This is a genomic window from Psychrobacter immobilis (assembly GCF_904846225.1).
Taxonomy (GTDB): domain Bacteria; phylum Pseudomonadota; class Gammaproteobacteria; order Pseudomonadales; family Moraxellaceae; genus Psychrobacter; species Psychrobacter immobilis_F.
This window is the reverse complement of record NZ_CAJGZJ010000008.1, coordinates 57,672-113,960: the sequence shown is the minus strand read 5'-3', so window position 1 is coordinate 113,960 and position 56,289 is coordinate 57,672. Positions and strand designations below refer to the sequence as shown.

Sequence of the window (56,289 nt, the reverse complement as noted above, 5' to 3'; positions counted from 1 at the left end):
TTCAATTCATCGACGATCATAAGAATAATTATGGGGTCGAGCTGATCTGTAGAGTATTACCGATTGCCCCATCAACCTATCACCGTGCTAAAGACTTGGAGAGCTACCCTGAAAAACGCTCACTGCGCAGTCAACATGAAGACTTTTACATCAGCGAGATTAAACGTATCTGGCAGGACAGCAAATGCCGTTACGGTGCGCGTAAAGTATGGCAGCAGATGAAAGCGGATGGGTTAAAGGTGGCTCGTTGCACTATAGAGCGGTTAATGAAGCAGTATGGTATGCAAGGCATCTGGCGCGGTAAGGGCAAGATCACCGCCAACAGCCGTGACGACCAAAAGCGTGCTGATGACTTGGTCAATCGTAAATGTAATGCCCATGGTACTAATCAGCTGTGGGTTGCAGATTTTACTTATATCAAGACAACGAGTGGCTGGGTCTATACTGCTTTTATCATTGATGTGTTTGCCCGCGCTATTGTGGGCTGGAAAGTCTCTAATCGTATGAACACAGATATGGTGATGGCGGCATTAAACCAAGCAATAGCAGATAGAAACTATCCCAAAGATGTCATTCATCACAGTGATCGAGGGGTTCAGTACTTATCTATTCGCTATACTGATAAAATGACGGACTCTGGCGTGATTGCTTCTGTTGGTACAACAGGCGATTCATACGACAATGCATTGGCTGAAACGGTCAATGGGCTTTACAAGTCTGAGGTGATTCATTATTTAAAGCAGAACTGGACTGGTGTGAACGATGTTGAATTGGCAACCCTTGAGTGGGTAGACTGGTTCAATAAAACACGACTGCATAGTACGATTGGTTATGTGTCACCTTTTGATTTTGAAAAGCGGTATTATGATAATTTAACCCTGTCAGGCATCGCTGCCTGACTCAAGTAAATCACTCTCCGATAAAGTCGGGGCGGTTCAAATTGCTATATAAGAAGTAGGGTATTTCTTATTACATAAAGTCTGGCTTGACCTAATAGATATGGTAAATCCTTTCAATAACTTCATCTTGAGTCATGCCAGCCTCATTGAATATAAATACTTCAATATCATTCATAGCAGCCCGCAATCTTTTTTGACTGACTTGGATATATTGCAACGTCACATCATCTGATGATCTTGATTCCCTGTGATTAATCAGTCTCTTAATGACTGACATATTAAAATTCAGAGCATCTGCTACTGTTGAAAATGTCCTTCTTAGATCGTGAGGTGTGATATGAATACCTGCCAGCTTACCAATATTCGTGTATTGCTTTGATATACCAGTCAGATTGCTATCACAGTCTTTTACCCTTGAGGGAAATAACCACGGCTCATCTTGTTTGTACTTATGACGATTATTGAGCATGGCTACCATCACTTTGCCAAGCGGCACACTCAAAGTATCGCTATTCTTTGTATCTAAAATAGTTATAGTACCGTGCTTCAAATCGATACTATCCCAGCGCAAAGTATAGCCCTCGTTGGCGCGTATTCCTGTAAATAAAAATAGCAGCATGATATCGCGGGCATTATTGCTATGTGGCATCATATTGTGAAAATCCTCACTCTTAAAATCTACCAGCACTTTTACGTAATGACCCATAACATCCTCATTCAGATGTCTAGTGCGCGGCTTAACTGTATTCCACGCCTTTTTAGCAGTCAGCATCTCAACGGGGTTTGGTTTAATGATTGGCATTTCATTTTTATCTAAAAAACTGAGGCGTGAAAAATTCCATACCGCCCTAAGCGCTTTAAATGTTCCATTCGATTGAGATAAGCTATGCTTGCTTAACTCTAAATGCTTATCAGTGATATCGCCTTGCATAATGTCATTCATAGAAATATCTAGCCAGCATTCTAGGTTCCTATTTATCTGACGATTATAAGACTTAATAGACGAGCCCTTGAGATCTGGCTTACTTGCTAAGTAGTAAGCATAGGCTTCTCTTAGTGTAGGGGCGGTAAATTCTGGCGCTGGCTTGTCGAATGGGTCAATCCCTTGCATAAGGTCGCTTATGATAGACATTGACCTGTCACGGGCATCTTGGAGCGTTATATGAGAGCAGTCACTGAAAACTTTACGCTGTAATTTGCCATCGATGCGCTTATTAACTAGATAGCTCTTTGATGTCTTATTAGTACGCACAGCAAAGCCGTTTACGACCTCATCTTGATAGATAACTGTCTTGTCAGAGTATTCAAGACTGTCGATAAATTTCTTTGTGAATTTTATTTTAGCCATGACTGGTATGCCTTTCATGAGTTTGGTTACTAATCATGATAAGCGATAACGTTAATAATAGAAAGTATACGCAAAGTATACTCAGAGAGGGGTTATGGTATTTGATACTAGCCAGCAATAAACTCCAGACAACAAAAAACCCCGTAAACAGTGCGTTTGCGGGGTTTAAATTTGGTGGGCCCAGTAGGACTTGAACCTACGACCAAAGGATTATGAGTCCTCTGCTCTAACCAACTGAGCTATGGGCCCTAACGTTAGACGGACAATCATACCTGATTTTTTTAATTTTTCAAGTAAAAGATGGGAAGTAATTAAGTTATTTTCTTATAAGGCGTTATTTTTATCTTAAACATGACCGCCAGCCAAGGTAAGACTGCGACCACCATCAACGGTGATGATCTCGCCAGTGACGTAATGGGCTTGTATAAGATAAAGCACGCTATGAGCAATCTCATCAGGCAGACCGATTCGCTGCATGGGAATTGAGTCGATAATACGTTGTTGTTGCTCATCATCAAGGGCTTGATCGCTGTCAGCTTCTGGTAAAATATTGACGCCAGGTGCGACACCATTGACACGTACCTCTGGTGCCATATCCAGTGCTAGAGACTGTACCATCATACGATGAGCTGCCTTTGCCATATTATAGACAGTATAATTGCTAAACGGCTTATCGTGCGCATGAATATCTAGTAGGCTAATAATACAGCCCTTTTGCTGCTTAAGGTAAGGGAGTAGCGCTTGGCTTAATAATAAAGGCGCTTTTGCATTGGTCAGAAATAATTCATTCCATTGTCCGTTTTCAATACTGCCAAGCGGACTTGGATAAAATCGCGACGCATTGTGTACTAGGACATCTAGTTGACCAAAAGTGTTTATGATCTTTGCGACAAATTCGGATAATGCCGTAGGGTTCTCAACCATATTTAAATCAGCAACGATAACGGCGGCGCTATCTGCCCGATTTTCATTAAGCTGATCGGCTAGGGTATTTGCTTCTTGCTCACTATGATGGCAGTGAATGATGACTCTGTAGCCCTGATGATGGGCGGCTTTAATAATGGCTGCACCAATGCGTTTAGCACTGCCAGTCACGAGCATCACTGAATCGTGAGTGTTAATTGGCTGAGAAGGATTAGATTTTTGATTCATAGTTAAACTTTAATATACGTTAAGATATTATTTTTAGACCACTTTTCTAGATGGTTTTAAGGACATATCGTGCGCTTGTAAATGCTCAATTCTGGTTTGTCGCAACGCTTCACCAATTGCTGGGCCTTTTAGATCGGGCTGAATGTCTTCCATACCAATAGCATGAAAGCTGCCTAACGCTATCATCATCTGACGGTGCTGTATTGCCAGCTGTAAGACGTGGCTGGTTACCAGTAGTTGTGAGAGTTTGTCAGGCTCTTTATGAGCACCCGAGGCCTGTATGAGGTCAATTTTTTCAGCAGCACTCAGACTGTTTATGGCAATCAGCTTTTCGGCCTGTTGCACGAATAGCTTGGCAAATTGAGTTTGTGCTTTTGGCACCTTAGCCGTATTACCTATTTCATTGATACTTTTGACAGCCGTTAAGTCATTAGATGGTAAGTCTGTATAAGGCAGATGAAATAAAGGTGGATGAAGGCTGGTCATTAATAAGGCCCAACGCTGTGATAAGTTTAGTTTCATCTGAGCTGCAAAGTACAATGCAGTTTGCACGGTTTCTCGTATATGATCGTCAGTCCACGCCTGATTTAATGGGGCAAAATACTCTGTGAGCGCGCCAATCTCATACAGTTGCTGCCAGTATACATGAGGTGATAGCTGCATGGTCGCACGGCTTGATTCTTGCCAAATACGCTCGGCACTCAAATGCGCAAGTTCGCCCGAGCTGACCAGTTGACGCATCAACGTCAAGGTTTCGTCAGCGATAGTAAATCCCAGATCATAATAACGGCTATAAAAGCGCGCCGCTCGCAACACTCTTAGTGGGTCTTCGCTAAACGCCATTGAGACATGTCGCAAGGTTTTATTTTCTATATCAGCCAGTCCACCATAATAATCAATCACTTCACCGCTAATAGGGGCGTCATCCGTTAGACTCACAACTTCTATTGCCATGGCATTGATAGTCAAATCACGACGCTGTAGATCGTCTTTTAAGCTAACATCAGGGCTGGCATGAACACTAAAGCCTTGATAACCTAAGCCTTGTTTGCGTTCTGTACGTGCCAATGCATACTCTGCATGGCTGGTAGGATGCAAAAATACCGGAAAATCTGCCCCGACTTGTTGGAACCCTGCGTCAAGCATTGATGACACAGTGGCACCAACGACGACGAAATCTTTATCTTTGATAGGACGCCCTAACAGGTGATCACGTACGGCACCACCAACGAGATAAACTTGCATAATATTCTCTTTCTTCTGACTCAATTTTTACTTATTTAATGTGCACTGACCAAAAAAAACCAGTCAACGCTCTTTGAATGTCGTTGACTGGTTTTAGTATAGCAGACCCTCTCTATAAATAAATTATAGTGAAGGGCCTAATAACACGCTGATACTACTGCTGAGATTCAGCTTCTAAATCTTGAACTTCCGTCACCGTAAGCGCTGTCATATTGACGATACCACGGGCGGTCGCTGATGGCGTTAGAATATGAACGGGTTTACTAGTCCCTAACAAGATAGGACCAATAGAGGCGCTACCCGTTGCTGTTTTAAGTAGGTTAAAGGCAATGTTTGATGCATCAAGTGTTGGTAGGATGAGCAGGTTTGCAGCACCTTTTAACGGACTTGATGGCATATTATTCAGACGAATCGTTTCATTCAGCGCTGAATCACCTTGCATCTCGCCTTCGAATTCAAAGTCTACGTTCATATCCGTCAATAACTGGTGAACCTTACGCATTTTGACAGCGCTGGCACGATTTGAAGCACCAAAGTTAGAATGCGATACGAGAGCAACGCGTGGCGTGATACCGAATCGGCATAACTGGTCAACAGCCAAGACAGTCATTTCAGCCAACTGTTCAGCAGTCGGGTCTTCATGCACATAAGTGTCAGCGATAAAGATGTTGCGATCTTGCATCAATACGGCATTCATGGCATAAAAATCGTTAACGCCTTCTTTTTTGCCAATGACATTTTGTACGTATTCTAAGTGCAACGGATAATGACCAAACGTACCACAAACCATACCATCTGCATCACCATTATCAACCAGCAATGAACCAATTAACGTGGTTTTACGGCGTACATCACGGCGAGCTACTTCAATACTGACACCACTGCGTTTGTTTTTCTCATAATAACCCTGCCAGTAGTCTTTGTAGCGAGGATCATCATCTGGATTGACGATAGTGATGCTCACACCTTCTTTTAGACGCAAGCCTAATTTTTCAATATTGGCTTCAATAACTGAAGGGCGACCAATCAAAATAGGTAAGGCCAGCTGCTCATCGACAACGACTTGCACCGCAAGCAATACATTATGGTCTTCACCTTCACAGTAAACAATACGCTTTGGATCTGCTTTGGCACGAGCAAAAATAGGCTTCATGACGAACGCTGAGTTATAAACAAACTCAGACAGGCGCTGACGATAAGCTTGAAGATCATCGATAGGTAAGGTTGCAACGCCTGAATCCATCGCAGCTTTAGCGACAGCAGAAGCAATCTCAATGATTAGATTTGGCTCTAGAGGACCTGGGATCAAGTAGTCACGACCAAAGCTTTGTATTTTTTCGATATTTCTAGCGCTGGTGGTTGGCGTGGCCTCAACGTGTGCCATAGCAGCGATTGCTTTGACGCAAGCCACTTTCATTTCTTCATTAACCGTGGTTGCACCAACATCTAATGCACCGCGGAAAATATAAGGGAAGCATAGGGCATTGTTGACTTGGTTCGGGTAATCCGAGCGACCTGTTGCCATAATAACGTCTGGACGTACCGCATGTGCCAATTCTGGCATAATTTCAGGCGTTGGATTGGCAAGGGCAAAGACGATAGGGTCTTTTGCCATACGACGAACCATATCTTCTGATAATGTGCCTGGCATGGATAGCCCTAGGAACATATCGACATCATCCATCACTTCTTCGATAGCAGTGGCAGTGGTATCACGAGCATAGCGTTGCTTGGTTTCATCAAGGTTTTCACGATTGGTAGTAATGATGCCGCGTGAGTCTGAGACAAAGACATTGTTTTTATCAACGCCAAGGGCGCAAATAATATCGAGACAAGATATTGCTGCGGCGCCTGCGCCAGAACAAACAATTTTGATCTCTTCAATTTTTTTACCAGTAATCAATAACGCGTTGAGCATCGCTGCTGCGACGATGATTGAGGTACCATGTTGATCATCATGAAACACGGGAATATTCATGCGCGCACGTAGTTCGCGCTCAATTTTGAAACATTCTGGTGCTTTAATGTCTTCTAAGTTAATGCCACCAAAAGTCGGTTCAAGAGAAGCAACGGCTTCGATGAACTTATCTGGATCGTTTTGGGCAATTTCAATATCAAAAACATCGATACCTGCGAATTTTTTGAATAGAACGCCTTTACCTTCCATCACAGGCTTTGAGGCCAATGGGCCGATATTACCCAAACCTAGTACAGCAGTACCATTAGTAATGACACCGACTAAGTTGCTACGTGCCGTATACTTGGCTGCGAGCGTTGGGTCTCTTTGGATTTCAAGACAAGGCACGGCAACACCTGGAGAATAGGCGAGTGCCAAATCACGCTGGTTAGCCAGCTGTTTAATAGGGGTAACTGAGATTTTACCTGGGCGTGGGAATTCATGATAATGTAGGGCAGCTTGTTCAAACTGCTCTTGTTCCGTACTAAGGTTATCCGTATTCAAAGTAGTATCGTCATTCATAATAATTGCCATGGTTGGAAAATTAAATGGTGATAAAATATGCCACACCCTCGAAAGATCACTGAATGAGAAGAATCAAAGGGAACGGTGACATTGGAAAAGCAATGATCAGCGATTAAATATCAGATCAAAAAACTGTCTAGTAACGACGGTTATTTTAGCATTATTGGCAATTCACTGCCTATACAACCGTAGTGAATTGAACCAATAATATATCAAAATGATATTCATCATTTAGCTAGTTGATAATGCCAAAGAGTAGGACTAAATATCAACCTTAATTTAATAATATTTCAAAATATTACAAAATAGTGGGGTTGTTAAGAAGAGCAGCTAATCGGCATTTGCGCTGCATTAAGTTCAGGCGCTGCAATATCCAAATCAATAGCAATATCCTGTGCACGATAAGGGTCAGAGAGTAACTTGAATACTCGATCTACCTCATCAAACTGGCCTTGTTCAGCGGCAGTGATAGCTCGCTGCGCCATACTGTTACGTAAAACATAAACAGGATTATTGGTTCTCATGTCATTGATGGCTTGTTCAAAAGAGACGAGTTCCATTTGTGCCAAATAACATATTGACCAATCTTGCCACACCTTTTGTGCCTGCTGATCGAGCTCCATCGTCATGGTTGCTAATAGATGCTGCTCATAAGGATGCTCGTCTGGTGCGACCAGACCCAATAACGCCCTAAAGCTATTGGTATAATCAAGTGAATTGTCCTCTAGCAGCGTCAACCACTCAAAGGCCAAGGTTAAACTTTCTTTTTCATGTGGCAGTCCAAGCTTACGGCACAGCCCTTGCTGATAATGCTTCATAAAGGTCGCTTCATAGGGTGCCAAGCAGTCAGCCAACGTCTCACGAGTAACGCCTTCTAAGCGCATAAAATGTGGCAACCAGACATTAAGATTCCAATGACCGATAGCAGGCTGGTTTTGATAAGCATAGCGTCCTGTATGGTCAGAGTGATTGTTGATCCAAGCGGGGTTAAATCTTTCCATAAAACCAAATGGACCAAAGTCCAACGTGCTACCAGTGATAGATAAGTTGTCTGTATTCATGACACCATGTGCAAAACCAATCAATTGCCAGTCGGCTATCATACGCGCTGTACGTTCAACCACTGCGGTCAAAAACGCTAATACGGGCATCTCGCTATCACGGCACTCAGGATAGTAAGTATCAATCATATAGTCGGTAAATTCACCAAGCACATCAGGCGCAAAGCTGGCAATCCACTCGACGTGACCAAGGCGAATATGGCTGTCAGCCACGCGCATCAATGCAGCTCCGGCTTCCATACGCTCGCGCCGCACTTTTGTGTCAGACACAACAAATCCTAAGGCATTAGAAGAGGGAATGCCAAGTTGGGTCAACGCATGACCACATAGATATTCACGAATGGTACTACGTAAGACCGCGCGCCCATCGCCCATTCGTGAGTAAGGCGTCAAACCAATGCCTTTGAGATGTAAGTCTTGTGGCTGCCCGTCATTATCTAGCACTTGTGCCATTAATAAGCCGCGTCCATCTCCCAGTTGCCCAGCCCATTGTCCAAATTGATGCCCTGCATAGGCCATAGACAAAGGTTTGAATGTATCAGGCACGTATTGACCACCAAGAATTTCAACCCAGCGGTCCATCAGTTCTTCGTCTTCTGTCCAACCTAACTGCTGGGCCACTTGCTCATTGAAATGACCAGCGCGTGGATTGTCTAATGGCGTTGGCTGCTGCTCATGATAAAGGCGTGTGTCCAAATTGGCATAAGTATTCTGATAACGCATATAAGCTGCTCCGATTGAATAATAAGATTGATAAACTCACTATAGCATAGCCTTCATAGAGCATCGTTTCACTCTGTCCGTCTCTTGTAATCTACGCTCATTTAACTGTTTTAACTAAAGAATTATGATTGGAGTTTTTTATAAAATCATAGACAAAAAAATCCCTCTATCTGTTGCAGATAGAGGGAAGGAGAACCATTAAAATAGACGAGCGATGTTATAAAGAAGCAGTCAGCGTTTAAGCCGCTTTTGCGTTATGACCAATAGAGCGAAACGCTGTCTTTAAGTTGCTATTATGCTCAAGTATTTTTTGCTCAATCTTGGCATAGTCATGCTTTAGTATGTCTTCAACTTCATGTAGACGATCAGCAAACTCAGTCTTTTTCAGCTCAATGGTTTTCGCTTTTAGTGCTTGCCATTCTTCAACTGTCTGAGTGAAAGCATCATATTCGAACTTAATACGATCTTGGAAAGATTTCATCGCATGAGGAAGGTCAATATCACCGACTGTCGCTGTATCAATCTCTTGCTGTGCTTTTTTAAACTGCATTTGTACTTCAGCATGTTTAATGGTCGTATCATCAACCGTACGTAGCTCAGTGGTTAAGCCAAACTTCGATAAACCAGCAATCAACCATTTGGTTGGATCATATTGCCACCATTTTACACCGTTACGATAATCGTATTGGAAGAAATGATGATAGTTATGATAACCCTCACCCCAAGTCACAAGCGCTAAGAAGAAATTGTCACGAGCACTGTTTGTGTCGGTATATGGGCGCGTACCAAACATATGGCATAAAGAGTTAATGAAGAAAGTGAAGTGATGCGTCAAGACCAAACGTAACAAGCCAACGATGACCAACGTTCCCCATACATCACCAAGTAACCACCCAATAGCAGCAACCATACCGACGTTCAATGCCACTACCCACAGACCATAATATTTATGCTGAATTTGTAGCGTTCTGTCTTTAGTCAGATCAGGGATGTTTTTGTAGTCAAATTTACCACTAGGATAATTGCGCAGCATCCAACCCATGTGACTAAACCAAAAACCGCGCTTCGCTGAATACGGATCGTCTAAACGATGATCAACGTGACGATGATGGGTACGGTGACCAGATACCCAATCAAATGCAGAACCTTGCACCGCTAGGGTAGAACCAAGTAATAAAAAGTTTTTTACCACTGGATGTGCTTTATAGGCACGATGCGACAACAGGCGATGATAACCAGCTGTGATACTGATACCGGTCCAAACCATGAAAGCGCCAAATACGCCCCATACTGGCGCACTGACGTCATGGGTAAGTAAATACCATGGCGCAATAATAGCAGCAGCAATAGGCGTGGCTACCAAGATAGTCGCTGGAATCCAGTTGATCGGTGCCTTCGTAAACTCAAACTCACGCATATCAATGATTTCTTCTTTAGAAGCTTCATCGATTTGACCCTCAACAGCAGCATAGTTGCGTTTGGCAACAGGTTGCTCATTGAGTGAGTCTTTCGTCTTATTATTCTCATCAAAACGCATTTTAAAACGTGTGACTTGAATGCTGGCGGCTTTTACAAGCGTGTCGCCAGATTTGATAGCGAAACGTAAGCCTTTAAGCGGGAAGCCAAGTGCTTTTTTTGCAATCATATAATATCCCTAACGGTATTAATTTAAGCCTCTATAATACCTTAAAAATCCAGTAAAGTGAACAGTTATACACTATAAAAATATTGCTAAATAACAATAACTTGTATCGATTATAGGAGGTATTAACGAAAATAATTGGTGACTTATCAGGCATGACGTAAAAGTGTAAACAACACGATAGATATGTACATCATTTTATGAAAATAAAAGCAAAAATTAGTTTATTAATCAATAAGTAAGTGGCTTGGATAATCGGTAATAATCACGTCAGTTTGCCATTGTATGAGCTGTCTGATTGTCTCGACATCGTTGACCGTCCAAGCACTGATTGGCAAACCATAACGGTGGCTGTGGTCAATAAAAGACTGACTTAACAGAGGATAGTGAACACCCAGTCTAACACAGCCAAGTTGTAGGGCTGTGTTGGTCGCATTTATTAACGCCTTAGGTGTACGAATCAATAGACCACGCGGTATATGTTTTAATAGTTTACTGCAATGTAGCCGAGCATGAAGTTCCATATCAAAGCTTGTCAATACGATAGGTAAGTTGGCAAATGGGCTATCAATTAAATCGTGTGCCAGCGCCTTGATGAGTTTGCCATAATCAGTGCGGTCATTTGTCTTAATTTCGAGCTCAATGTAAGTAAAATCATTTAGCACAGGCGCTATACTAGCCAATGTGACAATGTGCTGACCAAATTGTAGATAGCGCTGGAGTTCTGCCATCGTTAATTGGTCAATGCGAGATTGCTGACCACACATACGTTCTAAATTATCATCATGGAACACCATTAAATGGCCATCAGCACTTAACTGCACATCGAATTCGATTCCTGTTAAGCCATGCGCTTTGAGGCGTTGAGCATGCTGAAAACCCATCAATGTATTTTCTAATACTTCACCGCGAGCCCCGCGATGACCCAATAAAAGCGTGTGTTCAAAATTTATCATAGTTATATGTCATTGGCTATTTTTACGAGTAATCATATAGATCCGCATTAACGACGTCTAATGAAATCTGCGCTATAAATGTGTGTTTTGGTAAGACTTCTTGCACTAATGAGGTGCGTATACCAATATATCAAATACTCTTTATTTTTAAATTTTGAATAATTTATTTGATAATAACCATGCAATTTCACGCTCACACCGACTTTATAAGTATGTGTTTGTTATGTTTTTGCAACTAAGGGCAGATTTTATCCATAATGAGTGGCGTTATTTGTATATCCATAGGCTACACTAATGACCCTGTCACTTAAAAACCGTATAATAATGTGATTTTCAAATCTATGGCAGCTAGGGTTGCGGTTTGAGCATCAATCACTGTCCGTCAGTGGCGGTATGAATTAGTAAATTGGGAGCAAAATCATCATGAGCGTAGCAAATAAGAGTTTGAGCAAATGGCACAAAGCAGCTGGAATTGGCATAGTATGCAGTTTGGTGCTTGCAGGCTGTAATCGCTCAGAGAAAGAAGATACCACTGAGACAGCAGAAGTAACGGAGCAGGAATCCACCGTTGATGAGAATGCGGTAGCTGCTGCCGTTAATTGTGATGATCCAATGGTACAAGATCGTCTTAAAAACACGCTCAGAAATACGCTTAATCAACAAGCACAATCACTGGCGGCCAATTATGCGAATGATGCAGAAGTCAGTCTAGACAACGGCGTTATTACGAATAAAACGAATGGTGTCGTGATTGATATACAAAATGCAGCGATCATACAAGAAGCCAATGGCAATGGTTTAACAACCTGTCAGGCAAGCGTTAGCATGACCTTGCCAAGCGAAGATTTGTATCAAGCCAACCAAATACAAGCGGCAAATAATCTGCCGAGTCTGCAGTCACGTTTAGCGCAAAATAACATCCGTATCAATAACAATATGCTCGTTGACGATGCCTTTACTTATGTCGTTGGCACTCAAAGTGGTCAGGTACGTACACGTATCGCAGGACAACCAGCTTTGATTACTGTCGTCGCTGACGTAATGGCAAGTTCTGTATTCAAATCAGCGGTGGATGATCAGCGTGCCCAACAACGTGCTTCTACCTCAAATAGTGACAGTCAATCAGCACCAGCGCGCCAACCTAGAGAATCAACCCCAGTTGAGCCGATTCGTCCTACTGAGCCTGCTACGTCGCCAACCATTAACCGTCCAAGCAGCAATCAAAACAGCGCGACAGAAAACAGTGCAGCAACCACAGCACCTACTACCCAGAACAAAAATTCTACAACACCAAATACACCAAAGCTAGTACCCAAAGATGAAAGCATCGATATGGTGATTATCGAAGATAACAGCGCTACTTATTAATTTATAAAATTGAAGCTATTTTTAACTACGCTCGTCAAATAAAGAAAAGCCCGCAACGATAAATTTGCGGGCTTTTTCTCTTATGTTTCGGCGATTATCAATAATCAATGCTTAATAATCAATAATCATGGCATTGTTCTATGATTTTATACCAGTAGTGCCTTTAAATCCGTATAACCGTTTTATTTTTAGCTGACTATATTACGAATTATCATCAGCAAACACTTGCAAGACTTGACTGTCCCAAAGTACTTCAGAGACTTGACTGGGATCAGTGCAAAAGCGAGCGGCGACAAACAGCCAATCAGACAAACGATTTATAAGGGTGATGGCAGTACGTCGAATGGCTTCTGGGCGCTGTTGTTGCAATAGTACCGCTTGGCGCTCAGCACGTCGGCAAACACAACGTGCCACATGTAACTGACTGACCAACACTGATCCCGTCGGTAAAATAAAATCTTTTAGTGGTGGCAAGGTCGTATTCATCTCATCAATCTGCTGCTCTAACCAGTCGATATGAGTGGCATTGATGCCTTCATATTCTGGCATAGCAAGCTCACCGCCGATATTGAATAATAAATGCTGAATGATGACCAACGCTTGAGAAAATTCTTTATCGATAGATTGCCCTTTATTCTTTTGTAATTGAGCACGTACTAGGCCAATATGTGAATTTAGCTCATCGATATCACCCATCACGTTAAACAGATTATCGGCTTTACTGACACGGCTACCATCTGCCATGCCAGTAGTGCCATCGTCTCCAGTACGTGTATATATTTTGCTTAAGCGATTGCCCATCTCTAAATCCTTAGCTATTTTTATGATTGAATAATGTTAGTTGCGCGCTCATTGTAGTATTTTATAGCCATTTTCGCTAAGATAATGGGTTAATTTTTATATTACTGCTATTTTTTAGGTAGTAGCCATATTTACTGTATTTATCGATCATTGTTTTTATTCGATCATGCTACATGGCTGCTATTCTCATTTTATTCTCTATACTCTTAATAAAAAGGCTTTTCCACTATGACCACACCACTTGCAGACGCTATGTCTCAGCTTGCAATCTACGATTCACTCACTGGACGCAAGCAGTCATTCAAACCGCTTGTCGAAGGAAAAGTAGGCATGTATGTGTGCGGTATGACCGTCTATGATTATTGTCACATTGGTCATGCTCGGATGATGGTTGGCTTTGATATGGCAGTACGCTGGCTGACGCAATTGGGTTATGACGTTAATTATGTGCGTAATATTACCGATATCGATGACAAGATCATCGCTCGTGCTGCTGAGAACGGCGAGGAGATTGGCGCATTAACACAGCGCTTTATTAATGCAATGCACGAAGATTTCTCTGCACTTGGTTGCTTGTCGCCAGATGCTGAGCCGCGGGCAACTGACTACATCGATGACATGCAGCAAATGATTGAGACCCTAGTCACGGGTAATTATGCCTATACAGGTGACAATGGTGATGTATATTATGCCGTCGATAGTTTTGCAGATTATGGCAAATTATCGAAGCGTAACTTAGAGGATATGCAGGCAGGCTCGCGTGTCGATGTCGAAAATGATAAGCGCAATCCGTTCGACTTTGTCTTGTGGAAAGCGGCAAAACCTGATGAGCCACAATGGGCGTCACCATGGGGGCAAGGGCGTCCAGGCTGGCACATTGAATGCTCTGCGATGTCGACTAAGTGCCTAGGCAACACTTTTGATATTCATGGTGGTGGTCATGATTTACAGTTTCCACATCATGAAAACGAGATTGCCCAGTCTGAAGCAGCGACTGGCTGTGAGTACGCGCGTAATTGGATGCATGTTGGCTTTATCAATGTCGATGGCGAAAAAATGTCTAAATCGCTAGGCAATTTTGCAACCATTCGCGATGTTATCTCGTATTTCCATCCTGAAACCGTACGCTTCTTTTTATTATCGAGTCATTATCGTAGCCAAGTAAACTTCTCTGATATCGCACTAGAGGAAGCGCATAATAGCCTAAGCAGACTGTACAATGTTCTAAAATTGGCTGAACAGCAAAAAGAGCAAACATTAATCATCAACGATGCAATGATAAATGACGCTTATAGCAGTGCGGCGGGACAAGACTTTATCAAAGCCATGAATGATGATTTTAATAGCTCCACCGCTATCAGCGTACTATTTGGGCTGGCACGTGATATCAATAAAGCGATTAAAGCCGAAGAAGTAGAGACTGCTTGGCAATTGGCACAGCAGCTCAAAGCGTTGGCGCAAGTGTTGAATATTTTGCAGCAGCCAGTACAGCAGTTTTTGCAAGCAGTGACTGGTGAGAAAACAGATGATGGTTTGACAGATGCGATTATAGATAGCTTAATTATTGAGCGCGCTGATGCTAAAACCAATAAAAACTTTGCCCGTGCAGATGAGGTACGTGAGCAATTAAAAGAGGCTGGTATTGAACTTGAAGACAGCCGCGCTGGTACAACATGGCGCCGTGCATAAGATAAATATTACCAAACATATATAATTATAGTAATAAATCAAGTCAGCCTTAGGTTGGCTTTTTTTGTAGACTGTATGAGGACACGCCCTAGATGTAAGATTATATTTAGCTCTATTCTTTGTATATTACCCCTTTTAAATCAGTGACTTTGAAAAATATGAATACTCTCAAAAATGGTGCTATTGAAGATAATTTGACTGCAAGTGATGGTGCATGCAATCACCATTACAATGTAAGGCGTTTTAGTCTGTGCGATAACACCTTGCAATTGCTATTGGGCTTTTTCATTATTGCCATCAGTACGATTTATATACCCGCTAATGCGGCCAGTGCAAATGATGAGCAAAGTACAAATGACAAAGCTGATTCACAAACGCCAGATAAGCTGGATAAATTGGCGGAGTATGCGACTCAAAAAATCAATACGATCAAAGAGGAGGATCTTAGTGTTTCTAGCATCGCTGAAAATGTGTTTGATCCTACTGAGCGTAATGCCGTAGAGCAAGCAGGGACATTGCAGGGGGATTCTGGTCTGACGGGTGAGTATAATGAAAATTACTACCTTTTAGACAGACTCAATGTGGGCTTACCGCCATTGGATGTACCGCCGAATCTAACCACACCGCTTGCAACGTTAGAGTTTTTTCAATCAGCAGTGATGAAGCATCAGTATGATTTGGCCGCTTACGCCCTCAATATGAATTTGATTGATGAAAAGACTCAGCGTACTCGTGCTTTGGAATTGACAAAGCGTCTTGATTTTTTATTGTCTGAAAAAAAGCTTTATGTGTTTGACGATTTGCCAGATCGACCTGATGGCCTGATTGAACCACCGCTTGGTAATACCAGCAGTGTATTGGGCATTGCCAGACGTTCTATTCAGCTTGGTTATATTGATTACCGTGAGCGCCGTGTTCCCATCCATTTGCAGCGCGTACGAACGGAGGATGGTGCGCCTGTTTGGGTGTTCTCCGCTCAGACAGTGGGCAATATTGACAATCTCTATGAGCAGTATCATCCAGCAGAGTTTGAGCGCTACTTACCCACGTGGATGAAATTTAAAGTTTTTGGCATCGCATTGTGGGAGTTTTTAGCACTCATCTTATTTTTCTTGTTCACGATGGGTGTCGGCTGGCTACTGAGTAAGGGGGCTGAAAAGATCATCAGTTATTATATTGATGACGAAAAATACAGTATGTATGTCGGTAGTAGCAATGGCGTGGCAGATTTGGTCAGCAAACTGACGGTACCTTTGACCTTCACGATTAGCTTTTTGCTCGTTTTCACTTTGGTTTCAGGCGGCTTTCCCTACTTAGATGCCGTTGCTTCATCGACGCGCCCGCTTATTTGGACTGGTCTAGTATTTAGTGCTATGTGGCTTGGTATTCGTGTCATTAACTTTTTTGCCAATCGCTATCAAAACATGCAGATCGAAAATCTGTCAGAAGAGCATTTTGATAAGGAACGACGTCGCCGCACTTATGTATCGATATTCCGTCGCGTTTTTATCTTTGTGATGATTCTCGGCAGCATTTGGATTGGGCTTAGTGAGTTTGCCAATATGGATGGCCTTGGCAAGACCTTATTGACTTCTGCTGGTATTGCTGGCGTGGTCATCGGCATCGCCGCACAGCCTATATTAGGTAATATTATCGCTGGCGTGCAGGTGGCACTGACGCAGCCCGTACGCATCGGCGACAGTGTGATAATGGATGGCAACTTTAGTACCGTTGAAGATTTGCGTTACACTTATGCGGTACTGAAAACATGGGATGAACGTCGATTAATCGTGCCAATGCGCCAACTGATCACTGAAAGGGTAGAGAACTGGTCACATACAGAGGTACATCAGACCTGTCCTGTGTTTTTATACATTGACTATGGTGCAGATATTGATGGCATTCGTCAGCATTTTATATCGGTGGTTAAAAATAACAAGCTTTGGGACAACAAAACTGAGCCTGAAATATTTGTGGTTGAGGTGACTGAAAAAACGATTCAACTGCGTGGCTCTGTGTCAGCGATAGGCCCTATGGAAGCATGGACGCTGGCTTGTGAGGTACGTGAGAGGATGCTTGGCTACTTGCATGAGCAGCAAAACAAATACTTACCATCTGAGCGTGTGATACTTAAACATGAAGACGAGTAAGTCACTGTCTATTTGTCATTAGATAAAGGCTATCAATTTTTCTTGCTTGCTGTACCTACGCAGACAAAGGTTACAAAAAATTGATAGCAGCATTACCGTAGTATTTTTAGGATATTTTGACTATAGATAGATGCGAGCAAAATAACCTGACAAATAAGCATGCGATTGGCGTGCTTATTTGTTATAATATGGCGTTATTTTTAAGGGATAAATGAGTGATTAAGAGTAAGGCGGCGTTATAGTTACCTGCACTTACTACCGATAAATTAATGGCAATTTTCGAGTGTTTTACTTAGCTGGCTCATTGCTGATTATCTAATGCTTTATGATGTAAAGTCTTGGCTAAATAAGACTTTAGGATTATAAGCCATATCGGTGATCTTAATTGATCGTCTTAATACGAAAATCCCACCCATCAAAATAACCACACTAGGGGTCTGTATGTTGCGAATTGTCGATGAAGCCTTAACCTTTGATGACGTTTTATTGTTGCCAGCCTATTCTGAAGTCTTGCCAAAAACTGCCGATCTGTCTACCCGTTTGACCAAAAGTATTACCCTTAATCTACCGCTTATTTCTGCGGCTATGGATACGGTGACCGAGTCTGAAATGGCCATTACAATGGCACAGTTAGGCGGCATGGGTATCTTGCACAAGAGCATGGATATCGTCAAGCAGGCCACACAAGTACGCCGTGTCAAAAAATTTGAAGCGGGTACAGTGGTCGATCCTATCACCGTGCATCCAGAAATGACCATTGGTGATTTACTACAGTTGACTAACGATAACAATATCTCAGGTGTCCCTGTAGTCGAAAGAGGTACAGACAATGTCGTGGGTATCGTAACCCATAGAGATTGGCGCTTTGAGACCAATTTATCGCTACCAGTTAGTAAAATCATGACACCAAAAGATCAGTTGGTCACGGTGCATGAAGGTGAGAGTAACGAAAATATCAAAAGATTGCTCCATGAGCACCGCATCGAAAAAGTCATTGTTATTGACAATCAATTCCGTTTACGCGGTTTGATTACGGTCAATGATTTTGCTAAAGCAGAAAACAATCCGAATGCCTGTAAAGATGAGCAAGGCCGTCTTCGCGTTGGTGCAGCCGTTGGTACAGGTCCAGACACGCAAGCACGTGTTGAAGCGCTCATCGCAGCAGACGTAGATATCATCGTCGTTGACACAGCACATGGTCACTCAAAAGGCGTGATTGATAAGGTGTCTTGGATTAAGAAAAACTATCCAAATGTACAGGTAATCGGTGGCAACATCGCAACAGGCGATGCAGCTAAAGCATTACGTGATGCTGGTGCAGACGCGGTGAAAGTGGGTATCGGCCCTGGTTCAATTTGTACCACTCGTATCATCGCAGGTATTGGTGTGCCGCAAATCTCAGCCATCGATAACGTTGCTAGCGCATTACAAGACAGCATTCCATTGATTGCTGATGGTGGTATTCGCTATTCAGGTGATATGGCAAAAGCCATTGCAGCAGGCGCTTCGTGCATCATGGTAGGCTCATTGATGGCAGGTACGGAAGAGGCACCGGGCGAAGTAGAGCTGTTCCAAGGTCGCTATTATAAAGCGTACCGTGGTATGGGTAGCTTGGGTGCTATGTCAGGCTCAAATGGCTCATCAGATCGTTACTTCCAAGATGCCAAAGATGGTGTAGAAAAATTGGTTCCAGAAGGTATCGAAGGTCGTGTTCCTTATAAAGGCCCAGTTGCTGGTATCGTTAATCAATTGGTTGGCGGCTTACGCTCATCAATGGGTTATACAGGTTCTGCAACCATCGAAGACATGCGTACCAATCCACAATTTATCAAGGTTACATCAGCTGGTATGAAAGAGTCGCATGTTCATGATGTACAAATCACTAAAGAAGCACCAAACTATCGAGTGAATTAAACGATAGTTTTCAGCCTGATTTTATATCAACACCCTCTGATTTGTAGGGCTGCAGTGACTTTGAGATACAAACAGCCAACAATACCTTGCTATTGTTGGCTGTTTTATTTGTAAAATACATAATCAGATTATTATAATGATAGTATTGCCTGCATATAGGCCTGACCTTTCACTTTTAGACTTGGAGAGCACCCATAATGAGCTACTTTGGCACCGATGGCATTCGCGGTAAATTTGGTGAATTACCTATTTCACCTGATTTTATTTTGAAGTTAGGCTATGTGACGGGGCTGGTATTAGTAGAAAACAATGACAATCCGGCGCGTAAACCAAGTGTGGTTATTGGTAAAGATACCCGCCTGTCAGGCTATGTCATTGAGGGCGCGTTACAAGCAGGATTTAATGCAGCGGGTGTCGATGTAAATCTGCTAGGGCCATTGCCAACGCCTGCTATCGCTCATTTGACTCGTAGTTTTCATGCAGATGCTGGCGTGGTCATTTCTGCTTCGCACAATCCCTATTATGATAATGGCATCAAGTTTTTTTCGAGTAATGGCAAAAAGCTAACCGATGAGATGCAAACCGCTATTAATGACAAATTAAAAGCCATTATGACTCAATCTGAGAGCGTCAATCATGTAAGCATGCCTATTCTGGATCCTTCCAAACTTGGCAAAAACAATCGTATCAATGATGCCAAAGGTCGGTATATAGAATTCTGTAAAGGCAGTTTTCCTTATCAGTATGATCTGAGTCATCTGACCATCGTCGTCGATTGTGCCAATGGGGCAGGCTACAGTGTGGCACCAAGAGTCATGCGTGAGCTTGGTGCCAATGTAATCGCGATTAATAATACGCCTGATGGCATTAATATTAATGCTGATTGCGGTTCGACGCATCCTGAGGGTTTACAAAAAGCGGTACTCGAGCACGAAGCCGATGTTGGTATCGCCTTAGACGGTGATGGTGATCGTATCGTGATGGTTGACGAAACGGGTAAGCTAATCGACGGTGATGGCATCTTATACTTGTTGGCGACTCAAGGTCATACCAAGGCTGAGGGCGTGGTTGGTACACTTATGAGTAATATGGGGCTGGAACTAGCACTGAAAGCAGCGGATATTGAGTTTGCTCGTGCAAAAGTAGGCGACCGTTATGTCATGCAGAGCCTTGAAGCCAAGGGCTGGATATTGGGCGGAGAGCCTTCTGGACATATCTTATGCTTAGATAAAAGTCGTACGGGCGATGCTATTATAGCGGCTTTGCAAGTATTGGCCGTGATGCAAGCTCGAGGGCGTGCGCTCAGTGATCTTGTCGAAGGTTTTGAGGTGTTACCACAAAAACTGGTCAATATACGTTTGTCTCAGATGCAAGATCCTTTTGAGCATGAAGAACTGGTCGCCGCTTTTGATAAAGCGCAGGCTACGTTAGAAGGGCGTGGTCGTTTACTGATTCGTCAGTCTGGTACAGAGCCCATGATTCGAGTGATGGTTGAGTCAGATGATGTGATTGAATGCGACGTGATGGCCAATGATTTGGCCGATCGTATTAAAGCAGTATTGGGCTAATCGCTTTTAAAAAAATAATAGCAAAACAAGGACTTAAAATGAGCATGGATTTTACCAATCAACGCCTGTCATACGAGAAGGGTATGCTTGATCAACAGTCAGTACCAGATTCGCCATTTGAGCTGTTAAAGGCGTGGATGAATGAGGCAATAGAACAAAGCGTACAAGAACCCTATGCATTGAGCTTAGCAACCTGCGGCGCGGATAATAAACCTAGTGTCCGTATCGTATTGCTGCGTGAAATTACAGAGAATGGTATTGTCTTTTATACCAACTATGAAAGTGCGAAAGGTCAGGACATCGCTGAAAACCCGAATGCTGAAGCGCTGTTTTTTTGGCATGAACTTGAGCGTCAAATTCGTATTAGCGGCAGTATTGCTAAAATTGACAATGATAAATCTGCGGCATATTTTCAAAAACGCCCGCATGATAGCCAAGTAGGGGCGTGGGTTAGTCGTCCACAAAGCGGTGAAGTGGTCAATCGTGACATAATGGAACAAACGTTCGAACAATTACAAACGCAGTATCCAGAAAACAAGCCAGTACCAACACCTGAATTTTGGGGTGGTTATGAAATCACCGTTGAAAAAATGGAGTTTTGGCAAGGGCGCGCCAATCGGATGCACGACCGCATTGTTTATATGCAAGAGAGTGACAGCAAAGACGATGTAGCAAATTGGACGACCAAACGTTTACTACCATAGCCATGCAGCTGTTTTAAAGACAGTGTAAGTCTCTAATCAACCCTTTTATAATGGGATTGATTAGAGACTTTTTTATGCTATTTATTTCATTTAACGCTGGTATCGATATCGACAGAAACCGACATACCGGGGCGTAAGCGTGCAAGCTCAGGCTGATTTTGATCCAAATCGATTCGTACAGGAATGCGTTGGGCAATTTTGATATAGTTGCCCGTCGCAGGATTGGCCGCACCAGCACTAAATTCACTGCCTGTGGCTGGTGAGATGTTACTGACATGACCACTAAATTTGGCACCACCAAGCGCGTCAACATGAATGGTTGCTGGTTCTCCAATAGCCATTTTTGCTATCTGAGTCTCTTTAAAATTGGCAATAATCCACACACCTTTTGGTACGATATACATCAGCTGTGTACCAGCACTAACGTATTGGCCTTCTTTGACACTGACTTGACTCAGCTGGCCAGATTCAGGGGCGGTGATGATGGTATTGTCCAAATTAATTTGTGCTTGCTTGACACCTGCATCCGCACTTTTTATATTCGCATCTAGCGATGATCGACTGCCACTTGTTTTTTCACGATTTTCACGGGCAGCTTGTAGATTGGCTTCTGCTTGCTGAACACCCGCCTGCGCCTGTGCCAGCTGTGCCTTGATATGAGCAACCTCTGCCTTTGATACAGCACCGATGGCATCCAAACCTTGATAGCGATTCACATCTTCACGCGCACTTTCAACATTGATTTTGGCACTATACAAATCCGCTTCTCGTGCTTCGATTTGAGCTTGGCTAGTTTGGGTGTCTTGAGTATTACTAGAGCGATTGGTCAGGGCAACTTCGGTATTTGCTTGCGCTTGTTCAAGCTGTTGCTGGAACGTTCGATCGTCAATTTTTATCAGCAGATCACCTGCTTTTACATTGGTAAAATCTTGTACAGCCACTTCGGTCACGTAGCCTGATACTTGCGGGCTAATAATGGTCGTTTGGCCTTTGACAAAGGCATTATTGGTTTGTTGTATGGTTGGCGTAAAAGGTGGTAGCTTCCACGCGTATAAAACCAATCCAACCCCAATGACAATTAATAGAATCAATAATCCTAAATTCAAATAAGATTTTTTCTTGGGTGACCAGCCAGCAGCACTATCAATAGACTCTTTTGGCGGCATAGGCGGCTCATTATTGTCTACCGTATCTGCCGTTGCTCTAGCTTCTAAGGGTTCTTTTTGATTTTGCACAGAGTCCGTTGTCATCTCTGTCTTATTAAGATCAGATTCTGTCGGTGTGTTTTTTGTGGGAGCATCAGATTTGGTTGAAGCGTCAGTTAACGTCTGAGTTTCTTGGTTAAGCTCACTAGGTTTTTCTTGACTCATGACGCGCTCCTAAATATTGAATAAATAAATGCTGAAAGGTTTTGACTACTATTAATATAATGAACCAAATCATTTTGATTCACGCATTTTGGCCATCACCGCAAGCTCTTTGGCAAGCGGGTTACGTTTGTGATAGCGATAGTAAAAATAATTGATCAATAAGATAATCGTTGCGAGAGTAGCCATACTGGCCATTACAAAGAATAAATCGCTATACGCCGAAACGGTCGCTTGCCGCTGGATACCTTGCACAACTTGACCGATGGCAGCAACATTCGCTTGGGCAGAATCTGTGGTTTGACTCGATAACGCCCTACGTGCGCCTGCAACTTGTGCGACTAACTCAGGATCTCCTAAGTTGAGTGAGCTGACCATATCAGCGTAGTGCACCTTTGTCCGAATAGTGGTAAAAGCTTGAATGGCGGCAGCACCAGCAAGCCCGCCAACCGTTTGAGAAATACCAAAAATCACTGAAAAGCTAATAATATAAGCAGGACCACTGGCAATAGCCCGCAAAAATCCTTCAAAAACCAAAGGCCCCATAAAATAAACCGCGGCAAAGGCAATCAAAAACTGGCTGAGATAAAACATATAGGGTGCTGAATTAATAGACACACCAACGTCCATCCAAGAACCTAAGGCGATCAATGCCACGGCAAAAATAACGGGACGACGCAACTCTGTCGCAGCGGTCGTAAAAATACTAATCACCAATGCCAATATACTGGCAGATATGATGACCGCATAAAAAGTAATCAGCTGATCGTTACCGTAGCCAAGGCTGGCAAGTAACCCTGCGGCGCCTACATTTTGCTCAGACAGCAAGATGCGCATCACCGCACCCGTGATCATAAAAGCAATAATATTGCGACTACGCATCCAGCGAACTTGTAGCATGGGATTTTTGCGGTGCGTTTCAATCCATAGTGCGATGCTAATATTGACGCTTGCAATAATGAGTGAGTAAATTAGCCAAGGTGTCGTCCACCATTGTATGCGGCCCTGTACCAAAAACACCGCCAACGCGGCAAGACCACTAGCAAAAAATGCAAAGCTTAAAAAATCCAGTTTTTCGAATACTTTTTCAGTATTACCTGGCGGCAGCTCTAATAGATTAATCAGTCCAAAACAGATCAACGCCAAACCAAATTGAAATAAAAATAAGTTTTCGAGTAGACCATCGACAGCGAGGTAGGGCGAAATAATACGTGATAATGGAATACCAAACTGCACCAAGCCAAAACCCAATATTAAGCCACTGGTACGTCTGACAGTTGGCATACCCTGCAAACAATAGAATAAACCCAATATGGTCATGCCACTAGCCACCATGCCACTGAGTCCTCTAGCAATGATTTCTAGATAATAAGGATCAATTTGGAGACTGGTAGCGTTCAATAGATGGCTACTGACCAACCACTGTAAACTCGTCGCAGCTAATAGAAAAAATAGGGTAATTTTACTAAAAAGCGACATGCCAAACTGCTGGCGAATTTTGTACAGTAGGACGGTGATACAGGCATTGGTCATATTGTAGCTGACAGATATCCAACCACCTTCGACGGGCGTTAAGCCCAGCTGGCCTTGAATTTGAGTCAAGTTTGCAACGAGTAGACCGTTTTGGAAGCTGGCAGTTATACCAATGAAAATACCAATAAGTAAATAAAATACTTTACGGCGTGCAGGATGATCAGGATTGGCTGGAGAACCCACCATCATTGGTTTTTCATGTGGCTTAAATTGATATTCAGTATTCATGAGCGTACGACGATATTTATAGGAGATTAAGTGACATAACACAGCGCCCAAATGACAAATAGACAGTATCAGTTGAATCAGTAGCTATTGGCTTAGTATTATTTGAAGTACTTACAAAGCTAAAAAATAGCTCAAAAAAAACTTGAGATATTTTATCATAATTTCGATTGAGATTTTTTTATATACTCGTAATTCATTACATGTATCGTAATCTATAGTCAATACACTATAAAAGAGTAATAGCGTTAACCTCGTTTGAGGTATCAAATATACATCTACACTCGGTTGCCTTGTACCACTTTCAAATTGAATCAACTATATTTTAGAGGTTTACTATGAGAACAAATCGGGTAATACATCGATAACCCTATTAACTTAAGTAAAAAAGGCTTTAAAGCGCCTGCTTTATATTATCTGACATTATAGGTAATAGGATTTTCGATCAAAAATAAAAACAGCCCTTTACAGAGCTGTTTTTATAGACAATAGGATAATAGGGCATGTCATCAATTAGCACACTTAATCATTTAGTGGTCTTACAATGGCTAAATTTTACCAAACATCGTCAAATAACTGGTTAATATCTCGATATTATCTGCGTTATTTTCCTTGTTTGATTGCAATTTATCTCATTTTAAGCCTCACAATCTAAATAATGACACGCCCTAGTTTTAAAAAAATCTATTAGAGCGATTCGTCATAATTTGCTTCTAAACGCATGGCACGCTGATAACTGTCAAGACTGGCCAGTTGCAACGCGTATTGTTTAATATGCGGATAGTTATCTAATTTCTGACGCTTAGCAAGAATAATCAAGTCGAATGACAACATAAAGTCAGCACCGCTCAGCTTATTACCAACGATATAAGACTTGTCTTTGACCGCTGAATCTAAATAACTGAAAAGTTTGGTCTTTTCTTGATCGATATAACCATTCAAAAACTCATTGTCATTGATGCCTGCTTTTTTGGTAAATAACTCAAGCATTAACGGCAACATCAATGAGCTTTCGGCAAAATCAATCCACTGTAAATAATGTCCGTAATCTACACTATCAGTTATAGGGCGCAAGCGATCTGGCGCGAAGCGTTCGATCAATAGCTCCGTGATCGCACCCGACTCTGAATAGACCTGACCATCTAGTTCGATGACTGGCGACTTACCCAGTGGATGTATCTCCTTGAGATTATCAGGCGCTAAGTTATTTTCAGCCTTACGCTGATAGCTAACAATCTCATACGGCTGCCCCAATTCTTCTAGAAGCCACAATATGCGTAATGATCGTGATTGATTGAGATGATGTAAGCGAATCATGATGTTGACCTTTTTAAGTGATCTTTTATGTTGAGCGTCAAGCGATGTTAGCTGCTACGCGATATTAACCGTTAAGCTTAGCTATCAAGCGTTTCGCTGCTTCTTCTGATGACGCTGGATTTTGCCCCGTAATCAACAGACCATCTTCTACGACAAATGATTCCCAATCAGCGGCTTTCTCATAGTTGCCGCCATTGGCTTTTAATGCATCTTCTACTAAAAATGGTACAACATCGGTAAGGCCAACAGCCGCTTCTTCAGAGTTGGTAAAGCCAGTCACTGTTTTACCTTTGACCAAATATTCACCATCAATTTTAACGTTTTTAAGCGCAGCAGGCGAATGGCAAACAAAGGCCACAGGCTTTTCTTGCTTAACAAATGTCTCAATCAAATTGATAGAGTTTTGGTCGACGGCCAAATCCCATAATGGGCCATGACCACCTGGATAAAAGACCGAGTCAAAGTCTTCCGCTTTCATGTCAGCCAGCTTTTCAGTATTGGCCAAACGTTCTTGAGCGTCTTTATCGTCTTTAAAGCGTTTGGTATCTTTGGTCTGCGTGTCTTCGGTATCGCTACCAGGATCGAGTGGCGGTTGACCACCAGCAGGAGAGGCTAGCGTAACATTGACACCAGCGTCAAGAAAAGCATAGTAAGGAGCGGCAAATTCTTCTAGCCAAAAACCTGTTTTTTTGCCCGTGTCGCCTAATTTATCGTGTGAAGTTAGTACCATTAAAATGTTCATAATTATCCTTGTTTATTGTTGATGTCGTTTTTAAATTATTGATTGTTAGCAGTCATGTTCAATGAATAATACTTAACGAATAGTAGTATTAGAAATGACAGCTAACAGTATTCATGGTTAATGTGTCACTTTCAGTGGTTGTCTTAACGAATTATGTAGTTAAGTCGTTATCTGATTCTTTGGTTACTGCTCATTATTTAACGTCAGCGATTTTGACAACAGTTTTGCCAAAGTTGTCGCCGTTGAGCATACGAACAAAGGCGTCAGGTGCATTATCTAAACCCTCAGCAATATGTTCTTTGGTTTTTACGTCGCCTGACTCAACCCATTTGCTCATGGTTTTTAAGAACTCAGGGTAGTGGTCGCCATACTCTTCAAAGATAATAAAACCTTTTATGGTTAAGCGCTGGCTTAAGATCAGACCTGTCAGTACACTCAAACGATCTTGACCTTCAGGGAGTTCAGTGGCGTTGTATTGTGCAACGAGACCACAGACTGGAATACGAGCATGCGCATTTAATAATGGCATGACCGCGTCAAATACCTTGCCGCCCACGTTTTCGTAGTAAATATCGATACCATCTGGACAAGCCGCTTTTAGTTGCTCGGCAAAGTCATCGGCTTTGTGATCGATACAGGCATCAAAGCCAAGCTCGTTGACCGCAAAATCACATTTTTCTTTACCACCTGCGATACCAACGGTGCGTAAGCCGTATTGGTTGGCGACTTGTCCGACAGTAGCACCGACTGGACCAGTAGCGGCAGCGACGACCAATGTTTCGCCTTTTTGTGGTTTACCGATATCAGTGAAGCCCATATAGCCCGTAAATCCTGGCATACCCAGCACACCCAAACCATAAGAAGGGTTTGGCATATCTTTATCGAGCTTTAGGACACCTTCGCCATCACTGACACTATAGTCCTGCCAGCCTGAGTTTGAGACGACCAGATCACCGACCGCAAATTTATCAATATTGGATTCGACGACTTGGGCAACCGTTCCACCTAACATGACATCGCCCACTTCTAGTGGATCAGCATAGCTTTTAGCAGCGCTCATACGCCCACGCATGTATGGATCTAAAGATAAATAGACTGTGCGCAATAGCATCTCGTTATTATTTGGCGAGGGAATCTCGCTAGTAACCATGTCAAAGTTTTCGGCTTTAGGCTCACCTGTTGGGCGGCTAGCCAGTTTGATTTGACGGTTTTTTTCTTGATTTTGTTGCTTATCAAAGCTCATTTTAATATTCCTTTTATATTTCTTAGTTTTTATTTTAAACGTAGTAGCTACTCAGTGCTGAGTAACTACTATCAATAACATAACGATATGTTTTTTTATTACGATAATCTGTCTTATTAAGAAGCTATTATTAAGAATCTACCATTAAGACGCTTTGCTGGTTACAGCACGTTCGAGAATACGGCGTGAGACGGCTAAGTCGTTTTTACCGTGCTCGCCCAATTTCACCATTTTGTGTACTTCAAGCTGCTTGATGATTGGGTCAATTGCTGATTCAGTCAAATCTACGTCTTCTAAGCTCACTGGCAAGCCAAGTTCGCGGAAGAAGTTTTCGGTGTAGACAATGGCGGTTTCAATGATTGCGTCGTCATCTTGATCAGTATCTGTGATGTTCCATACATTATGTGCGTACTGAAGCAGTTTTTCTTTTTTACTTTCTTTTAGCTCACGCATCACTGATGGCAGAACGATGGTTAACGTACGTGCATGGTCAATAGCGTGTAGAGATGTCAGTTCATGACCGACCATATGAGTTGTCCAGTCTTGTGGTACGCCAGTACCGATCAGACCGTTTAATGCCATGGTCGCTGTCCACATAATATTCTTACGGGTTTCCATATTATCTGGGTCTTGCTTAACCACGCGACCTTCATCGATAAGGATTTTAAGCAAACTTTCAGCAAAGGCGTCTTGAACTTTAGCATTCACAGGATAAGTCAAATACTGTTCCATAACATGGACGAATGCATCGGCAACACCGTTCATTACTTGACGTTCAGGCAATGTCAGCGTTTTGATAGGATCTAAAATTGAGAATTTAGGGAAGGCAAGTGGATTGCCAAATGGAAGTTTTGCTTGACGCTCACTATAATTGATAACGCCACCTGAGTTCATCTCAGAGCCAGTAGCAGGAATGGTTAAAACTGCACCTAAATCAATAGCAGAATCGAGGTTTTTGCAGTAGTCATTCAACGCATCCCATGCTTGGTCACGTGAGACTGTACCGTCTGCTTGAGTCAATGAAGAAACCAACGCAACAAACTTGCTGCCATCGATGACTGAACCACCACCGACTGCTAATAAGAAGTCAATGTTGTGCTCATTGACCATATCAGCCGCTTTTAATAGCGTAGTAAATTCTGGATTGGCTTCGATACCGCCAAATTCAAATACAGTGCGTGTGCCACTCGCTGCCAATGCTTCTTTTACTTCGTCTAACGTTCCTGTACGCTGCGCTGAACCACCACCATAAGTAATGAGCACGCGCGCATCAGTAGGGACTAGATCTGATAATTGTTCGATTTGACCTTCACCAAAAACGATACGGACGGGGTTGTAATATTGAAAGTTATTCATAATATTCCTAATGTTAATAAAAATGGTTCTATCAAATGTTTTGACGTTGAACAATGAATGGTGAGCAATGCTTATTTGTGCATCTACTCCAAAGATTGATGCGTATTGTACATTAAATAGACCAGTCGTCTAGAGATTTTTACAAAACTCTCTTATAACTTTTTTATCTTATTATAGATGCGTATGGCCAGTTGAAAAAAACACGAATAAAAGGGGATCGTAGCTGAAATAAACTTCTCTTACTGCGTCATAGGGTAGGGCATTATCTTTATCCTCATTTTTAAAATAAGGAAACGATCTAGAAATTTGGATTTTACGAGTAATATATTCCTGTAACAATGCCGCTTTTTAAGTCAGATATGTAGGGTGACCGCTGAGAATCATCTATAGTATCAGCGGCCCATTTGTGACGTCGTCATCTGCCAGACTTCTGCAAGCGGTGTATTGGTCTGGCTGGTTTTGGCGATTAAACTGGCACCAAGCCATGCAAAGTACCAGCGTTTGGCTATGCTTTCAGCAGAGATGTTTTCAGACTGCGGTACAGAATTATCTGCCCAGCCCGCTTTGATGTGCTCAGCCAGCCAAGTGATGATTTGCTGATAACCTGTATTCAATGTAATACGCATAGGTTCTGAGATATCTGCGACCTCAGCACTCAGCTTAACCACCAAGCACTTGTCATAGTCACAGCCGTTTTGCTGAGTGTCATACCAGTTCTGAAAATAATTATAAAGCTTCTGCTGAGCACTAACATCTTGCTGAGCAATAGTGTTTAAACGTATCTTATAGTTGGCAAAATAATTGCTAATAAGAGCCTCGCCAAATGCTTCCTTTGAGGCAAAATAGTGATAAAACGAGCCTTTAGGGACGCCTGCGGTGTCTAATATCTGTTTGAGACCGACAGCGGTAAATCCTTTTTTAGCGATAAGCTGATAGCCTGTTTCTAACAGATGCGTTTTGGTATCTAGTGGAATTTTGGTTGCGTTAGCAGACATAGTAGTCATGTTCTCCTAGGGTGTTTGCAAATTTGATTGAATAGAGTATGGCGTACCACACTACTAAAAGCTATTAGGGTATTAAAAGTCATTAATGTTATTAAAAGTTATCTATTATACGGTCTATGCGTGTATTTAGACTATTTATCACCTTTTTCAGTATTTGTTATCAGTAGCTATATAGCCTCAGTAAGTAATAAAAGCGTTACGTATTTTCAACAATCTTTAATGACAAAATATTCTAGTTTCTATTATATCTATGTTAACATTAGACCAGTCGTCTAGCAAGTTTCGGTTTAATACACTTTATTAGGTGTCTCGAAGATAGACCATGAGGAAGATAGACCATGAGAAAGATAGCTCAATAGAAACAATGATATCAATTATTACTCTCTCAATTTGCTAGATATACAATTTCACTTAAAAATTAAATGATTCCCATAAGATAAATAAGATAAATAAGGTCAATTATGTCAACTGATACCAATAATACGACAGCCAATGCTTACAAAGATTTTCATCTGCAATACATCGCTGGTAAGTGGCAAAAAGGTCAAGACGACAGCGTCAATACTAATACCAATCCATATAATGGTGAGACACTAGTAGAGATTCAGCAAGCAACCGAGAAGCAGCTTGATGAAGCTTATCAAGCAGCAAGTCAGGCACAAAAAGCATGGGCGAAAGAAACCCCTGCTGCTCGTGCTGCTGTGCTATATAAAGTTGTCAAAATCTTTGATGAGCGTCAAGATGAAATCGTTGATTGGCTTATCCACGAGTCTGGTAGTACTCGTATCAAAGCCATGGCAGAATTCAGCAATGCACGCTCAATTACGTTAGAGGCAGCGTCATTTCCTAGCCGTGTTCATGGCGAGATTCGTCCTTCTAATATCCCAGGCAAAGAAAACTTTGTCTACCGTGAACCACTAGGTGTCATTGCGGTTATTAGCCCATGGAACTTTCCATTACATCTGACGCAGCGCTCTATTGCGCCAGCATTGGCACTTGGTAATGCAGTTGTGCTGAAACCTGCTAGTGACACACCAATCACGAGCGGTCTGCTATTTGCAAAAATATTTGAAGAGGCCGGTCTGCCAAAAGGATTGCTCAATGTGATCGTTGGGGCGGGTAGTGAGATAGGCGATGCGATTGTCACGCATGAAATCCCAAGTTTTGTCTCATTTACTGGGTCTACTTCGGTCGGCAAGCGCATTGGTGAGTTGGCCAATGGCGGTGATTTCCTCAAGCAAGTGGCATTAGAGTTGGGTGGTAACAGTCCCTTTGTCGTCCTAAAAGATGCTGATATTGAACAAGCCGTAAAAGCCGCTGTGTTTGGTAAGTTCTTACACCAAGGTCAGATTTGTGTCGCTATCAACCGTATCATTGTGGAAGATGAAGTTTATGATGATTTTGTAGAGCGTTTCTTAGCACATGTTAAGACATTAAACGTTGGTGATCCTAGCAAGGGCGATACAGCAGTGGGTCCAATCGTTAATAAAAAACAGGTTCAATCACTAAAAGACAAGATTGCTCAAGCACAAGAAGAAGGTGCTACCATGGTCTTGAGTGGTGATATTGACGGTCAATTGGTGCCACCACATGTCTTTACTGGCGTCACTCGTGAGATGGATTTGTCACGCAATGAAGTATTTGGACCATTGGTTGGTATTATTCGCGCCAAAGACGAGGACGACGCCCTGTCGATAGCCAATGACTCAATGTATGGTCTGTCCAGCGCCGTTTTTACAAAAGATATGGCAAAAGGTCTGCGCTTTGCTCGTGGTATTAGAGCAGGTATGACCCATATTAATGACGTGTCTGTAAATGATGAGAGCCATCTACCGTTTGGTGGTGAGAAAAACTCAGGTATCGGTCGCTTCAATGGTGAATGGGTGCTAGAAGAATTTACTAGAACGCATTGGGTATCAATGCAGCACGAGCCACGTGAATATCCATTCTAGTATAGTCAAAAAAAGCGCGACAGTACTGCTGGAATGAATTTTTCGAAGCCTCTGTCTTCAATGGCACAGCAAGCGAGAAAAATTTATATCAGTAGTATCTGACGATTGATGTATCGATTTAACTTTTCAGCGACTATATAGTCTGAAACTATCATTTGAATAAAAAAAAGACCGCTTTCATGGCGGTCTTTTTTTGTGAGACACTTGGCGATTACTTAAAACGATTTATTTACCAATCGGTTGATAGTCGTTTATCTGGCATGGAAGCCCAGTAATCCCCCAATCTCTTCTATAGTCATGCGCCTGACCAGTGCTTGCTCTTCTACCGACAAGCGATTGGTATGTTCTTTTATCATGGTATGGATGCTCCGAGATATCTCAGAGGTCGTGGCGTAATACATTTGCGGTTGCTCTTTCGTTAGTCTTACCAAAAACCGATTGATGAGTTTACGCTTTGCATCTGATGTATTTTCTTCAATCATAGTATTCTCCTAGAGGTAAACCATTTAAGCAGTCGGGCTCATGAGAGTCAATGTTTAACAGTGGTTTTTATGTCTGAGAATATTGCTCGATTGATATTCTGTTAGCATCGTGGTCGAATATCAAATATCTCTTAAACGGTATATGATATTTTAAAATATTAAAGACAGGTTGTCGTGGTTAATCAAGAGAAACCAAATAGTGAGAGGTTTAGAAAATGTCAAACCAGCCATCTGATAAAAACGTCACATTGGTCTTATTCCATAATGACTTACGGATAGCGGATAATGCCACGTTATTAAAAGCGGCTAATTTATCCAGTAATGGACGATTACTGCTCGTTTATGTATCGTCTTTGACTGATACGCTAAACAATAAAAAAGACCAGCATGCTTATCATTATGACACTATGGGTCATGCCCGCCAGCAGTTTCTGCATGAGAGCTTGGCTGACTTAAATGTTTCACTGATGCAGCTTGGTAATAGATTGCTATATCTACAGAAAAATCCGGCAGTATCAGACACCTTTATGCAGTTGAATGAGCTCATCGAGCAGCAACAGGTCACAGATATCTGCATCAGCCAAACGGCAGATTATAATCAAAATCAAGCGTATGCTCTCTTACAGAATCAGCATCCGCAAGTACATTGGCATATTCAGACAACCGCTACTTTGTTTGACGAGTTACCGCTAGAGGATTTGCCTAAAAGCTTTACGCAATTTCGTAAAAAAATTGAATCAGATTATGATTTATTGAATGCACAAACAGATATCGCTACTTGTCTAACGCCAAAATCGCTCGCGCAAATGCCTGAAAGCATGCTCAGTAAACACGAATACTTTTTTGAATCGCAATCGTCTGATGAGAGAAGGCTTGATAAGCCGTCACAGCAAGTCTCTAGTTTTAAAGGTGGTGAGTCAAATGGTCTCAAACACGTAGAGGCTTATTTTGATTCTGATGCGCCGCGTACCTACAAAACTACGCGAAATGCGCTCGATGACTGGACACATTCTACAAAGTTTTCTGCTTGGCTCGCGAATGGTGCTTTGTCTGTAAACGTGATATTGAACCGTCTGCGCCGTTATGAGCGCGATGTCATCGCAAATGGATCAACCTATTGGATATGGTTTGAGCTGCTTTGGCGCGAGTACTTTTATTGGTACGCGGTTACCCATCAACAAACGTTATTTTTGTTTAAAGGTATTGGTCAGCATATTCGCTCAACCCAGTGGGATCAAAGGCGTTTAGAGCAATGGAAAAATGGACAAACGCCATATCCCATCATCAATGCCTGTATGAATCAGTTAAACGCGACAGGATATATGTCAAACCGCGGACGGCAGCTAGTTGCGAGCTGCTTTATTCATGAACTGGGTTTAGATTGGCGTTATGGTGCGACTTATTTTGAGCAAAATCTCATTGATTATGATGTCGCTAGTAATTGGGGCAACTGGCAGTATTTAGCAGGCGTTGGGGCTGACCCAAGAGGATGCAGGCAATTTAATCTCGCCAAACAAACCCAGCAATACGATCCAAATGGTGATTTTATTCGTCAGTGGCAAGGTGAGACGCAGTAAATTGGTGAATTAATATATGATGAAATTGCTGATTAACAGTCTATATCGTCAAAATACTTTAAAAACGCCACAGTACTGCTGGTATGCATGTTTGTGTAATGAGAGTGTTGTAGCCTCTGTCTGCGCAGACGCAGTAAGCAAGAAAAATTGATAGCAGCAGTGCGTGATGTGTCGATATTACTTTTCACTGACTATAGATGGATATCAATAGACCAAACATAAGATAGGTTCATACTATGAAAAAACCCAGTCCTTATCTAACCTTTGCAGGCGCTATTCCGTTTGTGGCTTGTGCGCTCTTACTTGCTATGGATATTGATAGCATGCCTTACTTAGGGGCAACAGCTGACGTTTTAAGTGCTTATGGGCTGGTGATTGCAACATTTATGGCAGGCTCGCAGTGGGGTAATCATCTGAGCTTGGCTGATGACAATAAATGGGCTGTCAGATTGCCTTTAGTAAGTAACATGATAGCGATTGTTCTATGGTTAGGGTTTCTGATGCTATCAACCATCGGTTTTGTTTGGCTACTCATTATTGGGTTCGCCAGTATGTTGATAATTGATTATGGTCTCAATCGAGCGCGCATTATTACGCAGGATTATTTCAAAGTGAGAAACTATGTCACCGCCATAGTCGTTGTCTCTTTGCTCGCTGCTGCTATGCAGTTATAAGTGTTACTATCTGTCATTCAAAAAGGGCTACCATATTGGCAGCCCTTTTTTGTATTCACCATTTTTAACCCATTTAGATAGTATCGATTAAGTTGAAGACATGCCCTAGGCTGTTTCTAACTTTGGACGGGCTTTATCAATCGCTTTTAATAAAGCTTGTTCAAAATCACCTTCATTAAACGTCACTAAATAAGAATGGGCTGCGCAGAAATTGCGAACATCGCGCCACTCATGCGCCAGACTGCTTGCCCAATCACAATATTGTTTGCCTGCATTAGGCTCATTTTTGAGTGCTTTTTTAGTAGTAGGGTGCAATAGCAGTTCAGGCAATATGGCTTCTAGTAATTTTATCGGTGGACTCATAAAGGTATCATCCACGTGCAGGCTTTTGCTGGTAGGGTGATAGGCGAGTAATGAACCTGCATGAACCATCTCGTTGGGCGAGATATAATAGATACCTTTTGACATTGAGAACTGAAGCTCAGGATAGCGATTAGCGACCGCTTCACTTTCGACCAAATCCTCTGACCATTGTACCTTTGGCACTTTTTTATGATGGCGACTGCTGCCATAAAAGGTCGCTTGCGGGAAGTCTTCTGCCATTTGCGCGCAGTGTACGGTATGGAAGGGATGGACGTTTAAGACCGCCTCAACCTCTTGTCCGTTATTGGTCAATGCCATTACCTCATCTCGAACCTCACCTGTTAAGGCGTAACTGTCCAAAAAGATAAAGCGCCCTGATTCTAGCTTGATGAGTGAACAGTGCGCGCCAATATTTAAAATACCACCAATGCGAAATGATCCGCGTATATTCCAGAATCCTGCACCCAAATCATGTATTTTATCTGACATTAATAATTCTCCTTATTTGATTTTCTATGTATGCATTCAAAAGTAGCGGCTTCATAACTTATGACGATTGAAGCTCAAAACGAGCGCCATCAATGGCAGACAGCAATGCTGCCTCAAATCTTCCTTCGCCAAATTCAATTAAGCCTGAGTGCGCACCGCAGAAATATCGAGCATCACGCCACTTGTGTGCCAGCTCCGTTGCCCAATCGTAATACTGCTTGCTTGCGTTTTTCTCATCCTTAAGTGCTTGCTTGGTGGTCGGATGTAAACCTAAATTAGGCTGTACCTTATTAAATAGCTTAGAAGGAGGAATCTCAAAAGTATCATCAATATAGACACTTTGGCTAGCAGGATGATAAACCAACAGAGAACCTGCATGGATAGCCTCATCAGGCGAGATGTAATAAATACCTCTAGGAAGCGAAAATTCAAGCTCGGTATAACGCTCTGCAACGGCGTCACTTTCGACCAAATCTGCTGCCCAATTTATTTCTGGTATCTGTTTATGATGACGGCTACTACCATAAAAAATCGCTTGCGGAAAATCCAACGCCATTTGAGCACAGTACACAGTATGAAAGGGATGAACGTTTAACACAGCTTCGACATCTTGACCTTGATTGGTCAAATCCATGACTTGCTGACGGACATCGCCTGTCAGCGTATAACTGTCTAAAAAGATAAATCGTCCCGAGGCCAGTTTTATTAGAGCAGATTGAACCCCTATGTCAATAATATCATTTTTGACAAATGAGCCACGTATGCTCCAAAATCCTTGACCTAAATCATAAATCTCATCGTTCATTATTATTCCTTAATAGTGATTTTCTTGAATGGTTCTATTTATTAATTTTACTTATCAATAGATAGTGACTTAATATAGCAACTTGCAAGTATGGTTTTTTGAGCACGCAAAGTCTGTAATAAAAAAGATAAGATAGTGTCAAGCTCTGTTATTGCTTGATATTAAGCAAGCTGAGGTGGTAGAACCGCTCTTTAGATCAAGCGTAACAATTTTTATACAGTGATTAACAATTGAAATTTATGGTTATGAATTACAATCTAAATTTGTGCTACTGCTAGAGCTGATTACAACACACAGTTTTATGGCAGTCAGTTTTTATTACTAATATTTGTTTTGATTTTTGAGGCCAATCTATGAATTTTGTCTATAAACTCAGCACGTCAGCAATTATGGCAGCTATGCTATTAACAGGGTGCTCAAGCTTGAGTACTGGCAGCGATATGACTAAAGATGAGGCAGTACAGGTCACGCAAGTTATGCCTATTGCTCAAGTGGGTTATCGTTTTAGCGCCGCTGAAAATTTTGATATCGTCAATAAAGACAAACTGTCTTATCGTAATTTTTATGCCAAACCATCGACTGGCGCAGACGCTAAATGGTTTGATGCGGTTAAAAAAGGCGATTTAGCCACTGTTAAGTACATGGTCGCTAATGGTCAGAATTTAGAAGTGAAAGACACTGGCAATCTTGACCAAACTGCCTTGGGTTGGGCGGCATTTATTGGTTATGAAGACATGGTAGACTATTTAATCAGCCAAGGCGCTGATCTGTACGCCACCGATAAAGGCGACGTCTATAATGTCCTAAAATCTGCCGTATTGGGCAAAAATACCGCCGTTGTCAAAAAGGTTTATACGCTACTAAATGCTAAAAAACCAGTGGATCTCAATGATCAAACCCAAGAGAGCGATGGTGAAACGTTGATTATGGTTGCTGCCAGTAACAACCGTTTAGAGACGGTAAAATACTTGTTAGCAAAAGGCGCTAACCCTAATCTTGTCGCTACGACTAAAGATACAAAGCTAGGCTCGTACAACCAAGGCGCTTACTCGTATGCTTGCACCCGCGGTCATGTAGAGATGCAAAAGTTGCTAAAAGCCAATGGTGCGATCAATCATCGCACAGGTAAAGCAAGCTGCGAATAAACGCTCTACTGGGCTTAAGCGTTAACAATAAGGCTGCTACTATTGTAGTGGTCTTTTTTATGTCTCCAAAACTGTTTCATACAACACTTTGAGCACTGAGCTTATCTCTCAATGTGCTACCATAATGGGTATGTCATTAAGAGTGCTATCAATATTTTTGCTAGCTATTTCAAGCGATTATAAGTTCAAGCGATTATAAGCCCAGGCTTTTTATAGCGCTATTCCTACCACTCACGCCTAGATCAACCGCGTCTAACATAGTAAGCAGCATTGTGAAAAATAATCTTCAGAATAAGGCTCAAACCAGTAGCAGCATGCCACTAACAAACACTCCAAAACCCTCATTACAGATTCCGCAGTCTAATCCGCCTTCATGGATATTAAAAATTACGATTGGTTTGATTGGCATGTTTGCTTTTTTGCAGGTCTACTCTATTCAAGCCGTATTGCCCGTACTGATGGCAGATTTTTCTGCTACTGAGGTGCAAGTGGGTATGATTGTTGGGGCGACAGTGATGGCGATTGCCATTATGTCACCGTTTTTAGGGATGCTATCTGATGCGTTGGGTCGTAAGTCTTTTATCGTTGGCGCGCTACTATTTTTAGCAATACCCACCGCGTTAATTGCTCAAAGCCCTAGCATTGGTTGGTTGGGCTTGTTCCGATTTATGCAAGGTTTATCTGTTCCTGGCATTACGGTGGTGACCATTGCTTATATTGGTGAGGAGTTTAAAGGACGAGCGCTCACTGAGCTGATGTCATTTTATGTCTCAGGTAACGTACTTGGTGGCTTTTTGGGAAGATTTTTGCTTGGACATTTGCATGAGCTGATCGGTTGGCGGCTCGGCTATTATTTGATGGCGATGCTCACGCTTATAGGTGCGCTATGGGCATGGAAAATGCTACCAACATCGCGCTGTTTTGAAGCCAACCCAAATGTGGGATCAGCGGTGCAGACGCTGGGCGAGCATTTGACCAATCGTTACGTCGTGACGGCTTGCTTGCTTGGTGCCTGTGTTTTATTCTCGCTAGTGGGCTGCTTTACCTTTATTAATTTGCACCTTGCTAAGACGCCCTATAATTTGAGTACGGGTGCGCTTGCCAATATTTTTGCCGTGTATCTCATTGGCGTGATTATCACGCCATTATCGACCACGTTACTACGCCGATTTGGGTCGGCGAGAACGGTTCGAGTGGCGGTGATGGTATCCATGTTTGGCGTGTTATTGACTTTGGTAACGCCATTATGGGGCGTTATTGTTGGACTAGCGATTATGTCGTCGGGTGTTTTCATTACCCAAGCTGCGACCATCAGTTATATCGCTGTCAATGTGAATAAAGGCCGCTCATTGGCTTCTGGTTTGTACTATATGGGCTACTATGCTGGCGGTACGCTGGGGGCGTGGATATGCGGTATTGCCTACGCGCGTGGCGATTGGAAGCTGACGGTCTGGCTGTTATTATTTGTGCAGGTTTTGGCGCTATTAGTGGCAAGCTTTGGCATGATTAAAACCCAAAGAATGATCAAATCGCCTTCATAAAACGCGCGACTTAGTGTTTATGTGCTTAGCACAATGGGGCGCATCATGAAATCAAAAATACCGAACGCTTGCGGTTGTCGTGCTTACGTGTACGGGCTTTACATGGAAGTGTTTTTTTCTTATTATCAATAGAGATACGATGAGTTTTATTGATAGTGCTCTGATTACTAGCCCTAGTCATTATTGGTTTGAAAGAAGAATGAACAAGTTCTCAATAAAGTATTGTAGCTAGAGAGGTAATCTCTGCATTATTATTCTCATTTATACGTATAGCAATTTTCATCTATGACCAACAAGGAAGTCATGTCTATGTCAAATACTTACCAGAGTGCGCCGTCTGCCTATGATTACCCTTTATTGGTAAAGCAGTTATTGAACCGCGCCAAGACGGTATCGCAAGATCAAGAAATTGTTTATGCGGATAAAAAGCGTTTTACTTATAAAGATTTATTCAATCGTATCAATCGCCTAGCCAATGTATTAGCAGACTTGAATTTGTCTGCTGGTGATGTCGTGGCGGTAATGGATTGGGACAGTCATCGCTATCTTGAGTCTTACTTTGCCGTGCCCATGTCAGAGTATATTTTGCAGACAGTCAATATCCGTTTGTCACCAGAAAAAATTCTTTATACCATCAACCATGCTAAACCTAAAGTGTTGTTGCTCAACTCTGAGTTTGCGCCATTGGTCAAAGATTATCAGTTTGAAAACTCGAGCATCGAGCATATCATTTGGTTAGATGATAATGGCGTGACGTTTGAAGGTGTCTTTGGCGGCAACCAAAACCGCGTCATCGGTGAATATGAAGCATTAATAGAAGCGGCCGATAGTGATTTTGACTTTCCAGACTTTGATGAAAATACCATTGCCAGCACTTTTTATACCTCAGGCACCACAGGCGATCCAAAAGGCGTGTTCTTTAGCCATCGTCAGTTGGTATTGCACAGCCTAGCAGAGGCCGCTACGCTTGGTATGTTGCCTGACAAACAAGGTGTCAGTTATGGTGATGTGTATATGCCGATGACGCCGATGTTTCATGTACACGCGTGGGGGTTTCCATTTACAGCGACGATGGTTGGATTGAAGCAAGTCTATCCGGGACGCTATGCGCCTGATGCGTTGTTAGATTTGATTATCAATGAAAAAGTAAGTATTACCCATTGTGTACCCACTATTTTACAAATGGTACTCAAAGAAGCGCAGGATCGTGATGCCAATTTTAATGGTCTCAAAATGATTATTGGTGGTTCTAGACTGACTGAAGGTTTAGCAAAAACGGCCATGGCACAAGGTATCGAGGTATATACGGGCTATGGCATGTCGGAGACGGCACCACTTATTAGTCTGACAGAATTTAGCTTGAATGAGCCTGAAATGACAGCAGATGAAGATATTAATCGTCGCTGTATGGCAGGCAAGCCTGTACTAATGGTTGATGCCCAGATATGGGATACGAATAATGAATCGGTTGGTATGGGTAAAGACAATACAGGTGAGCTGGTATTGCGTGCGCCTTGGTTGACTCAAAGCTATTTTAAGAATGACGATGCAGGCAAGGAGCTGTGGGAAAATGGCTATATGCACACCCAAGATATCGCCTATATATGTCCTGATGGCTCTCTCAAAATTACGGATCGTTTAAAAGACGTGATCAAATCAGGCGGCGAATGGATTTCATCATTGGAGATTGAGACAATTTTATCATTACATCCAGCAGTAGCCGATGTGTCAGTGATTGGGGTTCGCGATAAGCAGTGGGGCGAGCGCCCATTAGCTTTGATTGTTCTCAAGCCTAATTGCCAAGACACCCATGCTGACGATATTAAAGCGATTGCTGAAAAGGCGGTAGAGCGCGGTATGATTCCTAAATATGGTGTGCCGAGTGAGTTTAGGTTCGTCGATGAATTACCAAAAACCTCTGTAGGTAAGCATGACAAAAAGGTGATGCGTGAGATGTATAGCCAGCAGAACGAAGCCTGATAGACTTAAGTGGTTCGCTGATAAGAGGTTTGAATCAATAAAAATATCAGTGGAGTGACACGCTTAACAGTTGACCTTTATCGTTAGCTCTGTTACATTTTAAACCGATACAATACGTATCGGTTTTTTACTTTTGGCACGGACAGCCAGTATTTTATGACAAAATCACTCTAATACTATTAATTAGTTTTATATTATATTGTTATTTAATAAAATCGCCTCACCACCGTTTATGCTAAGGACAGCCATTATGAGCGAGCAAGCCACCAATCAAGCTTTTGACCAAACCTCTCAAGCGTCATCCAATACCACTCAAACCTTTGCCGATATATACGACGCGTCAATCAATGATCGAGAGAATTTTTGGGCCGAGCAAGCAAAGCGTATCTATTGGCACAAAGCCCCTGAGCAAATTCTTGATGATAGCAATTTACCTTTTGCCAAATGGTATGTCGGTGGCGAGACCAATCTTTGTTATAACTGCGTTGATCGCCATCTAGAAGAACGTGCAGAACAAGATGCATTTATTTGGTTATCGTCAGAAATAAACCAAGAGTTAATCGAAACCTTTCCAGATATTACCAATGCTTTCAAAGATTTGGGCAATAACGTTGAATTTTATACGGATTATACCAAGCGCCGCTTGACCTATAACGACTTATATAAAGAAGTCAATTATTTTGCTGATGTGCTACAGCGTCACGGTATTGAGAAAGGTGATCGTGTCATCATTTACATGCCGATGATTCTAGAGGCGGCTTATGCGATGCTGGCCTGTGCGCGTATCGGTGCGGTACATTCGGTGGTATTTGGCGGTTTTGCCGCACACAATTTGGCCATTCGTATGGATGATGCCGAAGCAAAAATGGTCATTACAGTGGATGCAGGTCTGCGCGGTGGTAAAGTCATCAATTACAAAAATTTGGTCAATCAAGGGATTGAGCAAGCCACTGTAAAACCTGAGCATGTGCTCGTGGTGAATCGCGGCGTGCTGCCATTTAAACCACAAGATATAGAAGTGGACTATGCCACTGAACGTCGCCGTAGCTGTGAGGCCAATGCGGTGGTCGAGCCTGTTTGGCTGGAGTCAAATACGCCATCGTATCTGCTCTATACCTCTGGTACGACGGGTACACCAAAAGGGGTGCAGCGTGATACGGGTGGTCATGCCGTGGCGCTCACGACTTCGATGGATTATATTTATGATGGCAAAGCGGGCGAGACTTTTTGGGCAATATCAGATATCGGTTGGGCCGTTGGCCACTCTTATACAATCTATGCGCCATTGCTCGCTGGCATGACCAGTGTCATGTATGAAGGTCTGCCGCATCGTCCAAATCCGGGTATCTGGTGGCGTATCGTTGAAGCCAACAAGGTTAATATTTTATTCACCGCTCCGACCGGTGTACGTATGCTCAAAAAACAAGATGAAACGTGGATGACACGCTACGATGTATCAAGCGTCAAATCATTCTTTTTGGCAGGTGAACCGCTTGATGAATCGACAGCCAGTTGGCTGACTAAGCATTTGAACGTGCCAATTTTAGATCATTATTGGCAAACTGAATCAGGCTGGCCGATTTTGAGCAATACCCCTAAATTTAATGACAAACCCCACAAACAAGGCTCGCCTGGGTTCCCCATGTATGGCTATGATGCCCAAGTGATCAATGAAGAAACGGGTGAGCCTTGTGCTGCTGGAGAAAAGGGTTTATTGGCAATTCGCGCACCTTTGCCACCAGGGTGTTTGACGACCGTTTGGCGTAACGATAAACGCTTCATTGATAGCTACTTTAGCTTGACTGATAGCAATCAATACTCAAGCTCAGACTATGCGGTCGTTGACGAAAATGGCTATTTTCACATACTTGGGCGTACCGATGATGTGATTAACGTGGCGGGTCATCGCATAGGCACACAAGAGATTGAGGAGGCCATTAGTGGTCATCCAGAGATGGCAGAGTGCGCTGTGGTGGGTATTCAAGATGAGTTAAAAGGCGAGTTGCCTATCGCTTTTTGTGTGTTAAGAGATCACGAACAAGTGGCAACAACCGAAAATCGCTTTCGTATTGAGCAACAAGTGATTGGCGCTGTTATCAAATCCTTGGGCGGTATCGCGCGACCAGCAGCCATTTATTTCCCGCAAGCACTGCCAAAAACGCGCTCGGGCAAAATCCTACGCCGAGCTATTCGCGCTTTAGCAGAAGATAAAGACACTGGAGATATGTCAACGCTTGACAATCCAGCAGCGATTGATGCGATCAAGCAATCTATGAAGGGATACTAAAAAAGCGTTATGAAAGCGCATTAAGCCTCAATCAAACTGCACTTTTAATACGAAATAATAAGCTCATGAAAAATCATGGGCTTTTTTATTTTTCAAATTTTTAGACAAACCTTTTCTAATTGATAAAAACTCAAATAAAATTTTGATAAAGCGCTTGACCCTAAAATTGTTTTATTGTTATAGTCAATAACGATACAAAATAAATCATTTTAAATTAAGCGAATTTGATAAAAATTTATCCCTTTTAAACTCATTTACGAATACAAAGACACCGCTAAATGGTAGTCACGCACGCAAGATAAGGATATCTTATGCACCACGTAAAGCAGCTCATCAACGGTCAATTTGTCGACTCTAACACCAATGAATGGATTGACATCACCGACCCGGCCACCCAAGAAGTCATTGCCAAAGTCCCGCAAACCACGAACGACGAAATCAACCAAGCGGTCGCTGCCGCCCAAACGGCCTTTCAGACGTGGCGCAAAACACCCATTACCACACGTGCCCGTATCTTTTTAAAATATCAGTCGCTGATTCGTGAGCACATGGATGAGTTGGCAGACATACTAACCGCTGAACAGGGCAAAACCATTGCAGACGCTCGCGGTGACGTATTCCGTGGGTTAGAAGTCGTCGAACATGCAGCAGGCATTGCCAACTTGCAGATTGGCGACTTCGTTGAAAACGTCGCATCTGGCGTTGATACTTACAGTATTTGGCAGCCACTTGGTGTTTGTGCTGGTATCACACCCTTTAACTTTCCAGCAATGATTCCCCTATGGATGTTCCCCATGGCGATTGCCACGGGCAACACCTTTATCCTCAAACCTTCCGAACAAGATCCCATGGTCACCATGCGTTTGGTAGAGCTTGCCGTAGAAGCGGGCGTACCTGAAGGCGTGCTAAACGTCGTCCATGGCGGAAAAGCGACCGTCGATGCTATCTGTGATCATCCAGATATCAAAGCCGTCTCATTTGTCGGCTCTACCGCCGTTGGTCATCATGTCTATGAACGTGCGAGCAAATCAGGCAAACGTGCCCAGTGTATGATGGGTGCCAAAAACCATGGTGTGATCTTACCGGATGCCAACAAAGAACAAACGCTCAATCAGCTAGCGGGTGCCGCCTTTGGTGCTGCGGGTCAACGCTGTATGGCATTGTCAGTGGTCGTGTTGGTCGGTGCTGCTGGTGACTGGATTGACGAGATTAAAGCCAAAGCAGAAGGATTAATCGTCTCAGCTGGCAAACATGATAAAGACTTAGGCCCACTCATCTCTCCTGCCGCAAAAGCCCGTGTTGAGCATTTGATTGGTACTGGCGTAGAAGAAGGGGCGAGCTTATTACTTGACGGCCGCGGTATCACCGTTGAAGGGTTTGAGAAAGGCAACTTCGTTGGCCCAACCATCTTTGACAACGTCACAAGTGATATGCAAATCTATAAAGAAGAAATCTTTGGCCCAGTACTATGTATCATGCGTGCAGCCAGCCTTGATGAAGCGATAGAGCTGCTCAATGCCAATCCACATGGCAATGGTACGGCGATTTTTACTCAATCGGGCGCAGCGGCGCACAAATTCCAACAAGATATTATGGTTGGTCAAATCGGTATTAACTTACCCATTCCTGTACCATTACCGATGTTCTCATTCTCAGGCTCACGTGCGAGTAAGCTTGGCGCTCTTGGCCCTTATGGCAAGCAAGCGGTACAGTTCTATACTCAAACCAAGACTGTGACTGCGCGCTGGTTCGATGATGAGGCGAGCCGCGGTGTGAATACTACTATTTCAATTTAATTATTGATTTATTATATAGTCAGGACAATATAAAAGAGATACAACGGGACTGGGATAAATTTTTTGTAGCTTTTGTCTGCTAGCCACAGCAAGTTAGGAAAATTGTCCCAGTCACGCAATATGCGTCATACATTAATTTTTCTGACTGTTATTTTGCAGTAGAATTTTCTTATCGTTATACCACTTTTATAATCAAACGATGACGCATCAAATCTTATTCACCATATTTGCTATAAATGCATAAGGATGACCCCATGGATTTTTCATTAACGGACGATCAAGTTGCTTTTAGGCAGACCGCTAGGCAGTTTGCACAAAAAGAGCTGAAGCCAAACGCAGCAGAATGGGATCGTACATCGCATTTCCCCGTTGATATCATCAAAAAGTCAGGCGAGCTTGGCTTTTTAGGGCTTTATACCAATCCAGAATACGATGGTTTGGGGCTGCCACGTTTAGATTCAGCGATGATTTTTGAAGAGTTAGCATGGGGTGATACCTCTGTTGCCGCTTATATGAGCATTCATAATATGGCTGGTTGGATGATTGGTGAGTACGGCGACGATGCTTTATGCAAGAAATATCTGCCGAATATGGTCAGTGGTGAATGGCTTGGTAGCTACTGTTTAACGGAGCCGAATGCTGGTTCTGATGCCGCTTCTCTACGGACCAAAGCGGACAAGCAAGGCGACCATTATGTACTTAATGGCGAAAAAACCTTTATATCAGGCGCAGGCTCAACCGATGTGCTTGTGGTGATGGCGCGTACGGGCGGTGCAGGGCCAAAAGGTATCTCAGCATTTGTTGTTGATGCCAATAGCGCGGGTATCGAATACGGCAAAAATGAACATAAAATGGGCTGGAAAGCGCAGCCAACGCGAACGATTAGTTTCAAAGACGTCAAAGTACCCGCAGAAAACCTAATAGGCGAGGAAGGTCAGGGCTTTCGTATTGCTATGAAAGGCTTGGATGGCGGACGCATAAATATCGGAATTTGCGCAGTTGGTACCGCGCAGTCAGCGTTAGAAACAGCGACCAATTATGTCCAAGAGCGCAGCCAATTTGGTAGTCCAATTGCCAGCTTACAATCCGTACAGTTCAAACTTGCGGATATGCTCACTCAAACCATTACGGCACGGCAAATGCTCTATCTAGCAGCCAATAAAGTTGATAACAAGGATGCTCAAGCCTCTACCTACTGCGCAATGGCAAAACGCTTATCGACAGATCTTTGTTTCGATGTTGCCAATGAAGCGTTACAGTTGCATGGCGGCTATGGTTATCTGAATGAATACCCACTTGAGCGCCATGTACGAGATTTACGTGTCCACCAGATATTAGAAGGCACCAATGAAATCATGCGCGTAATTGTATCGCGTCAGCTGCTACAAGATGATGCGCTGAGCCAGCTACGTTAATATATCTGTATTATTTAACTAGGGCATGTCATCCATTAGCACACTTAATCATTTAGTGGTCTTAAAATGGCTAAACTTTGCCAAACATCGTCAAATAACTGGTTAATATCTCGATATTATCTGCGTTATTTTCCTTGTTTGACTGCAATTTATCTTATTTTTATCACCATTTTCAGATTGAGGACACGCCCTAGATGCCAATCATACTTAATAAATAAAGCCATGTTAAGACAAGGATGTTTTATGACGGATTATACCAATCTTAAACTATCAATTGATAATCATACTGCTATCGTAACATTGAACAATCCGCCTGCCCATACGTGGACAATGGACAGTCTACGGGCGTTTAAACAGTTGATCGCTGACCTTAATGCGACGAATGACATCTACGCCTTAATCATTCATGGTGATGGCGAAAAGTTCTTTTCAGCAGGCGCGGATCTCAATAATTTTTCAGACGGTGACAAAGGTCATGCCATCAGTATGGCCATTGCTTTTGGCGAAGCCTTTGAAGCATTGTCAGCCTATCGAGGCGTCAGTATCGCTGTTATCAACGGCTATGCAATGGGCGGCGGTCTTGAGTGTGCACTTGCCTGTGATATTCGTATCGCAGAAGCGCATGCGCAGATGGCATTGCCAGAGACGGGAGTAGGTCTGTTACCTTGTGCAGGCGGCACGCAAAATCTAACAGCTTTAGTGGGTGAAGGTTGGGCAAAGCGTATGATATTGTGCGGTGAGCGTGTCGATGCTGACACCGCATTGCGTATCGGCTTGGTTGAAGAAGTCGCTACAAAAGGGGAGGGTCTCGCAGCTGCAAAAGCGTTAGCACAAAAAGTCGCTAAACAGTCACCTGTGGCCGTCAGTTACTCTAAGAAACTCATTCAAGCGGCTAGAAACACACCACCTGCGCAAAATCTCATACACGAGCGTGAAGCCTTCGTCAAATTATTCGATACCAAGGATCAGCGTGAAGGCGTGCAAGCTTTTTTAGAGAAGCGTCAACCCAATTGGCAAAATAAATAAAGCCTATTGCCTTATTTTTTAAGCATAATTTTCTAAACATAATATTTTTTCATTTATTTTTTGTGGGTCACTTTTATGACAGTAACTATAGATGATACAGCGCAAGACGCGCCTGTACTGTTCGATACCGAGCTGACAGATTGCGGGCATCTGATCGGGATAATGACGTTAAATATGCCCAAATCTCTAAATGCCTTGAGCGTTGAGATGTGTCAATTATTGTCAAAGCAGCTAGAGCAGTGGCAAGCTAATGATCAAGTAGTGGCACTAGTGCTAAAAGGCGCAGGTGATAAAGCGTTCTGTGCTGGCGGTGATATTCGTAAATTATATGACAGTATGTCCACCAGTGCGCCGATTCCGAACCCTTATGCCACAGAATTTTTTGGTAATGAATACAACCTATATCGACAAATGCATTTTTATACCAAACCATTAATACTGTGGGGTGATGGCATTATCATGGGCGGCGGTATGGGACTCATGGCGGGTTGCAGTCACCGTTTGGTCACTGAACGTACGCGTTTTGCGATGCCTGAGGTGACTATTGGGTTGTTTCCTGATGCCTCTGGTAGTTGGTTTTTGCAGCGGATGCCAGCCAAGATAGGTCTGTTTTTAGGACTGACTGGTACGATGTGTAATGGTAGTGATGCGCTATTGGTCAATCTTGCAGAATATGCAGTCGCCAGTAGTGACTACGATGCCATCATCCAGCGTTTAAAACAGAGTGGTTGGCAAGGGGCAGCTGATAACACGGATAAATGTCACAACAATAGCGCTCACAGTATCGTCAGCCGTGCACTTGCTGCACAACCAGTGACTGATTTACCTGATAGTAAGTTGGCGACCTACTGGCGTCCTATTCAGCAGTTGATGAATAATGGTGGCTTAGGAGATATTGATGCATTATTACAAAGTGATGAGGCGCTCGCACAACTAGATACAGACTTTGCGCAAGACAGCTGGACACAGCGAGCCGTTGCCACTTATCGTCATGGCTGTCCTACGACTGCTGCTTTGACCTATGCGCTTTATCATAAAGTCACCGACCTATCGATAGAACAAGTTTTATATTTAGAGACAAATGTGGCGGTGCATTGTGCCGCCAATCCTGATTTTAAGGAAGGGGTGCGGGCATTGTTGATTGATAAAGATCGCAGCCCGCAGTGGTCACGCTCATTAGCAGATTGTTTGAGCCTCGAAGGGCAAGCGTATATCCAACAGCATTTTATTAATCCTTATGCTAAGGGAGAGCATCCTTTAGAGAGTTGGTTGAGTGATAAGGCCTTGGGCAATGAGCTTGTGCGCTAAAGATTTGATTTACTGGTTTAGAATAATTATTAGATAAAATTAGACTCAAAAAATAATGACAAACTGTGTGTAGCACTATCTACATGAGCAATCATCAAGGAGCGATGAGATGAGTACAGAAAATACAAGTGCGACTAATAAAGATGACAATAATGCTACCAAGCCAAACATAGCCTTTATTGGACTGGGTAATATGGGCGCACCAATGGCAGAGAACTTGTTAAAGGCAGGTTATGCGCTGTGTGTCTATGATTTATCTGAAGCGGCGACTCAGCGCTTACAGCAAGCAGGGGCAAGGGTTGCAGATAACCCTAAAGACGCTACGAGTGACGCCCAAGTTGTTATCAGTATGTTGCCTGCTGGCAAGCACGTCCATGCTGTTTACTTGGGTGAGAATGGCTCTAACGGCTTGCTGACAGAATTGCCTAAAGGCACGCTAGTCATCGATAGCAGTACGATAGCCGCTGCTGATGCAACCACGGTAGCCGATGCGGCGACTAAGCTTGGTATAGACTTCTTGGATGCGCCAGTTTCTGGTGGTACAGGCGGTGCAATCGCTGGCAGTTTGACTTTCATCGTTGGTGGTAGTGATGCAGCCTTTGCCAAAGCTGAGCCAATACTAGCGGTGATGGGCAAAAATATTTTTCATGCAGGCGATCAGGGTGCAGGGCAAGTGGCGAAGATTTGCAATAACATGCTGCTGGGTATTCTCATGGCTGGAACGGCAGAAGCCATTAATCTAGGGGTCAAAAACGGTTTAGACCCCAAAGTACTATCGGATATTATGTTACAAAGCTCAGGTCGTAACTGGACGTTAGAGGTCTATAATCCTTATCCGCAAGTCATGGAAAATGTTCCTTCTAGCAATGGCTATCAAGGTGGATTTATGAGTAAGCTAATGCAAAAAGACCTCAATCTCGCGATGCAAACGGCTCAGGATACCAATGTTGACACGCCAATGGGTGCTAAAGCGGCCGAGCTTTATGAGGCTCATGCTGTAGAGAACGGCGATAAGGATTTTTCAAGCATTATGGGTCGTCACGATAGTTCAGTGCTGTCCTAATATTCCTTCTTCATATGAAGTGGATTACTATTAATTTGACTGCGTGCTAGCAATCATGGCAAATATTAAACTGGTAAGGAAGTAAAAAAGTCTGCACTACTATAATAGTGCAGACTTTTTTTGTTTTTTAATGCCTGATTTTTTAATGCTTGTTTTTTAGCTTTGCAGGTCGTAGACGAGAGTCTGAATATCCTGCGCTGCTTGCTGCAAACGTGGCGCATGTGTTAATAACTCATCCAACGACACACGTATGGTTGGTGCATGAAGGTATAGAGAAGCTAGATAGCGCGATTTTTTATCCAATATCGGTACCGATATGGCTACCATCTCAGAGATGAACTCTTCGTTGTCTATACCGATACCAGTTATAGCAATGCGATCAAGCTCAGCATTTAACGCATCAATATCCGTAATAGTGTTTTTGGTAAATTTAGCCAGTGGTAAACCTTGCAAGATTTTATGTCGACTGGTCGCAGATAGCTGGCTTAGATATAGCTTGCCTGTTGCGGTACACCACATCGGTGATTTCGCGCCTACAGGTAAATAGATTTGTAGTGGCAAGCTCGTTTGCGCACGGTTAGTGTAGATCATGTTCATATGATAAGGGACACCAATGCCACAGGTCTCTTTAAGCTCATCAACCAGCTGTTGCAAAATCATTTGTCGTTCATTAAAAAATAGCCGCTGTTGCCAAAGCTCGACACTTAGGTTACGCACCCGTTTACCAGGAATGATGCCACCACTAATATCAACGGTCAAATATCCTTCATCAACCAAATTCTGAATCAATCTATGAATGGTTGGCTTAGGGATATCTAGTTCTTGAGACAATTCAAGTGGAGAGAGAGGTTTGGAAGCATAAGACACCGCCTCTATGATCTCTAACACACGCGTAATCGACGATACTTTAGGCATATATATGGCTCAATAGTAATTAAAAGAATAAAGCAAGAAATAGGATACTACTTTTATAAGTGAAATAAATTTGAAGTTTGGCGATACCTGTCTCATTAACTGTAATTTAGCATAATCTGAGCGGCTGTAATATATAAGCACAGACAATATAGTCACATGATATAGGAATATCTATAAAAAATGCCTATGTGTCTGAAAGTGTCTAAAACGTTGACTATTAGAAATAATGGCTACGTTAACTCACAAAACACAACAAACAGTATTATTATGCTATATAAATGTCATTGAGTTGATTAAGAAGGTAAGTCATTATACTGAAATACTTTGTAATACCTTTACATGAACATTAAGCTAATCAATATTCATGTCTTGGCTGTTTAGTTACTTTAAGAGTATTGTGTAACAGAAAACCGAAGTTTTGCAGTTTCGTGTAGTAATTATTACAATATCCATGCAATCTTTACATAACGGCAAATAAAAAGAGCGCATTTAGGGGTGACTTTTTGTGCCAAAATTGTTTTAATCTGCCCAACAAAATGATTGATTTAAAAAAGCTAAATTGTCATTTTTTATGGGCGAGTTATTCCACACTTTAGGAGAGTATTTATGAAACTTATTAAATTAACAGCAATTTCTGCTGCCGTTTTAGCGTCAACTGTTGCACTAGCAGCCGAACCTGTTATCGTTGTTGATGGTAACAATGCTACAGCGTATGAAGCTGAACCTGCTGTAGTTTATGAAGCTGAGCCAGTTGCAATGGGTTATGAAGCACAGCCTACTGGCTATGCATACAATGCTGATGCTGGTGTGGTACGTAACACTACTGGTGCAATTTTTGGTGGCACTAAAACTTTGTTCCAAACTGCTATTCATCCAGCAGCTGTTAGTGCTGAAGTTGGTACTTTAGGTTATGGCGCTAACGTTGCTTGGGCAATGAATGACAAAACTGAATTACAAGCTGGTTGGGCAGGTGGCGATTCAGCTGACCTTTTCGGCGGCGACTTTGATGCTGATGATGTTAACTATGACGTAGATTCAGATTTCAGCAACCCGTACCTAGGTGTTCAGTACCGTCCTGTAGCCAACTGGTTTACAATGGGTGCTGGTATCATCGTACCTGACAACGATATCGATGTAACTGCTAATTCTAAAGGTGGCACTTACAAGATAAACGATGTTTCATACAATGCAGACGATGTAGGTACACTACAAGGCACGTTGGAACACCGTAACAAGCTAGCTCCTTATGGTACTATCGGCTTCCGCCCTAACATCAACAATCATTGGGGTGTTTTCGGTGAAATCGGTGCAGCATACATGGGTAAAACTGATGCGACTGTTAATGCAAAAAATCCAGGAAAGTTAGTAGACATTTCTAATGGTCAAACTGATGTACCTTCTGGTTTAAATGCTGGTCAGGTTGCTAAGCTTGCTGAACAAGAACTTGAAAACAAAGACTACTTAGAGTGGTTCCCAATCGTTAAACTTGGTGCAACTTACCGTTTCTAATCTAATCACAGTTTAATTACTGTATTAGAAGAATAGTAAGCTCATAAAAAACGACCCTTTTTAGGGTCGTTTTTTTGTCTGCAATAAAGTGAAATTTTTCTAAAATAAAAAACAGTTACTGTTTGGAACTAGGGTGTGTCCTCAATCTGAAAATGGTGATAAAAATAAGATAAATGGCAGCCAAACAAGGAAAATAGTGCAGATAATATCAAGATATTGACTAGCTATTTGACGTAGTTTGGCAAGATTTAGCTATTTTTAGCCCATTTAGTCGCTTTTGTTCAGATTGAGGACACGCCCTAAGATATTTACAAGGTTTTTAATAAACCACCACAGTCTGTTGAATGGGCAAGAATGCGATATGGTAATCGGACTGACGATTGGCTATGACGACTACAGGGGAAGGGTCTCTTAGGGCATCAAGCAAATCAGTTATAAGATAAGCATAGTCCATACCCAAGCCTTGTGCCAAGGTATATTGACGAATCTTGATAAAGCTTTCTTTTATTTGCCACAGTAGCTTGATAATAATGTCACGTTGGGTCGTTGGTAGTGACTGTATGGCAGAGATTTCATTGTCTGAATAAAAGCGCTGCGCCACTTTCCAAGCAACGTTGTTATTTTCTATATCGATACCAGCAGAGCGATGATGACTAATAATCACGGCAACATTACTATTTAAAGACTTATCATTAGGCCCTGTATGACTAAAGCATACGTAATACTTATTATTAATAAGCCGATAGGGAAAGTTTGATTCATCTAACGTATCACTGATCTCTAGCTCACTGATTAATGCTTGTAACAATAATCGGACACCCGTGCGCTGTAGCTGACGTTGATTATGAGCGATTTTACGTGCCGACAAAGTGACAGGTGCAGTGTAGTATTGCCAATTAAGAGCACAAAACTTATTAGGTGCTATGGGCGGTATATTAAAAACTGATAACCGTGACCATGATGCTTTATCCCATAATGTGTCAAAACTTAAGCATAGCGATTCCCTTACTTGTGCAGTGGCGCACCATGTCATAGTGTCGAGCTGAGTATATGAGAGATGAGTTAAGTGTATGTCTGCTATCATTGATGGTATCGATTGTTATTGGTTGGCTCAGTAAAACATAAAAAGCCCAACAATATAATATCGTTGGGCTTATTTTTATAAAGAAAATTGAATTCTATTCTATTGATGCTAGTGAGTCTTAGTAAGATAACTCAGCACGGCGGTTTTGTGCATAAGCTTCTTCATTGGTACCAGTAGCAGCAGGGCGTTCTTCGCCATAGCTAATGACACGGATGTTGTTTACAGCGACACCTTTAGTAGCAAGATAATCACGTGCTGCTTGCGCACGGCGCTCACCCAATGCGATATTATACTCACGGCTACCGCGGTCATCAGTATGACCTGCGATGACAACAGCAGCTGCTGGGTTAGAGCTTAACAAGCTTGCATGCTGATTAAGGACACTTGCGGCTTGTGTGGTAATCTCACTGCTATCAAAAGCAAAGTAAACAACCGCTTGTAAATTCTCAGCGCCAGCCATGACAGCGTTTGAATTGTCCACGATGACAGCGCCTGTATAGCCCGCTTGACCACCTGGGATGCCTAATGGGGCAACCACAACTTCAGAGGTAGCGCGTTTGGTAGCACAACCTGTGGTTAGTGCAACAGCGCTTGATAATATAGCAAGAACTGCGATCTTAGAAAAACCAGTTGACATGATACGCTCCTAAAATTTTAATTAAATTGTTTTTTTAAACTGCTTACGATAAAACTTAGGCAATTGCTATCTATAATATACTAAATGTTACTTTATGTAAGTAGTATTACTGTAAATAATAGTAGAATTTACAGTTAGATATGAGACAAATTACCAGCGACGCTTGTCCCAATTTTCAGGATTGGCCCAATAATCAGCATTGAGCCAATTTGGTAATTGTTTATAATCATATAAGTTAAATTGCCAAAGGGTGGCTGACGATATAGCAGATTTTGTTGGATTACTATTGTCAGATTCTAGAGACGGGTCGTTCAAGATATTAAAGGGTGTAAAACCATAAGCTTTTAGATCTATGGTGCTATCAAGTGCGAGTAGTAGGTGGGCCGCATATAGATCGCGGTAGCGCATAAGCAGCGGAATATACTGTTGTAGTAATTCAAGTGATAAAGTGGGTAACCAAAAGCAGGCCAATCCATAGCGTTCAGTTGTTTGCTGTTGCATAAGCTCTGATAAAGTCGATATCTTTAATTTCTCAGCTTCTGCTACAGTACCATTGTCTTTGTTAAGTATATGGTTTTTGAGCTGTGACTGTAATGCCAAACAGGTACGCATGTCTTGTACCACCCATAACAATGCAGTGTTATCATCTGCTTGTTTAGAGTTTATTGGCATGTTCGCCTGTATTGCTAGCGACGGTAATAGGGCATCAACGTAATTTATGAGTAAGGGTAGAGTAATGTCTGAGCGACTGGTAGTGTGCTTTGTCATATGATAGGCCGTTTATCGAATGTAAGTCATCGGTGGAACTATTAAATCATCTTAGTGAACATTATCCAATGGATGATTTACGCGAATGATTTATTTTAAAATCTTTGCCAGTTTTCTATTACTATTACTGTCGCTATAGTCGATTCACTTTAAATGCTATACAGTGCTGCTGGGATAGATTTTATTTCGAACTGATTATATGACAATCTTATGTATATATTAATTACTGTTTTGATATTCGTTATGGCTTATAAATATAGTAATTTTCAGGCCAGTACTTGAAAATTGGCAGTTTAGTTCAATGTAGTTAGGGCGTGTCCTCAATCTGAACGAAAGCGACTAAATGGGCTAAAAATAGCTAAATCTTGCCAAACGTCGTCAAATAGCTAGTCAATATCTCGATATTATCTGCACTATTTTCCTTGTTTGGCTGCCATTTATCTTATCTTTATCACCATTTTCAGATTGAGGATACGCCCTAGAAGTTTATTAAAAATAAATTGCCTTAAGAATTTGCATAATGTCTGGTTTATTGCCGTTGTCGTTGTTAACCTTATCCATTACCATTCGTCTATTCATATCATAAATAATAATAGGAATTCATATGTCTACCGCTGAAACCGATGCTCAAATCATCAATCCAGAAATGCCCGATGTACCGCCGCATGCGCCTAGCAAAATCAACCTAAAAGATTATAAAAAACCAAGCTTCGATGTTGAAACTGTCAGCTTAGATATCAAGCTGTTTGAAGCGTATGCACAGGTAGACAGTACGCTAAAAATGGTGCGCCAAACCGCAGGCGAGCTTGTATTATTGGGGGAAGACTTAGAGCTACTGGCGATTACGATGAATGGCAGTCAACTGGCTGCTGACGATTATCAGCAAGAAGCAGGTAATCTTACGATTTTTAATGCGCCTGATGAGACCGTGTTGGATATTCAAGTACGCATCTGTCCGCAAACCAATACGGCTCTTGAAGGGTT

The 56,289-nt window shown here is 42.4% G+C and carries 42 protein-coding genes and 1 tRNA gene (1 of these 43 cut by a window edge); 21 read left to right on the top strand and 22 right to left on the bottom strand.

Annotated elements, in window-relative coordinates; genetic code table 11:
• The coding region (locus JMX48_RS07735; protein WP_201536289.1) for an IS3 family transposase at positions 1-899 on the top strand (899 nt) is incomplete at its 5' end.
• 91 nt (positions 900-990) lie between these two features.
• On the opposite strand, the gene JMX48_RS07730 is transcribed toward JMX48_RS07735, so the two are convergent.
• From JMX48_RS07730 to JMX48_RS07695, 8 genes are all read right to left on the bottom strand, one after another.
• Positions 991-2,247, bottom strand: coding sequence for a tyrosine-type recombinase/integrase (locus JMX48_RS07730; protein ID WP_201536287.1), 1,257 nt, complete (start codon positions 2,245-2,247; stop codon positions 991-993).
• 172 nt (positions 2,248-2,419) lie between these two features.
• Positions 2,420-2,496 (bottom strand) — tRNA-Ile (locus tag JMX48_RS07725).
• Between the two features lie 96 nt (positions 2,497-2,592).
• On the bottom strand, positions 2,593-3,399 hold the full coding sequence (locus JMX48_RS07720) for a pteridine reductase (RefSeq protein WP_201536285.1): 807 nt from the start codon (positions 3,397-3,399) through the stop codon (positions 2,593-2,595).
• 33 nt (positions 3,400-3,432) lie between these two features.
• The gene (locus JMX48_RS07715; RefSeq protein WP_201536283.1) at positions 3,433-4,644 is read right to left on the bottom strand and encodes a tRNA nucleotidyltransferase; all 1,212 of its coding nucleotides are present in this window, start codon (positions 4,642-4,644) and stop codon (positions 3,433-3,435) included.
• 154 nt (positions 4,645-4,798) lie between these two features.
• Positions 4,799-7,123: an NADP-dependent malic enzyme gene (locus tag JMX48_RS07710; protein WP_201536281.1), complete on the bottom strand. Its 2,325-nt coding sequence runs from the start codon at positions 7,121-7,123 to the stop codon at positions 4,799-4,801.
• Positions 7,124-7,443: 320 nt separating this feature from the next.
• A complete protein-coding gene (locus JMX48_RS07705; protein WP_201536278.1) occupies positions 7,444-8,910 on the bottom strand; it encodes a protein adenylyltransferase SelO in 1,467 nt (488 codons plus the stop codon).
• 238 nt (positions 8,911-9,148) lie between these two features.
• Entirely contained in the window at positions 9,149-10,327 is a 1,179-nt protein-coding gene (locus tag JMX48_RS07700) for an acyl-CoA desaturase (protein WP_201536308.1), read from the bottom strand.
• 452 nt (positions 10,328-10,779) lie between these two features.
• On the bottom strand, positions 10,780-11,508 hold the full coding sequence (locus JMX48_RS07695) for a glycerophosphodiester phosphodiesterase (RefSeq protein WP_201536275.1): 729 nt from the start codon (positions 11,506-11,508) through the stop codon (positions 10,780-10,782).
• A gap of 423 nt (positions 11,509-11,931) precedes the next feature.
• Here JMX48_RS07695 and JMX48_RS07690 point away from each other — a divergent pair, with 423 nt between their 5' ends.
• Entirely contained in the window at positions 11,932-12,876 is a 945-nt protein-coding gene (locus JMX48_RS07690) for a hypothetical protein (protein ID WP_201536273.1), read from the top strand.
• Between the two features lie 201 nt (positions 12,877-13,077).
• Here JMX48_RS07690 and JMX48_RS07685 read toward each other — a convergent pair whose 3' ends face one another.
• Positions 13,078-13,677, bottom strand: coding sequence for a cob(I)yrinic acid a,c-diamide adenosyltransferase (locus tag JMX48_RS07685; protein ID WP_201536270.1), 600 nt, complete (start codon positions 13,675-13,677; stop codon positions 13,078-13,080).
• Between the two features lie 228 nt (positions 13,678-13,905).
• Between JMX48_RS07685 and cysS the strand changes: the two genes are divergently transcribed.
• The 5 genes from cysS to pdxH all read left to right on the top strand — a co-directional run bounded on the left by cysS (position 13,906) and on the right by pdxH (position 21,702).
• A complete protein-coding gene (cysS, locus tag JMX48_RS07680; RefSeq protein WP_201536267.1) occupies positions 13,906-15,366 on the top strand; it encodes a cysteine--tRNA ligase in 1,461 nt (486 codons plus the stop codon).
• 158 nt (positions 15,367-15,524) lie between these two features.
• A complete protein-coding gene (locus JMX48_RS07675) occupies positions 15,525-17,516 on the top strand; it encodes a mechanosensitive ion channel family protein (protein ID WP_201536264.1) in 1,992 nt (663 codons plus the stop codon).
• Between the two features lie 441 nt (positions 17,517-17,957).
• Positions 17,958-19,430, top strand: a complete 1,473-nt coding sequence (gene guaB / locus JMX48_RS07670; protein WP_201536261.1) for an IMP dehydrogenase — start codon at positions 17,958-17,960, stop codon at positions 19,428-19,430.
• A 197-nt stretch (positions 19,431-19,627) separates the two neighbouring features.
• Positions 19,628-20,998, top strand: a complete 1,371-nt coding sequence (gene glmM, locus JMX48_RS07665) for a phosphoglucosamine mutase (protein ID WP_201536259.1) — start codon at positions 19,628-19,630, stop codon at positions 20,996-20,998.
• Positions 20,999-21,036: 38 nt separating this feature from the next.
• Entirely contained in the window at positions 21,037-21,702 is a 666-nt protein-coding gene (gene pdxH, locus JMX48_RS07660) for a pyridoxamine 5'-phosphate oxidase (protein ID WP_227687946.1), read from the top strand.
• A gap of 86 nt (positions 21,703-21,788) precedes the next feature.
• On the opposite strand, the gene JMX48_RS07655 is transcribed toward pdxH, so the two are convergent.
• The 7 genes from JMX48_RS07655 to JMX48_RS07625 form a co-directional block, all read right to left on the bottom strand.
• A complete protein-coding gene (locus tag JMX48_RS07655) occupies positions 21,789-23,072 on the bottom strand; it encodes an HlyD family secretion protein (RefSeq protein ID WP_201536256.1) in 1,284 nt (427 codons plus the stop codon).
• Positions 23,073-23,141: 69 nt separating this feature from the next.
• Positions 23,142-24,830, bottom strand: a complete 1,689-nt coding sequence (locus JMX48_RS07650) for an MFS transporter (RefSeq protein WP_201536254.1) — start codon at positions 24,828-24,830, stop codon at positions 23,142-23,144.
• Positions 24,831-25,514: 684 nt separating this feature from the next.
• Positions 25,515-26,144: a glutathione S-transferase family protein gene (locus tag JMX48_RS07645; RefSeq protein ID WP_201536252.1), complete on the bottom strand. Its 630-nt coding sequence runs from the start codon at positions 26,142-26,144 to the stop codon at positions 25,515-25,517.
• A gap of 64 nt (positions 26,145-26,208) precedes the next feature.
• Positions 26,209-26,886, bottom strand: coding sequence for a type 1 glutamine amidotransferase domain-containing protein (locus JMX48_RS07640; RefSeq protein ID WP_201536251.1), 678 nt, complete (start codon positions 26,884-26,886; stop codon positions 26,209-26,211).
• Between the two features lie 193 nt (positions 26,887-27,079).
• Positions 27,080-28,129 (bottom strand): NADP-dependent oxidoreductase, encoded by a 1,050-nt coding sequence (locus tag JMX48_RS07635; RefSeq protein WP_201536250.1) that lies wholly within the window; start codon positions 28,127-28,129, stop codon positions 27,080-27,082.
• A 144-nt stretch (positions 28,130-28,273) separates the two neighbouring features.
• The gene (locus JMX48_RS07630; RefSeq protein WP_201536249.1) at positions 28,274-29,485 is read right to left on the bottom strand and encodes an iron-containing alcohol dehydrogenase; all 1,212 of its coding nucleotides are present in this window, start codon (positions 29,483-29,485) and stop codon (positions 28,274-28,276) included.
• A gap of 392 nt (positions 29,486-29,877) precedes the next feature.
• Positions 29,878-30,489, bottom strand: coding sequence for a TetR/AcrR family transcriptional regulator (locus tag JMX48_RS07625; protein WP_227687945.1), 612 nt, complete (start codon positions 30,487-30,489; stop codon positions 29,878-29,880).
• Between the two features lie 461 nt (positions 30,490-30,950).
• On the opposite strand from JMX48_RS07625, the gene JMX48_RS07620 reads away from it, so the two are divergent.
• The 3 genes from JMX48_RS07620 (at position 30,951) to JMX48_RS07605 (ending at position 35,174) form a co-directional block, all read left to right on the top strand.
• Positions 30,951-32,441, top strand: a complete 1,491-nt coding sequence (locus tag JMX48_RS07620) for an aldehyde dehydrogenase family protein (protein ID WP_201536248.1) — start codon at positions 30,951-30,953, stop codon at positions 32,439-32,441.
• Between the two features lie 697 nt (positions 32,442-33,138).
• Positions 33,139-34,500, top strand: a complete 1,362-nt coding sequence (locus JMX48_RS07610) for a DASH family cryptochrome (protein WP_201536245.1) — start codon at positions 33,139-33,141, stop codon at positions 34,498-34,500.
• A gap of 236 nt (positions 34,501-34,736) precedes the next feature.
• Entirely contained in the window at positions 34,737-35,174 is a 438-nt protein-coding gene (locus tag JMX48_RS07605; protein ID WP_201536242.1) for a DUF3429 domain-containing protein, read from the top strand.
• A gap of 105 nt (positions 35,175-35,279) precedes the next feature.
• Here the strand turns inward: JMX48_RS07605 and JMX48_RS07600 are convergent, their stop codons facing one another.
• Together JMX48_RS07600 and JMX48_RS07595 are read right to left on the bottom strand one after the other, a co-directional pair.
• Positions 35,280-36,026, bottom strand: coding sequence for a hypothetical protein (locus JMX48_RS07600; protein ID WP_201536239.1), 747 nt, complete (start codon positions 36,024-36,026; stop codon positions 35,280-35,282).
• 58 nt (positions 36,027-36,084) lie between these two features.
• Positions 36,085-36,831 carry a hypothetical protein gene (locus tag JMX48_RS07595; protein WP_201536235.1) on the bottom strand — a complete coding sequence of 249 codons (747 nt, stop codon included), beginning with the start codon at positions 36,829-36,831 and terminating at the stop codon, positions 36,085-36,087.
• Positions 36,832-37,184: 353 nt separating this feature from the next.
• On the opposite strand from JMX48_RS07595, the gene JMX48_RS07590 reads away from it, so the two are divergent.
• The 9 genes from JMX48_RS07590 (at position 37,185) to mmsB (ending at position 50,392) form a co-directional block, all read left to right on the top strand.
• Positions 37,185-37,976, top strand: a complete 792-nt coding sequence (locus JMX48_RS07590; RefSeq protein WP_201536233.1) for an ankyrin repeat domain-containing protein — start codon at positions 37,185-37,187, stop codon at positions 37,974-37,976.
• Between the two features lie 314 nt (positions 37,977-38,290).
• Positions 38,291-39,517: an MFS transporter gene (locus JMX48_RS07585; protein ID WP_201536299.1), complete on the top strand. Its 1,227-nt coding sequence runs from the start codon at positions 38,291-38,293 to the stop codon at positions 39,515-39,517.
• A gap of 309 nt (positions 39,518-39,826) precedes the next feature.
• Entirely contained in the window at positions 39,827-41,497 is a 1,671-nt protein-coding gene (locus JMX48_RS07580) for a fatty acid--CoA ligase (RefSeq protein WP_201536231.1), read from the top strand.
• A gap of 250 nt (positions 41,498-41,747) precedes the next feature.
• On the top strand, positions 41,748-43,784 hold the full coding sequence (locus JMX48_RS07575) for a propionate--CoA ligase (RefSeq protein ID WP_201536229.1): 2,037 nt from the start codon (positions 41,748-41,750) through the stop codon (positions 43,782-43,784).
• A gap of 311 nt (positions 43,785-44,095) precedes the next feature.
• On the top strand, positions 44,096-45,580 hold the full coding sequence (locus JMX48_RS07570) for a CoA-acylating methylmalonate-semialdehyde dehydrogenase (RefSeq protein ID WP_201536227.1): 1,485 nt from the start codon (positions 44,096-44,098) through the stop codon (positions 45,578-45,580).
• A 254-nt stretch (positions 45,581-45,834) separates the two neighbouring features.
• Complete coding sequence (locus tag JMX48_RS07565; protein ID WP_201536225.1) at positions 45,835-46,995, top strand: acyl-CoA dehydrogenase family protein; 1,161 nt, start codon at positions 45,835-45,837, stop codon at positions 46,993-46,995.
• A 243-nt stretch (positions 46,996-47,238) separates the two neighbouring features.
• Positions 47,239-48,021 carry an enoyl-CoA hydratase gene (locus JMX48_RS07560; RefSeq protein WP_201536223.1) on the top strand — a complete coding sequence of 261 codons (783 nt, stop codon included), beginning with the start codon at positions 47,239-47,241 and terminating at the stop codon, positions 48,019-48,021.
• 75 nt (positions 48,022-48,096) lie between these two features.
• Complete coding sequence (locus tag JMX48_RS07555) at positions 48,097-49,329, top strand: enoyl-CoA hydratase/isomerase family protein (protein WP_201536220.1); 1,233 nt, start codon at positions 48,097-48,099, stop codon at positions 49,327-49,329.
• 109 nt (positions 49,330-49,438) lie between these two features.
• Positions 49,439-50,392 carry a 3-hydroxyisobutyrate dehydrogenase gene (gene mmsB / locus JMX48_RS07550; protein ID WP_201536217.1) on the top strand — a complete coding sequence of 318 codons (954 nt, stop codon included), beginning with the start codon at positions 49,439-49,441 and terminating at the stop codon, positions 50,390-50,392.
• Positions 50,393-50,548: 156 nt separating this feature from the next.
• Here the strand turns inward: mmsB and JMX48_RS07545 are convergent, their stop codons facing one another.
• Entirely contained in the window at positions 50,549-51,307 is a 759-nt protein-coding gene (locus tag JMX48_RS07545) for an IclR family transcriptional regulator (RefSeq protein ID WP_201536214.1), read from the bottom strand.
• 606 nt (positions 51,308-51,913) lie between these two features.
• Here JMX48_RS07545 and JMX48_RS07540 point away from each other — a divergent pair.
• Positions 51,914-52,816, top strand: a complete 903-nt coding sequence (locus JMX48_RS07540) for a hypothetical protein (protein WP_201536211.1) — start codon at positions 51,914-51,916, stop codon at positions 52,814-52,816.
• A 319-nt stretch (positions 52,817-53,135) separates the two neighbouring features.
• Here the strand turns inward: JMX48_RS07540 and JMX48_RS07535 are convergent, their stop codons facing one another.
• The 3 genes from JMX48_RS07535 to JMX48_RS07525 form a co-directional block, all read right to left on the bottom strand.
• Positions 53,136-53,849 carry a 4'-phosphopantetheinyl transferase family protein gene (locus tag JMX48_RS07535; protein ID WP_201536208.1) on the bottom strand — a complete coding sequence of 238 codons (714 nt, stop codon included), beginning with the start codon at positions 53,847-53,849 and terminating at the stop codon, positions 53,136-53,138.
• Positions 53,850-54,018: 169 nt separating this feature from the next.
• Positions 54,019-54,537, bottom strand: a complete 519-nt coding sequence (gene pal / locus JMX48_RS07530) for a peptidoglycan-associated lipoprotein Pal (protein WP_201536205.1) — start codon at positions 54,535-54,537, stop codon at positions 54,019-54,021.
• Positions 54,538-54,687: 150 nt separating this feature from the next.
• Complete coding sequence (locus tag JMX48_RS07525) at positions 54,688-55,305, bottom strand: DUF6231 family protein (RefSeq protein ID WP_201536202.1); 618 nt, start codon at positions 55,303-55,305, stop codon at positions 54,688-54,690.
• Between the two features lie 646 nt (positions 55,306-55,951).
• Between JMX48_RS07525 and pepN the strand changes: the two genes are divergently transcribed.
• Positions 55,952-56,289 carry the beginning of an aminopeptidase N gene (pepN, locus tag JMX48_RS07520; protein ID WP_265088771.1) on the top strand. 2,263 nt of this gene lie beyond the right edge of the window, so the window shows 338 of its 2,601 coding nt (coding positions 1-338); its start codon is at positions 55,952-55,954; its stop codon lies beyond the right edge, outside the window.

What these genes read in the sequence shown, in the direction of transcription:
- glmM (WP_201536259.1), top strand. Translation starts at nt 19,628, where the DNA reads ATGAGCTACTTTGGCACCGATGGCATTCGCGGTAAATTTGGTGAATTA.
- JMX48_RS07620 (WP_201536248.1), top strand. Translation starts at nt 30,951, where the DNA reads ATGTCAACTGATACCAATAATACGACAGCCAATGCTTACAAAGATTTT.
- JMX48_RS07650 (WP_201536254.1), bottom strand. Translation starts at nt 24,830, where the DNA reads ATGAATACTGAATATCAATTTAAGCCACATGAAAAACCAATGATGGTG.
- JMX48_RS07605 (WP_201536242.1), top strand. Translation starts at nt 34,737, where the DNA reads ATGAAAAAACCCAGTCCTTATCTAACCTTTGCAGGCGCTATTCCGTTT.
- guaB (WP_201536261.1), top strand. Translation starts at nt 17,958, where the DNA reads ATGTTGCGAATTGTCGATGAAGCCTTAACCTTTGATGACGTTTTATTG.
- JMX48_RS07690 (WP_201536273.1), top strand. Translation starts at nt 11,932, where the DNA reads ATGAGCGTAGCAAATAAGAGTTTGAGCAAATGGCACAAAGCAGCTGGA.
- JMX48_RS07655 (WP_201536256.1), bottom strand. Translation starts at nt 23,072, where the DNA reads ATGAGTCAAGAAAAACCTAGTGAGCTTAACCAAGAAACTCAGACGTTA.
- JMX48_RS07640 (WP_201536251.1), bottom strand. Translation starts at nt 26,886, where the DNA reads ATGAACATTTTAATGGTACTAACTTCACACGATAAATTAGGCGACACG.
- JMX48_RS07625 (WP_227687945.1), bottom strand. Translation starts at nt 30,489, where the DNA reads ATGACTACTATGTCTGCTAACGCAACCAAAATTCCACTAGATACCAAA.
- JMX48_RS07645 (WP_201536252.1), bottom strand. Translation starts at nt 26,144, where the DNA reads ATGATTCGCTTACATCATCTCAATCAATCACGATCATTACGCATATTG.
- JMX48_RS07560 (WP_201536223.1), top strand. Translation starts at nt 47,239, where the DNA reads ATGACGGATTATACCAATCTTAAACTATCAATTGATAATCATACTGCT.
- JMX48_RS07710 (WP_201536281.1), bottom strand. Translation starts at nt 7,123, where the DNA reads ATGAATGACGATACTACTTTGAATACGGATAACCTTAGTACGGAACAA.
- cysS (WP_201536267.1), top strand. Translation starts at nt 13,906, where the DNA reads ATGACCACACCACTTGCAGACGCTATGTCTCAGCTTGCAATCTACGAT.
- JMX48_RS07590 (WP_201536233.1), top strand. Translation starts at nt 37,185, where the DNA reads ATGAATTTTGTCTATAAACTCAGCACGTCAGCAATTATGGCAGCTATG.
- JMX48_RS07580 (WP_201536231.1), top strand. Translation starts at nt 39,827, where the DNA reads ATGTCAAATACTTACCAGAGTGCGCCGTCTGCCTATGATTACCCTTTA.
- JMX48_RS07540 (WP_201536211.1), top strand. Translation starts at nt 51,914, where the DNA reads ATGAAACTTATTAAATTAACAGCAATTTCTGCTGCCGTTTTAGCGTCA.
- JMX48_RS07555 (WP_201536220.1), top strand. Translation starts at nt 48,097, where the DNA reads ATGACAGTAACTATAGATGATACAGCGCAAGACGCGCCTGTACTGTTC.
- JMX48_RS07545 (WP_201536214.1), bottom strand. Translation starts at nt 51,307, where the DNA reads ATGCCTAAAGTATCGTCGATTACGCGTGTGTTAGAGATCATAGAGGCG.
- JMX48_RS07675 (WP_201536264.1), top strand. Translation starts at nt 15,525, where the DNA reads ATGAATACTCTCAAAAATGGTGCTATTGAAGATAATTTGACTGCAAGT.
- JMX48_RS07695 (WP_201536275.1), bottom strand. Translation starts at nt 11,508, where the DNA reads ATGATAAATTTTGAACACACGCTTTTATTGGGTCATCGCGGGGCTCGC.
- JMX48_RS07630 (WP_201536249.1), bottom strand. Translation starts at nt 29,485, where the DNA reads ATGAATAACTTTCAATATTACAACCCCGTCCGTATCGTTTTTGGTGAA.
- JMX48_RS07575 (WP_201536229.1), top strand. Translation starts at nt 41,748, where the DNA reads ATGAGCGAGCAAGCCACCAATCAAGCTTTTGACCAAACCTCTCAAGCG.
- pdxH (WP_227687946.1), top strand. Translation starts at nt 21,037, where the DNA reads ATGAGCATGGATTTTACCAATCAACGCCTGTCATACGAGAAGGGTATG.
- JMX48_RS07535 (WP_201536208.1), bottom strand. Translation starts at nt 53,849, where the DNA reads ATGACATGGTGCGCCACTGCACAAGTAAGGGAATCGCTATGCTTAAGT.
- JMX48_RS07705 (WP_201536278.1), bottom strand. Translation starts at nt 8,910, where the DNA reads ATGCGTTATCAGAATACTTATGCCAATTTGGACACACGCCTTTATCAT.
- JMX48_RS07700 (WP_201536308.1), bottom strand. Translation starts at nt 10,327, where the DNA reads ATGCGTGAGTTTGAGTTTACGAAGGCACCGATCAACTGGATTCCAGCG.
- JMX48_RS07635 (WP_201536250.1), bottom strand. Translation starts at nt 28,129, where the DNA reads ATGAGCTTTGATAAGCAACAAAATCAAGAAAAAAACCGTCAAATCAAA.
- pal (WP_201536205.1), bottom strand. Translation starts at nt 54,537, where the DNA reads ATGTCAACTGGTTTTTCTAAGATCGCAGTTCTTGCTATATTATCAAGC.
- mmsB (WP_201536217.1), top strand. Translation starts at nt 49,439, where the DNA reads ATGAGTACAGAAAATACAAGTGCGACTAATAAAGATGACAATAATGCT.
- JMX48_RS07685 (WP_201536270.1), bottom strand. Translation starts at nt 13,677, where the DNA reads ATGGGCAATCGCTTAAGCAAAATATATACACGTACTGGAGACGATGGC.
- JMX48_RS07600 (WP_201536239.1), bottom strand. Translation starts at nt 36,026, where the DNA reads ATGTCAGATAAAATACATGATTTGGGTGCAGGATTCTGGAATATACGC.
- JMX48_RS07585 (WP_201536299.1), top strand. Translation starts at nt 38,291, where the DNA reads ATGCCACTAACAAACACTCCAAAACCCTCATTACAGATTCCGCAGTCT.
- JMX48_RS07610 (WP_201536245.1), top strand. Translation starts at nt 33,139, where the DNA reads ATGTCAAACCAGCCATCTGATAAAAACGTCACATTGGTCTTATTCCAT.
- JMX48_RS07730 (WP_201536287.1), bottom strand. Translation starts at nt 2,247, where the DNA reads ATGGCTAAAATAAAATTCACAAAGAAATTTATCGACAGTCTTGAATAC.
- JMX48_RS07720 (WP_201536285.1), bottom strand. Translation starts at nt 3,399, where the DNA reads ATGAATCAAAAATCTAATCCTTCTCAGCCAATTAACACTCACGATTCA.
- JMX48_RS07715 (WP_201536283.1), bottom strand. Translation starts at nt 4,644, where the DNA reads ATGCAAGTTTATCTCGTTGGTGGTGCCGTACGTGATCACCTGTTAGGG.
- JMX48_RS07565 (WP_201536225.1), top strand. Translation starts at nt 45,835, where the DNA reads ATGGATTTTTCATTAACGGACGATCAAGTTGCTTTTAGGCAGACCGCT.
- JMX48_RS07525 (WP_201536202.1), bottom strand. Translation starts at nt 55,305, where the DNA reads ATGACAAAGCACACTACCAGTCGCTCAGACATTACTCTACCCTTACTC.
- JMX48_RS07595 (WP_201536235.1), bottom strand. Translation starts at nt 36,831, where the DNA reads ATGAACGATGAGATTTATGATTTAGGTCAAGGATTTTGGAGCATACGT.
- JMX48_RS07570 (WP_201536227.1), top strand. Translation starts at nt 44,096, where the DNA reads ATGCACCACGTAAAGCAGCTCATCAACGGTCAATTTGTCGACTCTAAC.